Genomic DNA, 55,954 nt, shown 5'->3' on the forward strand with positions numbered 1-55,954 from the left:
GCCGCGATCTGGCACAACCGGACCACCGGCCAGCCCGTGACGAGATCCCTGATCGCCTACGACCACTGAACCAACTTCGGACTTACTCGTCTAGGAGCGGTGGGCCGAGGGGGCACCCGCGCGGCGGGTGCCCCCTCGGGTCGCTCAGTGGGCGCGGACCGCGACCACCGTGTAGGGCGTGGTGGGGGTCGGCGGTGTGGTGAACCGGGCGTTGGGCAGGTAGAGCCGGCCCAGCGCCTTGGCCACGGTGGTGGGTACGTCGAAGTGCGGATCGGTGATGGTTCCGGTGAGCGCTCCGGCGGTGCCGGAGTGGTTCAGCCGGACCACCGCGATCTGGTTGAGGCGGTTCTGCACGACGTAGAGGGTGCGGCCGAGCAGGAGAAGCCCGTCACCGTTGGTGAAGGTGTGGCCCGGCACGTCCACGACGGTGCTCGCCCCGGTCGCCGGGTCGACCCGGTACAGCTTGCCGGTGGAGGACTGGACGACGATCAGCGCCCGGCCGTCGGGTGTGGTGGTGATGCCGTTGAGGTTCACCCCCGTGCCGACCTGCTCGTACGCGCCGGTCAACGTGATCGTGGTGAAGGCGTCGGCGGGCGGCAGCGCGCCACCGCGACCCAGCGGCAGCCGGTAGAGCACCGGCCGGTTCGAGTCGGTGAAGTATGCGGCGTCGCGGGTCAGCACGACGTCGTTGACGAACGTCGGGGCGGTGGCGAACTGGTAGCGGGCCAGCACCTCGCCGGTGCGGGTGTCGAGCACGCGAGCGTCGCCAGCCGTGCCACCGGAGACGAAGAGCCGGCCACGTGTGTCGACCTTGAGGCCGAGCGACGGCGTGCCGGTGGCCGCGCCGATCGTCGTGCCCCGGCCGGTGACCAGGTCGACGCGCTGGATGGCGCCGGTGGCGCGGGAGCCGAAGTAGGCGTACCGGCCGGCGGTGGCGATGCCCTCGGGCTGGAACCCGTCGGGGAGGGCGAGGACGGCCGGCGGGCGCCCTGCGGGGTGCGCCTGCGCCGGCGCGACGGCGACGGTGGTCAGCATGACGGCGGTCAACGCGCTGCCGAGCGTGGTGCGGAGGGGGCGGTTCACTGTGCTCCTTCCGGGCGGCGGAAGCGGCACGAGCCGGCACGTCCGCCACGTTCACTGGGGCCAGGACCCTCCCCACTGTACGACCGCTGGCGGGTGTCTGCCCGGCGTCACCGGCGCGGCCTTCGGGTGACCGCGCCGGTGAGCCCGTCGAGCGGGGCGGAGGTCAGGCGTTGCCGACCAGCCTCCACCGGTTGTCCGCGCTGCCGTTGTCCGGATCCTGCACGGCCTGCGCTCCCCAGGCGGTCGACCCGTTCAGGATCCCGAGCAGCTTGTTGCTGTTGACGTTGCGGATCTTGTAGGTGCCGTCGCCGTTGTCCACCAGGATCCACCGGTGGTCGGCGGTGCCGTTGTCGGCCCACTGGAGGACCCGGGCGTTGTCGGCGGTGGACATGTTCTCCACGCCCAGGACCTTGCCGCTGTTGACGTTGCGGAACCGGACGGCGTTGCCGTCGGTGATGACCACCCAGTTGTGGTCCGCGGTGCCGCTGTCGCCCCACTGCACGGCCAGACCGCCGTCGGCGGTGGACATGTTCTGGATACCGAGAACCAGCCCGGTGCCGACGTTGACCAGTCGGTAGCTGCCGCTGGGGCCACCGCTTCCGCTGGTGTTCCAGTAGACCGTGTAGTTGAAGCCGTGGGCGTCGTGGAAGGGGCCGAGGTTCACCGTGGACCCGTTGGCGCTCGCGGTGAACGCGAGTGAGCTGGTGCTGGTCCGGGTGATCGAGGAGACGGTGATCATCGGCGGGGCGCTCAACGCCGTGTTGCCGTAGTTGCCGGCCAGCACCGCCGGGCCGTACATGATCGCGCCGATGGTGGCGTTGTCGTTGGCGGCCCGGACGGCGACCTGCATCGGCAGCCGGACGCTAATGGTGTCGCCTGCGGCCCAGGTGCGCGTGACAGTGGCGTAGCTGCCCGGGGTGGTGGCCACGTTCTCCACAGTGCCGTTGACGGCGATCGTCGCGCCGCTGGTCCAGGACGGGATCCGCACCCGGATGCTCCACGAGCCGCTCATCGAGCCGCTCAGGGTGAGGGTGCTGGTGTCACTGACCGGGAAGTTGGTGCTCTGGGTGACAGTGATGCCGCGTTGGGTCCAGTTCAGCACCGACGGGGCGAACAGGTTCACGCTCAGCGTGGTCCCGTTGTAGAAGTAGATGGAGTCCATCAACCTCGTGTTGAATTCCAGGCCGGTGCCCTGGCAGCACCAGAACGAGTTGTAGTCGGTGCTCCAGGTGCCGCCACCCCACGCCGGGCCCACGCCCCGACGACCGCCCGGCCGCAGCGGGGTGAAGTAGGTGATGTGGCCGTGGCTGTCGGCCGGGTTCTGCCCGCCGATCAGGTGGTTGATCAGCGCGCGCTCGTAGAAGTCGAAGTAGTCCGCCCGGCTCGGGTCGAGCAGCCACAGCTCCCGGGTCAGTTTGAGCATGTTGTGCGTGTTGCACTGCTCGCAGGTGTCGTTGCTGAGGTAGCCGGCGATCGCGTTCGGTGCCCGGAAGTGCTCCGCCTGGCTGTTGCCGCCGATGGCGTAGGTGTGCGCGCCGACGGTGATACGCCACGCGTTGCTGGCGATGTCCCGGTAACGGGTGGTCCCGGTGGCCTTGTACTCCCGGGCGGCGCCGATCCACTTGGGCACCTGCGTGTTGGCGTGCAGCCCGTTGAGCTGGTCCTGGTTGGCGGCCAGGGGATTGAACACGGCGGCGTGGTCGAACCGCTGGGCGGTGGCGAGCCACCGGGAGTCGCCGGTCTGCTGGTAGATGTCGGCGAGCACGTCGTTCATGCCACCGAACTCGGTGCCCAGCATCGATTGCATCTGGGTGGAGCTCAGCCGGGCCGTCCGGGTGTCGACCCAGCCGGCGAGGGACAGCAGCACCGTACGGGCCTGCGTGTTGCCGATGTAACGCCAGACGTCGAGGAGACCGGCGAGGGTCTTGTGGATGCAGTAGTAGGGCACGTTGCCGTTGGACAGCATCCGTGCCTCCAGCGCGGTGAAGTCGGACTCCGGGAAGCCGGAGAGGTAACCCGCGCCGAACCCGGCGGCACCGTTGTTCGCCTGGCACTTGGCCAGCTCGGCGACCATGTAGTTCGCCTTGTCCCGGCAGGTGGTGTCGCCCAGCACCGCGTACGCGTACGCCCAGGCGCTCAGGAAGTGACCCTGCATGTGGGTCCGGAACGGGAAGTTCGGCGCGTCCCAGCCCCCGTTGGTGGCGGCGCCGTTCGTGGACAGTCGGTGGTTGGCGCGGAAGTTGTAGAGCATCCGGTCGACGTCGACGAACCGCAGGTAGTTCAGCGTCCGGGTCTGGTTGTCCATCCAACGGCCGGCGGTGAGTCGTACCTGGCCCGGGTCGAATCCGTACGCCGAGACGCCGATGTCGGAGCGGGCCGGGGGCACGATGGCGGCGGACGCGCTCGCGGGGGAGACGGCGACGCCGGTCGCGGAGACCACCACGGTGGCTCCGGCGGCCTGAAGCAGGTGGCGGCGGCTGAGGGGCAGGGGTGGCATGGGGAACCTCCAGGTGGCCGGGTACGTCGGGGCCGCCATCGATGGCGGTGGGTCGTCGGCGGCACAAGGGGGCCGACGCCGGGTGCGGTGTGGTGGGTGGGACGTGGGTCGCCGTGGACGCCGGGTGCCCACCCCTGCGCTTATCGCGGCACATCGATGTGATCGCTAACATAGTTCGTCGTTAACACGCCCGCAACCCCCGGAGTGTCTGGTCGACCCATTTCCGCGACGACCTGGCCGTGGGCTGCCCGGTCCGGTGGCGGTTGTGGTCCGAAACGGACATCCACCGGGCTCGCGATCATCGGAGCGTTGCCGTGAGTGACCGTTGCCGGTGGCTGCCCGTCCGTTGACGCCCGTCCGGTCGCTCAGTACCGTGCATCGTAAATCTTCGATGTCAACGTTGATACCTCAGTGCTGCGATGGGGTTACGACGGTCATCCCGCGCCTCACGAAAATCCAGGCCAGATAGGGGAGGGAGGCATTGGCGAACATCTGTTAGCGCTAACACGACCGCCGGTCGTGCTACCCAGCGTGCGAACCACAAGCCCGTTCGAGCGGCCGCCGCAGGGTGGCTCTCCCCGTCAGGCACCGCGCACTCTCTGTGGGAGTAATCGTGAACGTGAAGGATCGAACCGCAACCCGGGCCGCCCGCCGGTCCAGGCGAGCCGTCGCCTGGCTGGCCGGCATGGCCTGCCTCCTCGCACTGATCCCGGGCACGGCCAGGGCCGACAACCCCATCGTCCAGAACATCTACAACGCCGACCCGGCGCCGATGGTGCACAACGGTCGGGTCTACCTCTACACCGGACACGACGAGGATGGATCCACCTACTTCACCATGCGCGAATGGCGGGTGTACTCGTCCGCCGACATGGTGAACTGGACCGATCACGGCTCGCCGATGAATCTGGCGACGTTCGCGTGGGCGGACGCCAACGCGTGGGCCGGGCAGGTCGTTCCGCGTAACGGAAAGTTCTACTGGTACGTGCCGGTGCGCCAGCGATCCAACGGGCAGATGGTCATCGGCGTCGGCGTGGCCGACAGCCCGACCGGGCCGTTCCGCGACGCGCTCGGTCGACCACTGGTCGGCAACAACGAAATCGACCCGCACGCGTTCATCGACGATGACGGGCAGGCGTATCTGTACTGGGGTAACCCGGGTCTGTGGTACGTGAAGCTGAACCCGGACATGATCTCGTTCTCCGGCAGCGCGACGCGCATTCCACTCACGACCGCGGGGTTCGGTACCCGTAACGGTAATGCGAGTCGACCGACGCTGTACGAGGAGGGCCCGTGGGTGTTCAAACGCAACGGGTTGTACTACAACGTGTTCGCTGCGGAATGCTGCTCCGAATTCATCGCGTACTCCACGGCGACGGGGCCGACGGGGCCGTGAACATATCGGGGAACGATCATGCCGCGGCAGGGAGCCAGTTTCACCAATCACGCGGGTGTGATCGACTTCCAGGGCGGTTCGTATTTCTTCTATCACAACGGGGCGTTGCCCGGTGGTAGCGGTTACACCCGTTCGGTGGCGGTGGAGAAGTTCACCTACACCAGCGGCGGCATGTTCCCGACGATCAACATGACCACCACGGGAGCGCCGCAGGTGGGCACCCTGAACCCGTACGTGCGGCAGGAGGCCGAGACGATCGCCTGGGGCTCGGGGATCGAGACCGAGGTGTCCAGCGAGGGCGGGATGAACGTCGGCTGGATCGAGAACGGCGACCACATCAAGGTCAAGGGTGTCGCGTTCGGCGCTGGTGCGACCTCGTTCAGCGCCCGGGTCGCGTCGGCCACCAGCGGCGGGCGGATCGAGGTACGCCTCGACAGCGCCAACGGCCCGACCGTGGGCACCTGCATCGTGGGTGGCACCGGCGGCTGGCAGGCCTGGAGCACCACCACCTGCGCGATCAGCGGAGCGACCGGCACCCATGATCTCTACCTGCGCTTCGCCGGCGGCAGCGGCAACCTGTTCAACATCAACTGGTGGCAGTTCGGCGGCACCGGCGGCACCGTCACCAACCTGCTCACCAACGGCGACGTGGAGAACGGCACGACGGGTTGGGCAGTGCACGGCAGCGGCACGCTCTCCCGCAACACGAGCGTGGCGCACGGTGGCAGCGGGTCGCTGTCGATCACCGGCCGGACCGGCGCCTGGAACGGCCCCGGCCAGGACGTGACCGCCAGGCTCACCAACGGCAGGAGCCACACCACGAACGTCTGGGTACGCGCACAGGGCGGCACCCCGTCGGCGAAGGCGACACTGTCGCTGACCGCGAACGGCACGACGAACTACCTCCAGCTGACGCCGGCGGTGGGAGTGAACGTCAACGGCTGGACCCTGCTCACCGGCACCACGACAGTGTCGTGGAGTGGCACGCTGACCAGCGCCACCTTCTACGTCGAGACGGCCGAGGGCACCGACAGCCTCCTGGTCGACGACGCCTCGTTCCAGTGACTGTCGCTGCCGGGGCCGTGTGGGGTGTGCGGGACTGTGACTCGTGGCGTGGCTCGGACAACGCGCTGCTGTTCGACTGCAACGGCAACAAGAAGGCCGCGTACACCAACGTTCTGAACGCCCTCAACGCCGGCCCGGCCATCCCCACCACGCCGCCGCCGACCGACCCGCCGCCGACGGACCCGCCCACCACCCCGCCGCCGGGAACGGGTGGTTGCTCGGCGTCGGTGTCACTGAACTCGTGGAACGGCGGGTTCGTGGCCACCGTGAAGGTGACCGCCGGCTCCGCCGGCACGAGCGGGTGGAACGTCGGTGTCACCCTCGCGAGTGGTGCCAGTGTCACGAACACCTGGAGCGCGACGGCCAGTGGCTCGACCGGCACGGTGCGGTTCGCCAACGTGGACTACAACGGCCGCCTCGGCGCGGGTCAGGTCACCGAGTTCGGTTTCCAGGGCACGGGTAGTGGGGCCGGCATCACGCCCACCTGCACCGCCTCCTGACAACGACTGACTGACCGCACAGCGTCGGCCGGTGTGCGGGACCGATCCTGGTCCCGCACACCGGCCGACGTCATGTGGCGGTCGATCTAGCCGATCAGGAGTACGGAAGCCGCAGCACCGACTGGTTGCCGATGCCCAGCGTGGTCGGGTTGTTGCCGATCGCCGACCAGACCTCCACCCGGACCGTGCCGTTGCTCAACGCGCCCAACGTGCCGGTGGCCGAGGACAGACCGGCGTTCTGGGTGTAGTGCTCGTAGCCGGTGACCGGGTCGGTGGCGAAGTAGCGCAGCGTCTCGACCCGTTCCCAACTACCGTTGCCGGTGAGGTCGTAGGAGATCCGCACCTGCACGCCGTTGCCGACCGCTGTCCCGGCGTCGACGAACAGGTCGAACGCCGTCTGTCCGCCGGCGTAGGCGAGGTTGAGGCCGGTCGCCGTGAAGACCTGGGCGTTGGTCGGCGTACCGTCGTGGTTGCCGTTCGCCGCCGCGACCGTCGTCGTGGCCGCGCTGCCGGCGCCGCCCAATCCACCTCCGGGCAGCAGGTAGCGGGTCGGCCCGCCGGTGGACGGCGGCGGGGTGGTCGTGGGCGGGGGGTCCGTCGGCGTCGTCGGGGGAACGCCGCCGGCCGCGTTGCCACCACTCCAGGTGTACGCCCCGGTGGTGGCCGTCTTGCCGGCACCCACGGCGAGCGTGGTGCCGTTGGAGAACGTCACGGTGATCGGCGTCGCCGTCGGGTTCGACGCCACGTAGGTCCGGGCCCCGTTGCGGGAGAAGACCGCGGACAGCGGATGGTTGCCGGTCACCGTCGTGTCGACATTGCCGAGGGCGGCGAGGTTGCGGATCCAGTGGAACGTGTGCGCCCGGCTCTCTCCCTCCTCCGGCGTGTAGCCGGGGTTCGCGCGCAGGTTCGCCAGCGCGGCGTCGGCGTCCCCGAGGGCCTGGAACTGCCAGAGGATGTCCTGCCACACCGTCGGTTGTCCGCCGTTGTTGCGGACGAGTTCGGCGTAGTTGGTCCGCACGTAGGCCGGGTTGTTGCCGAGGTAGAGGTGACCGCCGGTGACCGGCAGCAGGTTGATGCCCTGGATCATCTCCGGCTCGGCGCTGAACCAGGTGGCGTACGCGCCGCCGTCACCCCAGACCATGCCGACCGTCGAGTGCCCGAAGGCGGCGGGGAAGTTCTGGTCGCTGACGTCGAACCAGTACTCCTGGATCGCCGCGGCCTGCGTGGTGTAGAGGAAGACACCCGCGTCGCGGACGGCGGTGTCGCCGGTCGTCTGCCCCCACTGGATCAGGGCGCTCGCGAAGTTCATCCCCTCCGACGAGGACTCCTGGTTGTTGCCGGAACCGAACGAGCCGTGCCCGGACGCCCAGTCGTGCCCGGCGTAGATGTCGAAGTCCCGCAGGTACGGGAAGCGGGTGTCGTCGCGACGGTAGTTGTTGGCGTCGCGGATCAGCAGGTCGACCATCCCGCCGTAGCGGCTGGTGGCCGCCCAGGCCGGGTCGAACTTCGCCAGGGTCGCGGCGGCGGCGATGTAGTAGCCGTAGTGGAAGTGGTGGTCGTTGAGCTCCTGGTCGGACCCGTACGATGCCGGGTAGCCGATCAGCGTGCCCCAGTTGTTGTCGTAGTAGAAGACCCGGCTGGTCTTGCCGCTGGACGCGGTGAACCAGTCGGTGAGCGTGCTGCGGATCGCGTTCAGCGCGCTGTCGCGCGTCGTGGTGTCGTTGACCTGGTCGGCGATCTCGGCGATCCGCGCGGCCCGGCCGAGCCCCTTGCCGGTCCAGTAGGTGTCGTTGCCGCGTTGGTCCATCGGGTTGGCGCGGGTGGCGGCCAGGTGTCCGGTGAGCGTCGACAGGTCACCACCGCTGCCGTCGCCGACGGCCGGCAACTCCGGCAGGATGCCCTGGAACTTCATGGCGGTGCGGAACTGGTTGACGCCGGTGAGCACCTTCATCCGGCCGCGCGCCGACGGGTAGGTCGGCGTGATCGCTGTGGAACCGCTCAGCGACTTCCACTGGTGCGGGTAGAGGCTGACCACCGTCTGCGTGGCGGTGCCCTCCCGGGCGGTGGTGGTGAACGCGTACGTGGTGGTCAGGCCGCTGGTCGCGGGGTTGTAGGCGTACGAGACCTGGGTGCCGGTGACGTGGGCGTGCGCGTACTGACCGTAGGTCGCGGCCAGCGCGGCGCGCTCCGTCGCGCTGGACGTCGGCGGCAGCAGGGCGACGGAGAAGTAGCCGCGGCCGGCCAGGGTGGACGTGATCCGGCCGGACGCCACGGTCCAGGCGGCGCCGCTGGGCGCGAACCCGACGTAGTCGTGGCCGTTGACCCGGAAGCCGATGGTGGCACCACTGTTGGACCAGACGTCGGGGGTGCCGGCGGTGCTGATCTGCGCGTTCCCGCCGGTGGTCTGGAAGTACGCGAAGGGCAGACCGTGGCTGATGGTCGCGCGCATGGTGCGCGTGCCGTCGCTCCAGTGCGGGCTGACCGTCCAGTCCGTCCAGCCGTCGACCTTCACCAGGGGTGCGGCGAGCCCGGCCACACCGACCCGGATGTCCTGCACGTACGGGTAGTGGAACTCACCGACGCCGGTGGCGGTGCCGCTGATGGCGGGCGTGGAGTTGGCGGAGAAGCCGAGGCCGTCACCGAAGGTGTCGTACGAGATCGGGTGGGCGTGCAGCGGCTCACTGAACGAGCAGTCGGTGCGCTTCCACAGCAGCGAGGACCACCAGTCGTTGGTGGGGATCGGCCCGGCGGGTGCGTTGGCGGTGGCGAACTGCCGGGGGTTGCTGGTCATCGCGCCGCAGCCGCTGGGCAGCGGGCCGACCGGGGTGGTGGTGTAGCTGCCGGCGCCGACGGGTGCGGCCTCGGCCGCGCGGGTGACGGGGATGGTGAGGCCGCCGACGACCAGGGCCAGCGCGGTGGCGGCGGCCAGGGCCCATCGGCGGTGGGGGACGGGAGGTTTCATCGTGCCTCCATCGCGCGCGCCGGGTGCGGCCCTTGCCGGGTCCAGCGCTTTGCGTCTGAATTGGGGGGAAGGTCGGGTGAGAGAGCGCTCTCACGGCCACGGTAATGGAGCACCGAGATCCCCGTCAATGTGTCCAACGCGTTGCGTGCTGATATCGCTATTTGCCGGCGCCCGCACTGTCGCTCAGCAGCGAGTCCGGTACGCGCATCCGCCACGCGTCGGTCACCAGCTCGGTCAACCGGTCCAGGTCGACCGCCGCCAGGCGCAGCAGCACCAGGGGCAGGCCGTCGTATCCGGGCGTGGTGAAGAAGATCTCGGGCTCCCCGAGCAGGAGAGCCTGCTTCTCGGCCTCGTCGCCGACGAACAGCACCGCGATGTCGAGCCGGATCACCCGGGGCTTGCCCGGTGTCCGCTCCGGATAGGACCAGACGAAGCCCTTGTCGGCCACCCGGAAGTCGAAGCCGTCACTGGCGATCTCCACCGTGTGCGGCAGGGCCAGCGCCACCCGGCGTACGTCGTCCGCGTCAGCCACCGAGCCCCCTCACACCGCGCACCATCCGCATGGGCTGAGATTACGCGGTGGACAGCTCGATGGCCGTGGCGCCGACGATCGCCCGTTCGCCGTTCTCCTGGACGTAGCCGACCACGCTGGCGCGTCGCGGATCGAGACCAGGTGGCGTCGCCAGCTCCAGCTGCCCCCGCTCGGCGTCCAGGCCCGCCGACCTGAAGGCGCGTACGACGTTGTCCTGCCGCAGCGTCCGCCCGGCGTTCTCCCCCCGGGCGATGTCGCTGGTCAGCTCCCGTTCCACGACCGCCAAGTGCACCACCGCGCGCTCCGGCGGCTGTTCGGTCCGGTAGTCCACCATCACCCGGTCATTGCCCAGGTTGGCGATGGAGAGCGCCAGTGGGGTGGCGGCGGTCGAGGCCATGGCGGACATGATCGCGGCGGCTGCCCGCCGGCGATCGGAACCGACGAACTCGACGGTGCCGTTGACGACCATCTGCGGGGTGTAGAGACCCCGGGTGCCGAGCGCGCGGGCGTACGCCTCCTGGCGCGCGGTGTACGCGGCGTCCGCGAACTGGTCGGGCCAGCCCAGGTCGTCCCAGTAGTCGACGTGGAACCCGAGGGCGAAGACGTTCTGGCCCCGGTCCCGGGCGTCGCGCTCGATCTCGCTCAGCAACTCCTCCGCGGGAGGGCAACTGTTGCAGCCCTGGGACGTGAACATCTCGACGACGGCGAAGCCACCGTCCGTCGATGGATTCGTCATGGTGGCGTGTCTCCTCCCACGGTCCGCCCGGCGGCATCGCGTAACCCCGGTGCCCGGCGGCGTTGCGTTTCCCGTTCCGGCCGAGACAATGCGCGTCAGGTCGTCTCCCTGCCGGCCTCGCAGCGAGCGCCGTCGGGCCGGGTGGTTGGATGGTCGGGTGCAGTTCACCGTGACAGACGCGCCGGCGCGGGAGCGTTTCGAGGCGCGCGACGAGGCGGGCACGGTCGTCGGGTTCGTCACCTACCAGCTGACCGGCTCGATCATCGCCTACACCCACACCGAGGTCGATCCGGCGTTCGAGGGCAAGGGCGTCGGGTCGACGCTGGCGCGGGCCGTGCTGGACGACGCGCGGAGCAAGGGTCGGACCGTCGTCCCGATCTGCCCGTTCATCGCCGACTGGCTGGTCAAGCATCCCGAGTACGAGAGCATCGTGGTGCGCTCCACCCGCAAGATCAAATAACCGCTGATGTCAGCCGTCCGGTAGGAGCTTGGCGGCGAGGGCGCGGGCCGTGGCGGTCAGTGTGTCGATGTCCAACCCCGTCCGCCCCATGAACACCAGGCCCTGCTGCGCGGCGAGCAGCGCGCGCGCCGTCTCGACCGGGTCGACGTCGCGCGGCAGGTCACCCTCGTCCTGGGCCCGCTCGACGCTCTCGGCGACCAGGGTGGTCGTCGCCTCGTAGGTACGCCGCGCCTCGGCGAGGACGTCGGGATCGCTGGTGGCGAGTTCGTACGTGCTGTTGGCCATGAGGCAGCCGCGCCGGGCGGCGGCACCACCGGTGTCGTTCACGGGTGCCATGACGAACGCGCGCAACGCGTCCAGGGCGCGGGGAGCGGAGGCGAGCATCTCGCGCAGGTAGCCGCCGCTGGTGTCGGTGTATTCCCGCAACGCCCGCAGGAACAGCCGGTGTTTGTCCCCGAAGGCACCGTAGAGACTGCCCTTGCCCAGCCCGCTGACACGTACCAGGTCCTCCAGGGAGGTCGCCGCGTAGCCGGCGTCCCAGAACTGGTCCCGGACGGCGCGGATCACCTGCTCCTCGTCGAACTGCCGTGGCCTCGCCATCCGACCAGCCTAACGATTGTTGACCGTACGGTCCACCAAACGTAGGGTGGTCCGATGCGCGCCGCGGCGGAGACGCCGCCCGACAACGGCCGGATCGTCACCATCGGCGGGAGACCACAACGATGACAGCCTCCACCTTCCGCGCCCTGCACCACGACCGTGCCGTCGGTGACCCGCTCGTCCTGCCGGGCCCCTGGGACGCGGCCAGCGCCCGGATCCTGGCCGATGCCGGTTACCCGGCGCTCGCGACCCCGAGCGCGGGTGTGGCGGCCTCGCTCGGGTACGAGGACGGCGCGACACCGCCGGACGAGATGTTCGCGGCGGTCGCGCGCATCGTCCGCGCCGTGTCCGTTCCGGTGTCCGCCGACGTCGAGGGCGGCTACGGCCTGGCCCCCCGCGAGCTGGTCGGACGGCTGTTGGAGGCCGGCGCCGTCGGCTGCAACCTGGAGGACTCTGAGGGGGACGCCACCCTCAAGGACCCCCGGCGGCACGCTGACTGGCTGGCCGAGGTGCGCGCGGAGGCGGGCGACGCTCTCTTCGTCAACGCCCGCGTCGACACGTTCCTGTTCGGGACGGGTGACCCGGCCGACGCGGTGGAACGCGCCCGCCTCTACGTGGCCGCCGGCGTCGACTGCGTCTACCCGATCCTGGCGCCGCCGCAGGTGCTCCCGCGGCTGCGGGAGGGCATCTCCGGGCCGATCAACATGGCCGCCGGACCCACCCGGGAGTCCGTGGCCGAGCTGAGCCGGCAGGGCGCCACACGCATCACCTTCGGGCCAGGAATGCAGCGGTACGCGATGGCGTCGATCGGCGACCTCGTGGCCGAGCTGCGCGCCTGAGCCTGCCCGTCGACCCGGAGGATCGGGCGCAGCGCCTTCCGGCTTGCGCCGCACCATCGACGGTGACCGTTCAGGGGGCTGACCGAACGGGGCACTAGATGACGGGAAGTTCACCACCGTCGACTGTCAGGCTCACTCCGGTGACCCACTGGGCCCGGTCCGATACGAGGTAGGCGACTGCCTCGGCGATGTCGCGCGGGTCTCCGGGACGACCCAGAGGGATGCCCGCTGTGGTGGCGGCAAGCGCGACCTCCATCGCGTCGGCGAAGTTCTGGCGGATCGCGTCGGCGCCGGGGGTGAGCACGTTGCCGGGAATGATCGTGGTGACGCGAATTCCGGCAGGCGCGAGCTCGGAAGCGAGCGCTTTGCCGTACGCGTTGAGGGCGGCCTTGGCGGCGCCGTAGTGCGCCAAGGGCGGTGCCGGCGTGAGGGACGCTCCCGACGAGATGTTGACGATCACACTGCCCGACCCGGCCTCGCGCAGCGCCGGCAGCAGCTCGTTGTTGACCCGCACTGCGGACAGGTAGTTGAGGTCGAGCGCGTCGATCCACTCCTCATCGGGGATGGACGAGATACCGCCGATGTGGGCGCGTGCCGCCGCCGCGTTGTTGACCACGATGTCGACGCCGCCGAGTTCGTCGAGCGCTGCCGCGGTGAATGCCCGCACGCCCGCGAGCGTGCCGATGTCGCCCTGAATGAAGGTCGCGGCCCTCGGCGTCTCGTCGGAGGCGTTACGCGCCGTGGTGACGACCGTCGCGCCGCCGTCGAGCAACCGCTGCACGATGGCAGCGCCGATCCCGCGAGAACCTCCCGTGACGATCGCGCGCTTGCCGGCGAACTCGGTGGGATCCGGCGGGGCGAGAGCTTTGAACATGAGCTCACAGTAACGAGTGCCACGGTGCTCGGCGGGCTGATCGTCAGGACGCATCGCGGGCCTGGCGCGACCTCGCCGACCTCGCCGTCGGACTGAGCGAGCACGGCGCGGCAATTGCCGATTCAGCGACGGCCGAGACCCCGGCGCGCCGTCGTGGTGGACGGCTGCCGGGGGCTCGAACGCAGTCGGTCAGGCCTGGTTGCCGTTCGGCAGCACCGCGGCCATCTCGTCGCCGGCGCCGGCGAGCACGCGCGCCTGCTGCGGCCAGCTGGCCAGCCCAGGTGCGGCGCGCAGGCCGGCGGCCCGGATCAGGTCGCGCAGCGCCGGCTCGTCCAACCCGCCGAGCTGGTCGTACGTGCGCACGCCAGCGTCCTGCAACGCGGTCGCCATCTTCGGCCCGATCCCCTGGATCCGGCGGAAGTCGTCGGCAGGGCCCGTCGAGTCGGCGTCGACACTGCTGATCGTCGTGTCGGCGGCAGAACGGACCGGAGGGGTCGCGGCGACGGTCGGGCGGACCGGAGGCTCGGCCACCGCCGACCGCTCGGCCTCCGCGGAGGCAACCGCAGGCTCAGCGTCCACGGGCTCGGCGTGCGCCGGCTCAGCATCGGACGGGCCCGGGGTCCCCGACGCCTCTGCCGGTGTGGCGTCGACCGCCGTGGCCTTGGTCTCCACGTCGTCGGCCGCCACGTCGTCGGCCGGGCCACCGGAGGCCGTCACCTCGTCGGCCGGCGTCGTGTCGAGCGGCGCGGTGTCGTCGGCGGACGGGAGGTCGTCCGCCGGCTGGCGGGGGGTGACCACGGCCGCCGGGGCGGGCTGCTCGTCGACCGTGACCGGCTCGGTGGCCGAGTCCACGCCCGGCTCCTGCCGCAGCTCGGCGGCGTCGGGCTGCTCGGTGACTGGTACGGGTGGCGGGTCCTCGGTCAGCGCCATGTCCGCCGGGTCGACGGTGCTCGGGGCGTCCGCCGGCACGGGCACCGGGGTGGGACCGTCCGGTCCGGTCACTGCGGCCGGCGCGCTGACCGTGTCGACCGGTACCGGCTCGTCGGCTACCGCGGTGGGTGCCGGGTCGACGGCGGCAGCGGGCTGGGCCTCGTCGGTGGTGGCGGCCGGCGTGGGCGTGGAGATCACAGCCAGACCGGCGACGGGGTCACCATCCACAATCGATTTGCCCTGTACGCCCTGCCGGCCGCGCAGCAGCCACCCGGCGGCCAGGCCCAGCAACAGTGCCAGTACCACTATCAGCGAGTGTCCGAAAGACCACGCCACGGCGAACCTCCCTCTCAGCTCGTTGGAAAAGTCACGAGAAAAACTCGCCGCAGCTTCGCACACGCGTATTGCCGACGACAGGCAGGATCGGCCGTCAGCGTTGCGGGTGGGACAGTCACCTCAGTCGGTGCCTGCCGGGTGACACAGCGTCGCCCGATCACACCAGAAACCCGGCCCGGTGAGACCCGGGTCGGGCACGGAGCGGGTCAGGTGTCGCTCGGTCGGATGAAGCGCTCCGGACGCAATGAGACCCGGGCCCGCGAGGACGCCGAGCCCGGGTCGGGTGATGCCGGATTCAGTCCCGATCGCCCTCGTAGGTGTGAAATTCGTCGACGAACCGGCGACGGAGCCGTGGTACCCGGCTGGTCACTCCGAAGTAGCCGCGCGCGCCGAGCAACGCGAGTCGACCCACCACCGGCCGGTACATCCGGTCGTCGCCGCTGGTGCCGCTGCGGTTCAACGATTCGGCGACCCGGGCGAAGCCGTACGGTGCCATTACGGCCTCGTAGTCGGCGACCGCCTGGAGCAGCGTCTTTTCCCCGGCGGTGGCGCGGCTGAGTTGTGCGCAGAGCAGGCGGGCGTCGCGCAGCGCGGTGTTCGCCCCCACGCCCCGACCCGGGGTCATGGTGTGGATGGCGTCGCCGAGCATGGTGACGGTGCTGCTCTTCCAGGGCGGCACCGGCTCGGATGTGGACACTTTGATCGGTAGGGCGCTGGCCGGGTCCGCGTGGGCGAGCAGTTCCCGCAGGTGCGGATGCCAGTTCGCGGTGAGGTCCAGGGCGACCTGCACCAGGTCCTCGCCGCGGCGTTCCATGATGTCGGTCGGGAACCGGTTGGCCGCACTCCAGATGATCAGGTTGATGTTGTCGGTGGTGGTGTCGTGGGCCAGACCGGGCCAGTCTCGGAGCAGGGCGGCGTCGGGCTCGCTGACGCCGGGCTTCATCGCGCGCTCGGCGTCCCACTTGAACTCCATGACGTGCAGCACGCCCATCATCCCGCCGACGCCGAAGATCAGTGAGATGCCCTGCTGGACCCGCTCCGGAATGAGACCGCGGGTGTGCGGGGTCAGCGGGATGCGGGTGGCGATGTTGATCGTCCCGGCGTCGCGGGTGACGGCGTGTGGCAGGTACTGGCGGCGTACGGCGGAATGGGTGCCGTCGGCCGCCACCAGCAGGTCGCCGGTGGCGCTGGTGCCGTCGGCGAAGTGCGCGGTGACCGTGCCGTCGTCGCGCTGCTCGTACCGGGTGAAGGTCTTGTCGAAGTGCACCACGTCCTCCAGGCCGGTCAGGAGCACCTGGCGCAGCACCATCCGGGCCACCGAGTGTTCGGTGCGGACCGGGTCGGCGCTCGGCCGCAGCGCGAACGACGCGGTCTGGCGCAGCCCCTGGGTGACGACGTTGAAGTAGTGCGGCGGCCGGGCGCAGGTGGCCAGGAAGGTGGCGAACAGCTCCGGGGGCAGGCACTCCTTCAGCGCTCGGCTACCGGTGGGGCCGATGCCGACCCGGTAGCCGAGCAGCCCCTCGGCGCGGTCGCGGTGCCGTTCGTAGACGGCGACGCTGATCCCGGCGCGGCGCAGGCCGTGCGCCAGGCACAGCCCGCCCGTGCCCGCGCCGATGATCAGGACGTGCGGCGGCGCGTCGGACATGTCAGCCGGCCGGGTGCGCGGCGGGCGCCTCGGTGACGGCCGGGCGCGGAGCGGGTGTGTCGGTACCGGCCGGTCGTGCCGCGGGTGCCGCGGCCGCGTCCCACCGGTAGAAGCAGCCGGCGATCGCGTCCCGGGGGGAACGCCAGGTCGGCAGGTACGGCGACGTGTGCGCGGAGAGCCGCTCGTTGACCTGTCGGAAGAGCGGGTGGTTGCGGGCCGCCGCGAGCGCGTCCGGGTCGACGTCGTCCGAGGTCTCCAGCAGGTGCACGTACAGGTCGTGCAGGCAGTACAGGGATCGGTGCGTGACACCGGTCAGGCCGGGCAGTTCGGTGGCGTCGGACTCGGCGAAGATCTGCGCGACGCGCCCCTCCGCTCCCGGGATGATCCGGCTGACGATCAGTAGACGACTCATGGGACCCCTTCCGCCGGTGGCCTGCCCGACCCCTCGGGGACCGGTGCCACGTGCTGTGTGCGCCCACCGTGCCGCAGCGCCTGTCACATCACCGTCACGTAGGGCGAACGGGCGGTGACGGCCACCGTTGTCACGTCCGACGGACGGCGGGTGACGGGCGGTCGGCGACGGCCTCGCGGCTGGCCTGGCGGATCGGGGCGAGGGTGTCGTCGAGCAGGGCGCTCATGGCCGGGCTCGGCTCCAGCCGCAGCTCTCGGCGCAGCAGGTCGCGGTAGACGTAGAAGGCGTGCACGGCTTCGAAGGCGTTGCCCTCGGCCAGGTGGATGCGGACCACCAGCCGGTGTGGTGTCTCCCGTAACGGCTCGGCGGCCATCGCCTCCAACGCGGCTTCGAGTGCCTCGCCGTGCCGCCCCGCAGCCAGGTGGTGCCCGGCCACCTGTTCGAGCATGTGCAGGCGGAGTTGGCGCAGGCGTTCCCGGTCCAGCAGGACCCAGTCGTCGTACCAGCCGGGCAGGAGGTCGTGTCGCCCGGCGGCGAGGGCGCCGGCCGCGGTGCGCGGGTCGTCGCCGTCCCGGACCCGGGCCGCGGTGCCGACCAGGTCGTCCACGTCGAGCCGGACGGCCGGGCCGAGGCGTACGGTGTCGCTCGCCACTGTCATCGGGCAGCACGGGTCCTGTCGCAGCCGCCACAGGGCGGTCCGCAGAGAGGACAGCGCCCGTTCCTCCGACGCGTCGGGCCAGAGCAGCCCGGCGAGCTGGCTACGGGTGGCGCCGGGGCGGAGCCCGATCAGCGCGATCACCCGTTGCAGCCCGCGCGGCACCACGACCGGCACCGCCTCGCGGAGGAGTCGGAAACCTCCGAGCAGGTGCAGTGAGACGCCCTCCTCGGGCGGGTCTCCGGCGGTCGGCACGGACGAATCAGCGGCCACGGCGGCACCCCCTGCGGAACGCTCGTCCCGACTGTCTGCTGTGTCCCGGATCGGTTGCCCTCGACGCCACTGTCGACCCCGCCGATCGCGGCGTGGCCGGGCGCGGCCCCGCCCGCCGAGGCCGCCGGCCTGACCACGCTGAAGATTATCAATAACGGTCACGTTGCGTCAACGCCAACGTGGACCTTCTATTGGCGACAGTCAACCCGAGATCGGTTCTGAACTGCATAAACATTAGCGCGTCGGACCCGCCCGGCACATAGCTGATACACAGGTTGCGTCAACGCAGCGTCACCATCATCCGTCGCTGGCCGACCTGGCACGGTGACGCCGCCGTGACGAGGATCGGCGCATCGTGTCGGCAGTCGTCCAGCGCGTCCGGGGGCCACCCGTCGCCGGCCGGACGCCGTGGGGGGAGGCCCAACATGGACCGATCGCTGATCATCGCGAAGGTCGATCCAACCGCCGAGGAGCGGGTCGCCGAGATCTTCGCCGAGTCGGACTCGACGGAGCTGCCGCGCCTGGTCGGTGTCCGGCACCGCTCGCTGTACCGACTGCACGACCTCTATGTGCACCTGCTCGAGACCGCCCATCCGGCGGAGGGCGCGGTGGAGGCCGCGCGTGACCACCCCGAGTTCATCCGGGTCAGTGACCGCCTGCGCCCGTACGTGTCGCCGTACCTGTCGACCTGGCGCTCGCCGCGCGACGCCATGGCGCGGTGCTTCTACCGGTTCGACGCCCCGGACACCGGGCGGCGGTCGTGACGGCCACCGCGCCGCGTGAGGAGCAGTTGTGGTCCCGCTGCGCGGGCTGCGCGACCCTGCTCTACCGCAAACGGCTGCGCCGCAACCTCGACGTCTGCCCGGAGTGCGGGGAGCATGCCCGACTTGGCGCGCCGGAACGCCTGCGCCAACTGGTCGACCCGGGTTCGCTGCGCCTGCTGCCCGACCGGCTGCCGGGGGCGGACCCGCTCGACTTCGTCGACGTGCTGCCGTACCCGCACCGGCTCACCGGCGCGCGGGCCAGCACGGGTCTCGCCGAGGGGGTCGTCTGTGCCACGGCCACCATCGGCGGCCACCCGGTGGCCCTGGCGGTGATGGACTTCCGCTTCCTCGGCGGCAGCCTGGGCTGCGCGGTCGGTGAGCTGATCACCCGGGCCGCCGAACGGGCACTCGACGACCGCACGCCGCTCGTCCTGATCACCGCGTCCGGCGGGGCGCGGATGCAGGAAGGCGCGCTGTCGTTGATGCAGATGGCGACCGTCAGTCAGGCCATCGCCGCGTTGCGCGAGGCGGGACTGCTCACCGTGAGCGTCCTCACCGACCCGACCTACGGCGGAGTGGCCGCCTCGTTCGCCACCAACACCGATCTGGTGCTCGCCGAGAGTGGCGCGCGGATGGGCTTCGCCGGCCCCCGGGTGATCCGTCAGATCACCGGGAGGGCCCTACCGGAGGGCTTCCAGACCGCCGACTTCCTCCTCCGACACGGGCAGGTCGACATGGTGGTGCAGCGCCGGTCGCTGCGCGGACGGCTGACGGCGCTGCTCGCCGCGACCCGCGCCGGCCGTCCGGCGCGTCCGCCCGTACCCCACCAGGAGCCGGCGTCGCACCGCGAGCGCCTCGCCGACGACGGCGCCGTCGTGACGCGGCCGACGGACCCGGCGGCCGAGGGAGACGCCGGCAACGCCGTACGCGACGCGTGGGACACCGTCCGGACGGCGCGGCACCCGGGGCGGCCCACCACACTGGACTACCTGGACTCGGTCTTCGACGGGTTCGTGGAGCTGCACGGCGATCGGCTCGGCGCGGACTGCCCGGCCATCGTCGGTGGCCTGGCGCGGTTGGCCGGCCGGCACGTAATGGTCATCGGTCACCAGAAGGGGCACACCACCGCCGAGCTGGTCGCCCGCAACTTCGGCATGGCCAGCCCGGCCGGGCACCGCAAGGCGCTGCGGCTCATGCGCCTCGCGGCCCGCCTCGGCCTGCCCGTGGTCACCCTGGTGGACACCCCCGGCGCCGACCCGGGGGTGAGCGCCGAGGAGCACGGCCAGGCGGCGGCCATCGCCGAGAACATCCTCACCCTCACCGTGCTGCCCACCCCCGTGCTCGCGGTGATCACCGGCGAGGGCGGCAGCGGCGGCGCGTTGGCGCTGGCGGTGGCCGACCGGGTGCTGATGCTGGAGAACGCCGTCTACTCGGTGATCAGCCCCGAGGGGTGTGCGGCGATCCTCTGGCCGGACCGGTCGGCGGCCCCTCAGGCCGCCCGCGCCCTGCGACTGACCGCGCCCGACCTGCGCCGGCTCGGGGTGGTCGACGAGGTCGTGTCGGAGCCGTCGAGCGCCGCGCACGACGACCCGGCGGAGACCGCCCACCGGTTGCGTGCCGCCCTGCTGGCCAACCTCCTGCCGCTGCTGGACGTGCCGCCGGCCATGCTGGTCCGGCTGCGCCGGCAACGCTTCCGACGCTTCGGCGCGAACCGCGTCGGCACTCGGGCGGGCCTGCGATGACCGCCGGCGACCGGTCGCTCTCGACGGTCGACGCGTCCGACGACGTCGGGATGGACGGCGAGGAGGCCCTCGCCGGGCTGCGCCGGCAGGCACAGCACCTGATCGCCGAGCTGGCCGGGCCGGTGCGCCGGATCCGGCTGCGCAGCGGGCCGGCGGTGCTGGAGGTCGAGTGGCACCCCGAGGAGGCGACCCGAGCGGACGTACCCCTGCCCCGGGCCGAGGCGGCACCGGCGGTCGGTCCGACGCCCAACGCCGCCCCTGCGGTGCTCCGGCCGCCGGTGCCCGGGCGTGCCGCGGTGCGGGCACCGATCGTCGGCACCTTCTACCGGGCGCCGGAGCCGGGCGCGCGGCCGTTCGTCGCGGTGGGCGACCTGGTCCGCCCCGGCCAGCCGGTGGCCATCGTCGAGGCGATGAAGCTGATGAACGAGGTGACCGCCGACCGGGCCGGCCGGGTGGCCGCGATCCTCGTCGAGGACGGCCAGCCGGTCGAGTACGACCAGCCGCTCGTCGAACTGGATCCGGCATGACGGCGCGGGGTGGTTGACCATGTTCGAGACCGTGCTGATCGCCAACCGGGGCGAGATCGCGCTGCGGGTGCTGCGCGCCTGCAAGGAGCTCGGCGTCCGGACGGCGGTGGTCTACTCCGCCGCCGACGCCGACTCGGCGGCGGTACGCCTCGCCGACCAGGCCGTCCGGATCGGACCGGCGTCGAGTCGGCGCAGCTACCTCAACGCCGCCGCCATCGTGGAGGCGGCCCGGCAGGTGGGGGCGCAGGCCGTGCACCCGGGCTACGGCTTTCTCTCCGAGGACGCCGACTTCGCCGAGATCTGCGCCGACAACGGGCTGACGTTCATCGGCCCACCACCGGCGGTGATGGCCGCGCTGGCCGACAAGTCCTCGGCCCGCGCACTGATGAGCCGTGCCGGCCTGCCGCTGTCGCCGGGCAGTGTCGCGCCGGTACCCACCGCCGCCGCTGCGGCCGAGGTGGCCGACGCCGTCGGGTACCCGGTGATCGTGAAAGCCGCCGCCGGGGGCGGGGGCCGGGGGATGACAGTGGTGCGCACCCCGGGCGAGCTGCGCCGGGCGTACACCCGGACCCGGGCCGCCGCGCAGGCAGCCTTCGGCGACGACCGGGTGTACGTCGAGCGTTACCTCACCGAGGCGCGGCACGTCGAGGTGCAGGTGCTCTGCGACGCCCACGGCAATGGTGTGCACCTGGGCACCCGGGACTGCTCGGTGCAGCGCCGGCACCAGAAACTGGTCGAGGAGGCGCCCGCGCCGGCGCTGCCCGCCGCCGTCCTCGACACCATCGCCGAGACCGCCCTGCGGGGTGCGCTCCAGGTCGGTTTCGTTGGCGCCGGCACGCTGGAGTTCCTTGTCGACGCCGAGGAGAAGTTCCACTTCCTGGAGATCAACTGCCGGATCCAGGTGGAGCATCCCGTCACCGAGATGGTCACCGGGATCGACCTGGTGCACGAGCAACTCCACATCGCCGCCGGCGTACCGCTGCGGTGGCGGCAGAAGGAGATCCGCCTGCACGGCGTCGCGGTGGAGTGTCGGGTCAACACCGAGGACCCCGCGCGCGGCTTCGCCCCCACCCCCGGCCGGCTGGAGCGGTTCACCCCACCCGGCGGCCCGTTCACCCGGGTGGACACCCACGCCAGCGCCGGTTACCTGGTCGGCCCCTGGTACGACTCGCTGCTCGCCAAGGTGATCGTCTGGGCACCCGACCGGGAGCTGGCCCTCAACCGGCTGGAACGCGCCCTGGACGAGTTCGACGTCGCCGGTCCGGGCGTGCACACCACCATCCCGTTCGTCCGGCGGGTGCTCGACGACGCCGCATTCCGCAAGGGCCGCTACACCACCGGCCTGGTCGACCGTCTGCTCTCCGCGCCCGCACCGGGGCCGACGACCACCCCCGCGCCGCGCACCGCGCCCGCCGCAGATCCCGACGCAACCCACAGGAGGACCCGATGACCGTCACCCATGGTCGCCCGATGACCGCCGAGATCACCGACATCCTGGTGGCGCACTGCGGGCTGGACGCCGACGCCGCGGCCCGCGCGCCCGCCGCGTCGCTGGAGGAGCTGGGCATGGACTCGCTCGCCCTGCTGGAACTGTCGGCGGTCGTCGCCGACCGCTGGCAGGTGGCCATTCCCGAGCAGGCCGGCCAACTGAGCATCCCGGCGGTGGCCGACCTGGTCGCCCGCCGCGCCGACCCGCCCGGGCACACCGAGAACAGCGTGGTCATCGACGCGCCGCTGGGGCTGGTCTGGGAGGTCACCAACGACGTGGCGAACTGGACCGAGCTGTTCACCGAGTACGCCGTGGTGGAGATCCTGCACCGCGAGGCGCACACGGTGCGGTTCCGCCTCACCATGTACCCCGACGAGAACGGGGTGTCCTGGAGCTGGGTCAGCGAGCGCACCGCCGACCCGGTGAGCAGGCAGGTCCGGGCGCACCGGGTGGAGACCGGGCCGTTCGAGTACATGCGCATCCACTGGCGCTACACCGAGGAGGCCGGCGGCACCCGGATGACCTGGACGCAGGACTTCGCGATGAAGCCGACCGCGCCGGTCGACAACGCCGCGATGACCGAGCGGATCAACACCAACAGCGTGATCCAACTCGCGGTGATCAAGGACCGGGTGGAGCGGATCGCCTGGCAGCGCGCCGACCAGGACACGCCGACCGCCAGCGACGCACCGACGGGAGCCGACGATGAGTGACCTGAGCACCCGCCCGATCGCCACCCGGGACGTACCCGCCGACCGCCGTCGCGGCGGTGAGCTGCGGGTGCTGCTCGGCCCCCGCACCGTCGGCAGCACCTCGGGTTTCCTCGGGGTGGCCACACTCGAGCCGGGGGAGCGGATCGCCGAGCACTACCACCCGTACAGCGAGGAGTTCCTGTACCTGGTGCGGGGCGCGATCACCGTCGACCTGGACGATCACCCGACGCTGCTGGCCGCCGGTGAGGGGCTGTTCGTCCCGGTCAACGTGCGGCACCGGCTGCGCAACACCGGCGTCGAACCGGCCGAGGTGGTCTTCCACCTGGGCCCGCTGGCCCCCCGACCCGAACTGGGCCACGTCGACACCGAACTGGTGGAGGCACCATGACCGGGCGCCGCACGGTGGTGACCGGGATCGGGGTGGTGGCCCCGGGCGGCGCCAGCCGGGACCGCTTCTGGAAGACCATCACCGAGGGGCGCACCGCCACCCGGCGGATCAGTTTCTTCGACCCGTCGGCGTTCCGGTCGCAGATCGCGGCGGAGTGCGACTTCGACCCGGTCGCGGCGGGTCTGAGCGAGGCCGAGCGACGCCGGGCCGACCGGTACGTGCAGTTCGCGCTGGCCTGCTCCGCCGAGGCGGTGGCCGACGCCCAGTTGGAGCTCACCGACGCGCAACGGGACCGGGCCGGGGTGGTGCTGGGCACGGCGGTGGGCGGCACGATGGCGTTGGAACAGGAGTACGTCACCGTCAGCGAGCACGGCCGACGGTGGTTGGTGGACGGGACGCGCGGTGGCCCGTACCTCTATCAGGCGCTGGTGCCCAGCAGCCTCGCCGCGGACGTGGCGTGCCGGCACGGGCTGCACGGTCCTGCGCAGGTGGTGTCCACCGGCTGCACCTCCGGCATCGACGCCATCGGGTACGCCCACCAGATGATCGTGGACGGTGAGGCGGACGTGATGCTGGCCGGCGCGTCCGACTCGCCGATCTCGCCGGTCACTGTCGCCTCGTTCGACGCGATCAAGGCGACCAGCCCGGACAACGACGACCCGGCACACGCCTCCCGCCCGTTCGACGCCGACCGGCACGGCTTCGTGTTGGCCGAGGGCGGGGCGGTGCTGGTGCTGGAGGAGGCCGGCCACGCCCGGCGTCGGGGAGCGCACATCTACTGCGAGGTGGCCGGCTACGCCAGCCGCAGCAACGGCTTCCACATGACCGGGTTGCGGCCGGACGGGCTGGAGATGGGCCTTGCCGTCACCGACGCGCTCCGGCAGGGCCGGATCCTGCCCGAGCAGGTCTCCTACATCAGCGCCCACGGCTCGGGCACCCGGCAGAACGACCGACACGAGACGGCCGCGTTCAAGCGGGCGCTGGGCCAGGCCGCGTACCGGATCCCGATCAGCTCGATCAAGTCGATGGTCGGGCACTCGCTTGGCGCGATCGGGTCGATCGAGATGGCCGCGTGCGCCCTCGCCATCGAGTTCGGTGTGGTGCCGCCGACGGCGAACTGGAGCACCCGGGACCCGGAGTGCGACCTGGACTACGTACCCAATGAGGCACGGGAGGTACCGGTGGACGTGGCCCTCTCGGTGGGCAGCGGTTTCGGCGGTTTCCAGTCGGCGATGGTCTTCCGTCGGATGCTCGGCGCGGTGGCGGCGTGAGCGAGCGTAGCGAGCGAGCCGAGGTCGCCCGCGCCGTGGTGACCGGCATCGGGGTGGTCGCACCGAGCGGCATCGGCGCGGACGCACACTGGCGCACGGTCCTCGCCGGCACCCGCCGGACCGGGCCGATCACGTTGTTCGACCCGGCCGGCTATCCGACCCGCTTCGGCGGGGAGGTGCCCGGCTTCACCGCCGACTCCTACGCCGACAGTCGACAGTTGGTGCAGACCGACAGGTGGACGCACCTCGGCTTCGCCGCCACCCGGCTGGCGCTGGCCGATGCCGGCCTGCCCGACCGGGCCCCCGACCCGTACGGCTACGCGGTGACCCTGGCCAGCTCGTCCGGGGGCAACCTGTTCGGTCAGCGGGAACTGCAACGGCTGTGGGGCGGCACCTCGCGGACGGTCGGGGCGTACCAGTCGATCGCCTGGTTCTACGCCGCCAGCGTCGGGCAGCTCTCCATCCACCACCAGTTCAAGGGTCCGAGCGGGGTGCTGGTCGCGGAGTCGGCCGGCGGCCTGGACAGCCTGGCCCACGCCGCCCGCGCGGTGCGCCGGGGCACCCCGGTCGTGATCGCCGGGGCCACCGAGTGCCCGTTGAGCCCGTACGCGCTCGCCTGTCAGTTGCGCTCGGGGCTGCTCAGTGACGTCGCCGACCCGGAGCGGGCGTACCGGCCGTTCGACGCCACCGCCAGCGGCTACCTGCCGGCCGAGGGCGGAGCGGTGTTCGTGGTGGAGGAGTTGGGGCACGCCCTGGCCCGGGGCGCCCGGGTCTACGGCGAGGTGAGCGGGTGGGGCTCCACCCACGACGCCGCGCACACCACGGCGGAGAGCAGCGGCGACCCGGCCCAGTACGCGCGGGCGATGCGGCTGGCCCTGGACCGGGCGGGCGTCGCCGCCGCCGGAATCGACGTGGTGCTGCCCGACGCTCTCGGCGTGCCGCGCTACGACCGTAGCGAGGCCGAGGCGCTGCGGGCCGTGTTCGCCGATCGGCCGCCCCCGGTGACCACACAGAAACCGCTGACCGGTCGGGCGTATCAGGGCGGCTCGGCGTTGGACGTGGCCACCGCGCTGCTCGCCTTCGCCCACGACACGTTGCCCGCGTCGGCGGGACCGGACGAGGTGGCCGAGGGCTGCGAGCTGGACTTCCTGCGCGAGCACCGCCGGCCGCGCAGTCGACTCGCCCTGATCTGCGCGCGGGGCTTCGACGGGTTCAACAGTGCGCTGGTCCTGCGCGGGGCCGCGCCGATGAGGGGAGAGGCGTCATGAGCGACAAACGGGCCCGGGTGGTCTTTCTGGTACGGGTGCCGGTGGCGCGCACCGAACAGTTCCTCGCCGCGTACGAACAGGTGCGGCACCTGGTCGCCGGCGGTGTGCCGGGGCACCTGGTCGACCAGGTGTGCCGGTCGTCGACCGACCCGGAGCAGTGGCTGATCACCAGCGAGTGGGCGAGCCTGGCCGACTTCGAGGAGTGGGAACGCAGCCCCGAACACCGGGACCTCGTACGCCCGATGCGGGAGTGCTTCACCGACGCCCGTTCGCTGCGCTTCCACATCCACGCCCAAACCCCAGCCCTGGCCTGAGGCCCCCGCGCCCCCCGGTGCCGCCCCGCGCTGCCCCGCCCTGCCCCGCCCTCGTCGATCATGGAGTTGTGGTGGGCGACAAAGTGCTGCTTACCAGGACAAGCAAGGCACCAAAACTCCATGATCGACGGACCCTCCCCGCGATCTTGCACTTACTGTCGCGACATAGAGGGCATTTAACGCGTCTCAACGACGGAAACTGCAAGATCGGCGGGACGGGACGGGGCGGGACGGGACGGGACGGGGCGGGGCGGGGCCGTGCCCTGCGCCGCTCGGGTTCGACATTGGGGAAAGTGCGCGTAGGGTCCGGTAGCCATGAAGGTGCTGATCTCGGTGGATCTCGAAGGCATCTCGGGGATCGTTCATCCCGCCGAGACGAATCCGGATCGGTACGACTACGAGCGCGGCCGGGCGTTGATGACGGCCGAGGCGAACGCGGTGATCGCCGGGGTCCTCGATGCCGAACCCGAGGCGGTCGTGTGGGTCGCCGACGCGCACGGGACATTCCGGAACATCCCGCCGGAGGACCTCGACCGGCGTGCTCACCTGGTGCGGGGCAAACCCCGCCCGCTGGGCATGCTCGCCGGGCTCGACGAGCACACGGATGCCGTCCTGCTCGTCGGCTATCACGCTCGCGCCGGTGCCGGGCCCGCCGTGCTGGCCCACACGTTCAGTGACGCCATCCTCGACGTGCGGGTGGCCGGACGATCGCTGGGCGAGATCGGCCTCAACGTCGCCATGGCGGGGCACCTCGACGCGCCTGTCGTTCTACTCAGCGGCGACGACACCGCCTGCACGGAATTCAGTGAGCTGGTGCCCTCGGCGGTCACCGTCGCCGTCAAGCAGACCCTGGGTCAGGCCGCTGCGGTGGCCCTACATCCGCAGGAGGCACGGGAGCGGCTGCGCCACTCCGCCGCCGAGGCCATCGCCCGGCGTGCCTCGATATCCCCGGCGAAGATGGCCGGACCGTTGGACGTCGAGGTCGACCTGTACGGCCCGTACATGGTCGACCTCGCAACTTTGGTGCCCGGTGTGACCCGCGTCGGCGGCGGCCGGACGGTCGCCTTCCACGCCGCCGATTTCGCCGAGGCGTACCGGCTGGTTCAGCTGCTCGTCGAACTCGCCAGCATCAAACCGAGCTAGCACGCGCGAACCGTTCACGCCCCGGGCCTGTCCTGCACGGCTCAGGTGGCGATGAGGTCCCGGGCATCCTGACAGAACCGGCGGACGGTGGGAGTGCGCCGGTACGGGGTCAGCGCGCCAACCAGGTTGCGAACGTGCTTGATGCACCTGGTGGAGGTGACCTGCCCGGCCAGGGTCTGCACGGCCTGGTCGCCGAGGGCGAGCGCCTTGTCCAGTTCGGGGTGTTCCTGTTGGACGTACGTGGTCGCGAGCAACGCGTTACGCAGTGCGCCCTCGCGGGTGTACTCGTTGCTCTGTAGCCGCAGCGCCGCCCGCAGGTGGTCGCGAGCGCGCGGCCAGTCTTCGAGCTTGACGAAGCAGTAGCCGGCCTGCGCGTGGGCCTGCGCCTCGTTGATCCAGTAGGACCAGTCGGGGTCGCCGTGCTCCGGCCGGCTGTCGGTGAACCTCTCGAATGCGGCGTCGAGCGCACGGCGGGTGTCGGTCATCGACCGGTTGTTGGCATACGCCTCGGCGGCCCGCAGGTCGAGGATCGTCGCCACACTGGGGCTCGTAGCCGGGTAGCTGGCGCGCGCCGTCTCCGCAAGGGTCACGGCCTGGCGGAGCTGACCGAGATCCTTGGCCTGGCAGGACATGAAGCCGAGGATGTTCGCGCCGAGGCCGCGATCACCGGCCGCGTTGGCCTGATAGAGCCCAGCGATCCAGAACCGTTGCGCCTGGGTGTGGTGGCCGTCGTCGAAGGACAGCCAGCCGGCGAGGCGCAGCAGTTCACCGGCGGTGCCGTGCAGCCGTCGGCCGACCGTGTCGGTGTAGCCGCGGTCGCGCAGCACCTCGACCACCGTGCTCAGGTGCTTCCGGACCAGGCCCAGGGTCTGGCCGCTGCCGAGGTGATCGTCCATCCGTCGAAGGCTGGCGGTTACCGCGTCCAGGTGGTCCACGACGTCGCCGGACACGGGCCGGCCGGCCGTCGATGCGATGTCCTGCGGTGGTTGGGCGATCAGCCACTCGTGCGCCGGTGATGTCAGTGCGGAACCGAGCAGAGTGAGGAACATCCGTCGGTGCGTCATCCCCTCAGGTTCGTTCACCACCTCGCCCGCCCGCAAGGCCCCGCTTGAAGACCAGGGCAGATCAAGACCGGCCGAGGCGGAAGCAGCCTCGAACCCGTCGCTCGGCCAACCCAGCTCACCGAGACCAACCGTCCGCTGCAACCGCTCGGACAGCAGCGCCGTGGTCAACGACGGCCACGGCGCCCGGGGAACATCGCCCTTCTTCCACTTGTACGGCGTCTTGAGGTGTAGCCGCTCAGCACGCCCGTGCCGCTCGGCGCATTCGTTGAGACGTCGAGCGAGCTGCTCCGGCTGCCAGCCCGCCTCGGCCAACAACCGCGTCAACGCCTCTCCGTCGGGTGCCACCCTCGAGCCTCCTCATGTGTAGCGACCGCCACACGAACAGTAGCGATGAGGTCCGACATCGGGTGGCTGTGGCAATCGTGGGCACTCATAGGCACCGAGCGCACCTGCCTTCGCGGCCCTCTGCACGGAGTCCACTGGACACGTCAGGACGAGCGGGTCGAGTCACGATGGCGAGCTGTGAAGGCGAAGGTTCTCGTGGTTTCCGAAGTGGTGGCGTTGCTTTTTGGTGGGCTGGTACCGGGGTTTCTGCTCGGGTTGTTGGCGTTTCGGGTGAAGTCGAGGTGGTGTCCCCACTGTGGGCAGCCCACCCAGTCGCTGCCGCAGGGGCGGGACCGGTGACCCGGCCCGGGGTGGACCGTGAGGAGCCGGTTGGGCGGCGGGTGGCCCGTTGGCGGGTGCGTCGTCGGATGACCCAGCAGATGCTCGCCGACCGGCTCGGCAAGTCGAAGAGTTGGGTCGACAAGGTCGAGCGCGGCGTTCGCAACCTGGACCGCTACTCCGTCGTCCAGGAGATCGCCGAGGTGCTGCGCCTCGACCCGGCGGTTTTGCTCGACCCCTGCCGACCAGCACCGCCGGCGGTCACCACCCTGGACGGCGTCGACGCGGTCCGCGCCGCCCTGGCCCACTACCACCAACGACCTGCCCGCACCGTGCCCGCCGCCGAGGTGGGGCGGCGCGTCGCGCACGCCTGGCTCAGTTACCAGCACGCCCACTACGCCCACCTGTTGCGGGCGCTGCCCGCCCTGCTCGACGCCGCCCACGCCAGCGCGGGCCTGCTGGTGCCCGCGTACCGGATCACCGCCTCGGTGCTCGTCAAGCTCGGCGAGCCCGACGTCGCCTGGCTGGCCGCCGACCGGGCCGTGGCCGCCGCCACCGGCGACCCCATCCGCACCGGCACCGCCGCTATCGCCGTGGCGCAGGCGCTGCGCGCCCTGGGCCGCGACCGCCTCGCCCTCACCGCGTCCGTCGCCGCCGTGGGCACGGCCGCCGACGATGGGGTACGCGGAACGTTGCTGCTCCAGGCCGCCATGGCCGCTGCCGGCTGTGGCGACGGCCGCCGCGCCGACGACCTGATCGACCATGCCGCCGCGTTGGCCGACCGGTGTACGGGCACCGACGACCCGCACCACACCGCGTTCGGCCCCGCCGCCGTGCGACTGGCCCGCTTTGTCAGCGCCCTGCGCCTCGGCGACGCCGCCCAGGCCGTGTACCGCCACGAGAAGGTCATCCGCGGCGACGACTGGCGTCGACTCCCCGCCGAGCATCGGGCCGCCCACCTTCTCGACGCCGCCCGCGCCTACCTCGACGTTGGCGACCTCACCGCCGCCGGGCGCGCCCTGGCCGAGGCCGACGCTGTCGCGCCCGCCGAGGTCCGCTACCGACCTGCCGCCCGTACCCTCATCGCCGAGATCGCCCACAGCGGCCGGGCAGCCGCCAGCGTGGCGCGACTCGCCACTCTCGTCGGTCCCACCCGTTGACCGCAACACCATCGGCCGTCCGGCTGAGGACACGCGACGGTTGTACGAGGGGTCATGCCTCGGTGACGCTCCGCCGAATCACCCGCCCGATCCTGCCCGCCGAACGGGCTGTCGGCAATCCGGCTGGCCGCTGCTTTTGATCCATCCATTCGCATCTAGCAATGGCACCGTGGGAGTCGTATGGTTCCCCGCAGCACCCCGACAAGCGTACGTGATGGGCGGATTCGCCCTCTTTCATGCTGGGCGGTGAACGGCAGTGACGGCAGAAGATCCTACGGCGACAGACCCCGGTTGGGTGGACGAAGTCCTCTTCGCCGGCCACCCGACCGACGTTTGTCTTCGTCTGCCCGAGCCCGTCGACCGGGCCACCCTGCACCGGCTGGTCACCGCCGCGCAGGAGCGGCTGACCACCGTCGGACTGCGCCCCGGTGGCGCCGTGGCGCTGCGGTTGCCGCCGTCGCTGGCGTACGTGGTGAACCTGCTCGCCACCTGGCGCGCCGGGGGGCAGGCGATCCTGCTCGACCACCGGCTCACCGATCACGAGGTGGACCGGGCGCTGACCCGGTTGACCCCGCAGGTGGTGGTCGCTCCGGTGCGGACCGGTGGCGGCGCGTTGAAGATCTTCGTCGACGTCACCGAAGGCGTCACCCGGTACGCCGACCGTCCGGCGGTCAGCGGCCACGCCGTGATCCAGCTCAGCTCCGGCTCCACCGGCCCGTCCAAGGTGATCGGCCGCACCGCCGCCGACCTGGTCGCCGAGGTGCACCGCTACACCCGGATCGACGGGGTGGCGCTGCCCGGCGAGCGGATCATCCTGCTGCCCTCGATGGTGCACGTGCTCGGCCTGGTCGGTGGTCTGCTCTACGGGCTGCACGCCGGGGTCGAACTGGTGCCGCCGGAGCGGCTCAGCGGCGACGCCGTGCTGGCCGCGATCAGCGCTGGCCCCACGCCAGCCACGGTGCTCGGCGTGCCGTTCCACATCGGACTGCTCGCCTCCACCCGCCCGACCGGTCCACTGCCACAGCTGCGACGGATGACCACCGGGGGTGAGCTGGTCCCGGCCGCCGTCGCCCGTGCGTTCACCGACCGGTACGGCGTACCCCTGGGCAACATGTACGGGATGACCGAGGTCGGGGTGATCGGCACCGACCTGCACGGGTCGCACCGACCGTCGATCGCCCCCGCGCCCGGGATCGAGGTCCGCGAGTCCGGCGGTGAGCTGTGGGTGTCCTGCCCGGCGTCGCCGTACGTCGGGCTGAGCGACCCGACCCGCTGGTCCGACGGCTGGCTGCACACCCGCGACGCCGGGACCGTCGACGACGACACCGGCCTGGTCACGGTGCGTGGTCGACTCGACTCGCAGGTCTCCGTCGGCGGGATGAAGGTCGACCTGACCGAGGTGGAGGCCACCGTCGCCGAGCTGACCGGCGTCGCCGCCGCCGTGGTGGTCTGGGACGACGGCATCACCGCGTACGTCCAAGCGGACGGCCCGCTGTCGGAGGAGACGCTGGACAAGCTCCTCGCCGAACGGTTGGCCGGCTACAAACGGCCCAGGGCGTTGCACCTGCTCGATCAGTTGCCCCGTACCACCACCGGCAAGCTGGTCCGCTCGACCGACACGCTGCGCTCGGCGGTCACCCCGTGACCGGGCCGCTGCACCACCTCGACGTCGACCTGCTCGCCCGCGTGCGCGGCGACGGCCAGGACGAGGCCCCCGCCCAGCGACGGGTGGCCGACGCGCAGGTGCTCGGTGCCGGGCACCGGCCCCATCGGCAGCCCCGGCGGCGGCATCAGCCGGCGCAGCCCGCCGTCGCGCAACCCCTGCCCGAGCGCCTTGCCGACCGCCTCCTTGGCGGTCCACAACTGCAGGAAGTCCACCGTCCGGCCGGCCTCGGGCCGATCGCCCAACCAGGCCAGCTCGGCGGGCGGGAACCAGCGGCGGGCCAGCGCGAGCGCCGGCAGCGGACGGATCCGCTCCACGTCCACCCCGACCGTGCCGGCTCGGCGGGCGGCGACCACCACCAACCCGGCGGTGCGGCTGACGCTGACCGCCAGCTCGACCGACCCGGTCACCTCGTCGACCCGGACGACCGGCCGTCCCTCGCGGTCGTGCGTCAGCACCAGCTCGGCGTCGGGGCGACCGAGCAGCAGAGCACCCGCCCGCCGCAGCAGCACAGCGGCCGGATCCGGCTGACCGCCGGTGTCCCGGCCGACCCACACGTAGGCGGTGTCCCGACCGGACACCGTCAGCTGAGTCACGCAGAAAGGGTATCCATGAGAGCCGAGGTCCGCGCCTTCGTCGTCGAGCAGCTCGCCGATATGAACTACGACGTCGAGGGGCTCGACGACGACACCACGCTCGGCCCCTCCGGCGTCGACCTGGAGTCACTCGCCCTGGCCGACCTGTCCGTCCGGGTCGAGGACCGGTACGGCCTGACATTCGCCGACGACGAGTCGGAGCAGCTCGCCCTGATGACGGTCGGCGAGTTCACCACAATGGTCGCCGATCGCGTCACCGAGGCGACGAGCGACAAGAGCTGATGGGCGGTCAGCCCGATCTGGGGCGAGCTGACCTGATGACCATGCTCGCCGAACTCACCGCGAAACCGGCTGCCGACGTGTCCGACCGGATCGGCTCGATGGAGCTCGCCTGGCTGGTGCACCTCGTCGAGCAGCGCTACGAACGCCGGCTCGACCTCACCGACGACGCCCTGGCCGGCATCCGCACCGTCGACGACGCCCTGGTGGTGTTCCGGGCATCGCTGACCGCCTCCGCAGATGGTTGAGGCGCGCGTCGCCCAGATCACCGGTGTGTACGCGGTCAGCGCCCTGGGGCGGGGCGCCGACGCGCAGCTCGCCGGGGTGTTGGCCGGCGTGCCGGCGTTCGGACCGGTGGACCGGTTCGACACCGCCGCCCGCCGGGTCACCGTGGCGGCTACCCTGCCCGAGGTCGCTGCCCTCGCCGACGAGTTGGCCACCGCGATCGACGCGGCCTGCCGCGCGGCCGGTCTGAACCGCGCGCAGCGCGCCGGGTGCGCCCTGCTGCTCGCCGTGCACGGCGGCCCGGCCGTGGGCCCGACGCCGGCCGTGCTCGCCGGTCAGCTCGCCGCGCGATGTGGACTGTCCGGTCACACCCGGGTCTACACCAGCGCCTGCGTGTCGGCCAGCACGGCGGTGGCCGACGCCGCCGCCCGGATCACCCGGGATGACGTCGAGCGGGTGGTGGTCGCGGCCGGCTACCTGGTGGAGTCGGACCAGTACGCGCTCTTCGACGCCGGTCGCGCCCTCGCTGTCGACGGGGCGGTGCGCCCGTTCAGCACCGGCCGTCGAGGGTTGCTGCTGGGTGACGGCGTGGCCGCGGTGGTGCTGGAGTCGAGCGCCGCCCGACGACGCGGTGTCGAACCGGTGGCCACAGTGGTCGGTTGGGGGCGGGCCGGCGACGCGTTCCATCCCTGCCAGCCGGAGCCCGGCGGCACCGGGCTGGCCCGCGCCGTCGACGGCGCGCTGCGCCGGGCCGGGCTGCCACCGCAGTCCGTCGGCTACGTCAACGCCAACGCCACGGGTACCGCGCAGAGCGACGCCGCCGAGGCCGCCGCCCTGCGTCGGGCTCTCGGCGGTCATGCCGCCCAGGTCCCGGTCAGCTCGACGAAGTCGGTCCACGGGCACGCGCTGGAGGCATCCGGGTTGCTCGAACTGGTGGTCACCGCGCTCGCGCTGCGCCACGGCGACCTGCCGGTCAACGCCGGATGGCTGGGCCCCGACGAGTCCTGCCCCCTGAACATCGTCAGAGATCGTCCGCAAAGGACGGAAGCCGCCCACGCCCTGACCCTCAACGCCGCCTTCGGTGGTGCCAACACCGCTCTCCTGGTCGGCGTCGAATGACCGGATCACCGGGGGAGAGCGCGCGGGCTCTCTGGCCCGAGGGCGGCGACGTCGGGGGCACCGTGGCGGGGGTGCCGGGGTTCGTGCACTCGGACTTCGCGCCGGTGGTGGTGGCCGTCGCGGAACGGTGTCTACGGCGGGGATACGGGTCGGCGGGAGTGCCCGCCGAGGTGCGGACGGGAATCGTGCTGGTCAGCGCCAGCGGTGATCTCGCCAGCGCCCAGCACGTACGGGCCGCCGTCGAGGCCGGCGGGCGGATCGGCCCGCTGTTCTTCTTCCAGTCCGTGCCCAACAGCGTCGCCGGGCACCTCGCGGCCCGCTGGAACCTGCGAGGACCGGTGGTCTGCCTCAGCCCGACCGGCGACCCGTACACCGACGGTGTCGCCGAGGCCGACCTGCTGCGCGACGACGGCGACGCCGACGAGGTGTTGCTGATCCTGATCGAACAGGCACCCGACGGGCCGACCGAGGCGGTCGCGGTGCTGCTGGGGGGAGGAGCACGACCATGAGGACACGGGGACTGCGCGGCGCACTGGCCGCCGACACCGAACTGGGCGCGGGCAACGTCCTGGCCCGGGTGCTGGCGCACGGCGCCGACCCGGACGGGCCCGGCCTGACCTTCGACACCGCCGTCGACGGGCACCCCGCCGAGACACCGCTGACGCTGGGGCGGCTCGACGAGCGGGTCGCCGCCCGCGCCGCCTGGCTGCACGCACAAGGGGTACGCCCCCGCGACCCGGTCGCCGTCTGGGCCACCGCCGCCGCCGACATGGTGCTCAGCTTCCTGGCGCTGGCCCGGCTCGGGGCGATCCCGGCGCTGATGAACGGCAAACTCCGCCCGGAGATCGCCGCAGAGTACATCCGCCGCCTGCGGGGCGTCGGTGTGCTGGCCGACGACGCGCACACCGCGCTGCTGGCCGGGCACGACCTGGGCGTACCCCTGCTCGGCACCCCCGCGCAGGCCGGCGCGGGTGACCCGGCCGCGGCCCCGGCGCACTACCGGCACCACCCGGACGACCCGATCGTGATCACCCACACCTCCGGGACGACCGGGGTGCCCAAGGCGGTGCTGCACTCGCACGCCAGCCTCTTCGCGGCCACCCGACACCTGCTCACCATGCCGCAGGCGCAGGGCACCACCCGGATCCTCAACGCGCTGCCCGCACCGCACACCGCAACGGTGCTGATGGTCAACCAGGCGCTGGGCAACCGCGCGCAGATGTTCCTGCTCTCCGAGCAGGGCGGCGAGCAGGTGCTGGACGCCATCCAACGCTGGCGCCCCGACGGGGTGTTCGGGTTCTCGGTCACCTGGGCGGAGCTGGCCCGCTTCGACCTGTCCGGGTACGACCTGGACTCGGTGCGGCTGTGGTTCAACACCGGCGACGCCTCGCACGAGCCGCACATCCGCCGGCTGGTCGCGGTCGGTTGGCGCGACACCATCACCCGCGACGGGGTGGCGAAGGTGCCCGGCTCGGTCTTCATCGACGGGTTGGGCTCCAGCGAGATGGGGCACTCGATGTTCCACATCACCCACCGCGCCGACACCGACCGGTACGGCCGCTGCATCGGCCGCCCCTACCGGTTCGCGAAGGTGGCGGTGCTCGATGCCGACGGTGAGCCGGTGCCGATCGGCGAGGTGGGTTTCCTGGGCATCGACTCACCGTCGCTGTTCCGGGGCTACTGGAACGACTCGGTCACCACCTACCGCTTCCGCCAGCGCGGCTGGTACCTCACCGGTGACCTGGTGCGTGCCGACACCGACGGCCGCTACTACCACCTGGACCGGGCGGTGGACTCGGTCGACGCCGGTGACGGGCGGCGGTTCTTCACCGCGCTGTCCGAGGAGCGCATCCTCGCGGCCTGCCCGGACGTCACCGACTGCACCGTGGTGATCGTCGCGGAGGCCGGAGCGGTCGTCACCGACGTGCTGCTGGAGTTGGCCGCCGGCGCCGACGAGGCCGAGGACCGCACCGAGCGGGTCCGCGCCGCCCTCGGCCCGGACGTCGGCGCCACACTGCGCCGGGTCGTGCCGGTCAGCTCCGCCGACATCCCGGTCACCGTGACCGGCAAGGTCCGCAAGGTGGTCCTGCGTGAGCGCTACCTCACCGAGGCACGTTCATGACCGCGTTGATCACGGGGATGGGTCTGTTCACACCGGTCGGTCGGGGCGTCGAGGAAACCTTCGACGCGCTGACCACCGGCCGGTCCGGGCTGACCCGCCCGCCGGAGGGGCACCCGGCGAGCACGTCGCTGGACGTCGCCGGCCTGCTGCCCGACATCGACCCACGTACCGTCGCCTCCGGGCCGGAGACCCGGGTGCTGGACCGGATCGTCGTCCTCGCCCTGCTCGCCGCCGCCGACGCTCTCACCGACGCCGGCATCGAGGTGGGCCGCGACGTCGACCCCGACCGGATCGGTGTGATCGTCGGTGGGGTCGGCGGGATGGCCACCCTGGAGTCGCAGGTGCTGGCCCGGGCGGCCCGGGGTCGGGCGGCGGTCAGCCCGTACCTGCTCACCGGGATCCTGCCGAACATGCCGGCGGCGCGGATCGCCATCGCGCACGGCATCCGCGGCTACAGCTCGTCGGTCGGCACGGCCTGCGCCTCCGGCGCCCAGGCGGTCGCCGACGGGGTGCGGCTCATCGCGACCGGCGAGGTCGACGTGGTGCTCTGCGGGGCCAGCGAGGCTCCGCTCTTCCCGACCTTCGCCGACACCTTCGGCAACGCGCGGGCGTTGGCGCGCGCCGGCACCGACCCGGGCCGGGCGAGTCGGCCCTTCGACGCCTCCCGCAGCGGGTTCGTCCTGTCCGAGGGGGCCGCGCTGCTGGTGCTCGAACGCGCCGAGCACGCCGCGGCCCGGGGCGTCGCCGGGTACGCCGAGGTGGCCGGGCACGGCGCGACGACGGACGCGTACCACCCGACCGCCCCCCGCCCGGACGGCACCGGCGCGGCGGCGTGCATTCGCCAGGCGCTGCGCAGCGCCGGTGTGCCGGCGGCGGCGGTCGGTTACGTCAACGCGCACGGCACCGGCACGAAGCTCGGTGACATCGCGGAGACCACGGCGCTGGCAGACGTCTTCGGCGTCGGCGGTGTGCCGGTCAGCTCCACCAAGGCGCTCACCGGTCACCTGCTCGGTGCCTCCGGGGTGCTGGAGGCGGCGGCCACCGCGTTGGCGCTCGGTCGGGGCCTGCTGCCGCCGACGTACCACCTCGACGATCCGGATCCGGCCTGCCCGGCGGACCACATCCGGGACACGCCCCGCAAGGCAGACCTGGAGTACGCCGTCACCAACTCGTTCGGGTTCGGCGGCCAGAACGTGAGCCTGCTGCTGGCGCGCGTCGCCGAGCCGAGGGGGTGATCGAGGCGGCATCCCGGGCGGGGTGTGCCCGGACGGCAACACAGGGGGAATCGGGTGGGAAGGGTTTCAGGCGACATGGACATCCGTGGTATCGACCACATCGAACTCTACGTGGGGGACGCCCGACAGGCGGCCTTCTACTTCAGCACCGCCGTCGGCTTCGAGATCTGTGGCCAGGGTGGTCCGGAGACCGGGCTGGCGGGGCAACGCTCGCTGCTGCTCTGCCACGGCGACATCCGGTTGCTGCTCACCTCCGGGCTGAGCGCCGAGCATCCCGCGTCGCGGTACGTGCAACGCCACGGTGACGGCATCGGTGTCGTCGCCGTCGAGGTCGACGACGTGCCGGCCGCGTACGCCGAGCTGGTGGGTCGGGGCGCGACCGGGGTGACGCCGCCGACCACCCGCACCGGCGCGGACGCCGAGGTGGTGACCGCCGAGGTGGACGGCTTCGCCGACGTGCGGCACCGGCTGGTGCAGCGCCGGGGCGAGGGGAACGAGTTCCTGCCCGGCGCCATCACCGCGGCGACGTCCACGACGGACGGCCACCCGCCGGTGCTCGCCGAGATCGACCACCTGGCGGTCTGCGTACCGCCCGGCCAGCTCGACGAGACGGTCCGGCACTTCGAGGCGCTGTTCGACTTCGCGCAGATCTTCGAGGAGCACATCGAGGTCGACGGACAGGGCATGAACTCCAAGGTGGTGCAGAGCCCGTCGGGGCGGGTCACTGTGGTGCTGCTCGAACCGGACCGCAACCGGCGACCCGGGCAGATCGACGCGTTCCTCGACCAGCACGCCGGTGGGGGAGTGCAGCACCTGGGGCTGCGCACCGACGACATCGTCGGCGCGGTCGAGGCGCTGGGCCGGCGCGGGGTGCGCTTCGCCGGCACCCCCGCCAGCTACTACGACGCCCTGGAGGCGCGGGTGGGTCAGATCGACGCCCCACTGCACCGGCTGCGCGAGCTGGGTGTTCTCGTCGACTCCGACCACGACGGCCAGCTGCTGCAGATCTTCGCCGAGTCGATGCACGTGCGTCGCACGCTCTTCCTGGAACTGATCGAGCGACGCGGCGCGCGCGGCTTCGGCAGCGGCAACATCAAGGCCCTCTACGAGGCCAAGGAGCGGGAACTGGCCACCGCGGTGGCCACACCACAGGGGGTGGGGGCATGACCGCGACGGGGTACGAGCCGACGTTGACCGCCGAGGAGCAGGCGCTGCTGCCGTCCGACGACGACGTGCGGCACTACGCCGAGCACGGCTGGTACCTGTCGAGGAAGGTGTTCACCGACGACGAGGTGGACGCCCTCGCCGCCGCCACGCAGCGCTACTACGACGGGGAGCGGGACCGGCGGCTGCCGGTACGCCCACCGAAGCTGGCCTACTGGGAGCCGTCCAGAGGGCCGGTGCAGCGGCACAACGACTACGTCCACCACGAGCACGACGGGCTCGGCGCGATTCTGCGCAAACCGCTGCTCGGCGCGGTCGCCGCCCGGCTCGCCCGAGCCGACGAGATCCGGGTCTTCCAGTCCACGCTGATCTACAAGCCGCCGATCTCCGGCGAGCCGAGCAACATCGTGCCCTGGCACTTCGACAAGCACTACTGGGCGTCCTCGTCGTCGGAGAAGATGCTGACCGCGTTCATCCCCTTCCACGACTGCGGGGAGGAGATGGGCACCATCACGATGGTCGACGGTTCGCACCGGTGGAAGGAGATCGGCGCGGACGACACGGTGGTGCGGCACTTCGCCGACCGGGACCGCAGCCAACTGGAGGAGATGCTGGCCGAGAACGCCGCGTACAACGGCGCGGAGATCCGCAAGATCCCGATGGTGATCCCCAAGGGACACGTGAGCTTCCACCACTGCCGCACCTACCACGGCAGTGGCCCCAACGTCAGCGGTCGCCCCCGACAGGCGATCTCGCTGCACCTGCAGGACGGCGACAACGCCTGGCGGGAGTATCCGCTCTCCGACGGCACGCTCGCCTCGTACAACCACGACGTGCTGGTCCGCCGCACCCCCGACGGGCGGCCGGACTACGCGGACCCCGATTACTGCCCGGTCATCTGGCGCCACCGCGCCCAGCAGGGAGGCTGACATGTCACGCTACGACTGGGGTAAGACGCACCCGGGCATCGAGCGGTTGGAGCGGGCGGTGACCGACCGGCGCGACGCCGTGGTCAAGCACCCGCTCTACGCCAACCTCGACACCCACGAGGCGCTGGTCACGTTCATGCAGCACCACGTCTTCGCGGTGTGGGACTTCATGTCCCTGCTGAAGTCGCTGCAACGGCAACTGACCTGTGTCACGGTGCCGTGGATCCCGACCGGCCCGACCGGCAGCCGCCGCCTCATCAACGACATCGTCATGGTCGAGGAGAGCGACGAGCTGGGCGGTGGCTACATCAGCCACTTCGAGCTGTACGTGCGGGGCATGGCCGAGGCCGGCGCGGACACCACGGCGGTGAACGCGCTCATCGACCTGCTGCGCGCCGGCCGACCGGTCACCGAGGCGCTCGCCGAGGCCGGAGTGCCGGCCGCGTCGGCGAGGTTCGCCGCGACCACCTGGCAGATCATCGAGTCCACCCCGGTGCACTGCCAGGCGGCGGCGTTCGCGTTCGGCCGGGAGGACCTGATCCCGGACATGTTCACCCAGGTCGTCTCGGTCAACGAGGTCAGCAACCGGCTGCACACCTTCGTCGACTACCTGGAGCGGCACATCGAGGTCGACGGCGAACAGCACACCCCGATGGCCATGCAGATGCTCGCCGACCTGTGCGGCGACGACGACACCAAGTGGCAGGAGTGCGCCGACACCGTCAACACCGCCCTCGCCGCCCGGGCAAGGCTCTGGGACGACATCCTGGCCGCCATCAAGGGGCCCGTGTGACCGACGCCGACCCGGTCCGGCTCTACCGCACGGTCCGGCTGATCCGCCGGTTCGAGGAACGGGCGGTGGAGATGGTCCGCGGCGGGCAGATCGTCGGCGGCATCCACCCTTACCTCGGTCAGGAGGGGATCGCCGCCGGCGTCTGCGCCGCGTTGGGCGCCGACGACGTGCTCGCCGGCACCCACCGTGGGCACGGGCACGTCCTGGCCCGCGGGGCCGACCCGGCCCGGATGCTCGCCGAGCTGTGCGGTCGGGTCACCGGCCTCAACGCCGGCCGGGGCGGTTCGATGCACGCCGCCGACCTGAGTATCGGCGTGCTCGGGGCCAACGCGATCGTCGGCGCCTCGGGGGCGATCATCACGGGTGCGGTCTGGGCCCACCGCCGCCGGGGCCGTGACACCGTCGGGGTGAGCTTCTTCGGCGACGGCGCGGTCAACGAGGGGATGCTGCTGGAGGCGTTGAACCTGGCCGCGCTCTGGCGGGTGCCGGTGCTGTTCGTCTGCGAGAACAACGGTTACGCGACCACCATGCCGGTGGCCGGCGCGGTGGCCGGCAAAATCGCCGGCCGGGCCGCCGCGTTCGACATCCCGGCCGTCGGAGTCGACGGCCAGGACCCCGAGACGGTACGCGTCGCCGCGTGCGCCGCCGTCGACCGGATGCGCGCCGGCGGCGGCCCCGAGCTGATCGAGGCCCGGACCTACCGCTTCGACGTGCACCACACCTTCGAACACGCGGTACGCCTCGACTACCGGCCACCCGACGAGGTGACCCGTGGTCGGGCCCGGGACCCGGTGGCCATCCAGGGTGAACGCCTCACCGACACCGACCGCGCCGCCGTGGACGCCGAGGTCGAGGCGACCCTCGACGCGGCGGTGCGGTTCGCCCTGGACAGCCCGCAACCCGACCCGGCCGACGCGTTGACCTACCTGTACGCCAGCGGCATGACCGCCCGCACCGGAGGTGGCTGAGGTGCCCCGACTGTCGTACCGCCGGGCGCTGACGAGGGCCCTTGGCGACGAGTTGGCCCGCGACGAGGCGGTGTTCCTGCTCGGCGAGGACGTCCAGGTCGGGGCGTCGCTGGTGACCACCGGGCTGGCCAAGCGGTTCGGCACCGAACGGGTCCGCGACACCCCCCTGTCGGAGCAGGCGTTCACCAGCTTCGCCACCGGGGCGGCGCTGGCCGGGCTGCGCCCGGTGATCGAGTTCCAGATCCCGTCGCTGCTGTTCCTGGTCTTCGAACAGATCGTCAACCACGCGCACAAGTTCCCGTTGATGACCGGCGGGCAGTGCCGCGTTCCCGTCACCTACCTGGTGCCCGGGTCCGGCTCGCGTACCGGGTGGGCGGGGCAGCACTCCGACCACCCGTACAGCCTCTTCGCCCACGTCGGCGTGGTCACCGTCGTGCCGGCCACCCCGGCCGACGCGTACGGGCTGCTGGTCACCGCGATCCGCCACGACGACCCGGTGGTGGTGTTCGCGCCGGCCGGCGCGATGGACGTGCGTGACGACGTCGACGACCTGACGCCGGTGCCGCTGGGCCGGGGGCGGATCCACCGTTTCGGCGACGACGTGACAGTGGTCGCGATCGGGCACCTGGTGCACGACGCGCTGGCCGTCGCCGAGGAGCTGGCCGACCAGGTCTCGGTGGAGGTGTTCGACCCGCGCACCCTGTACCCGTTCGACATCGACGGCCTCACCGAGTCGGTGGCCCGCACCGGACGCCTCGTGGTGCTCGACGACGGCAACCGTTCCTGCGGTATGGCCGCCGAGATCATCACCTCGGTGGTGGAGCGGGTCCGGCTGCTCGCCCCGCCCCGCCGGGTCACCCGCCCGGACGGGGCGGTGCTGCCGTTCGCCCCGGCACTGGACCGGGCCGTCCAGCCCGGCCGCGACCAGCTCGCCACCGCGATCCACCTCACGATGAAGGACGGCTCATGACTGATCCGAACTACCCGTGGCCGGCGGCCGACCGGGCCTGGAACGACCTGCCGGCGCCGGCCCGTCGAGCCATGGTGGCAAGCGGGGCGGCGGCCTGGGAGCAGGTCTTCCACGGTCGGGCGACGTACAACAAGCAGTGGCGGTTGGCCCGGCCCCCGGTGCTCACCGCCGACGCCTGGCGGCAGCTCAACGAGGTCTGCGACCGGCTGGCCCAGCTCATCCTCGACGCCTGCCGCCGGCGGGCCGACACCGCCGGTGAGCTGCGCCGGCTGCTCGGCGTACCGGCGGGGGAGACCCGGCTGCTGGACGAGGCCGAGCCGCTGACCGAGGCGCTGCTGGCCGCGTACCGCCCGGACGTCATCTTCTCCGCCGGCGTGCCGAAGTTCGTCGAGTACAACATCGACAGCAGCCTCGGTGGCGGGTTCGACGCCGACACCGTCATCCAGCGGTACGAGGGCCTGTACCGGAAGCACGGCATCCTCGACGACCTGCCGGTGCGGGCCGCGCCGTCGCTGCTGGACCAGCGGTTCGTGGCGATCCGCGAGGAGCTGCGGCTGCCCGAGGGCGCCCGGGTGGCGCTGTTGATGGACTTCGACGGTGACTACCCGGGCCTCGACGACCCGCAGACGTTCATCCGGATCCTCGACCCCCTCGCCGTACGGGCCCGGGACTTCGGCATCGACCTGGTCATCGCCCCGGTGTCCACCGCCACCCTGGACGCCGACAACCGCCTGGTCGTCGACGGCGCGCCTGTCGACGCGCTGTTCCGGCTGTTCGTGCCCAACCGGGTCACCCCGACCGCGGGCCTGGACGCGGTGGCCCTGGCCCTCGCCGCCGGCACCCTACCGATGTTCGTGTCGGCGGCGGCCTGGCTGCTCGGCAACAAGACCACGTTCGCCTGGCTGTGGGAGGACGTGGACGGGCTACCCGCCGACGACCAGGCGCTGATCCGCCGGCACGTGCCGTACACGGTGCCGTTGACCGCTGCGGTGCTGGACCGGGCCGTCGCCGAGCAGGCCACGCTGGTGGCGAAGCCGGCCGACGGTTCGGCCGGGTACGGTGTCCTGCTCGGCCCGGAGCTGAGCGCTGCGGACTGGGCCGACGGTGTGCGGGCCGCCGTCGACCAGGGCGGCGCCATCCTCCAGGAGTACCTGCCGACCGACCGGGTGTCGATGGACTTCGTCCAGATCGAGACGGGTGAGACGGTCACCGCCGACGTCCCGTACTCCCTGGCCCCGTACCTGTTCGGCCGGCACGCCTCCGGCGGCCTGGCCCGGGTCGGCTACCCCGGCTGCGACGGCATCCTCAACCTGGCCCACGGCGTCCTCCTGACCGGAATCCTCCTGACCGACTGAAGACCGCCCCCCGCCCCCGGCCCCCCGGCCCCCGGGTTGATCATGAGGTTGGCGTGGCTCTGAGTCGCCCCTGGCCTCGCCAACCTCATGATCACCGGGATGGAGGGAGCCGGTGGGGGAGCCGGTGGGGGGAGAGAGCGCGCAGGGTTTGGGCGGTGGCTATGGCGTCGCTGCGGGCGCTGCCGTGGCGGCCGTCAGTGCTGTAGAGGCTGGGGTCGGCCGTCAGGGGATGGTCGGTCAGGTGCACGTGGATCGTGTTCAGTCGCTCGGCCAGGTTCGCCGTGTGCGCAGACAGGCGGCGCATCCTGTCGCCCAGGCCGGGCCGGAGGTGCGCGGGCACCGCCGGGCTGTGTGAGACGTCGAACATGCCCACTGTGATCACGTCCGCGCCCACCTCGCGCAACGCGACGATCAACGCGGTCAGCTCGGCGTCCACCGCCTCCGCGTCGTACGCCGGGTGGAAGGCGTCGTTGCCGCCGCAGACGACAAGCGCCAGGTCCGGTGCGAAGGCCAGCGCCGCGGCGAGCTGGGTGGCCCGCACCTGGTGCGCGCGCAGCCCGCGTCGACCCAGATTCCGGTACGCCAGCTCGGGGCGCACGGCGGTCAGCTCGGCGGCGACCCGGTCGACCCACTGCACGTCCGGGTAGCCCGGTGTCGGCTCACACATGCCCTCCACGACGCTGTCGCCGAGCGCCACGAACCGCCGCCACGGGTGCCCGTCCAGCAGTTCGGTGGCCTCCCCGGGGCGCAGACAGTACGGGTCCGTCGATTCGGTGAGCGTCGATGGCATGCCGGCACGCTAGCCGACCGCCGGGCTGCCGGGCCAGGCTCAGCCGGTCAGGCTGACCTCGGCCAGGTAGACACAGGTCTTCCCCTCGTGCGACGAGTAGTAGCTCACCCACAGCAGGTCGTCGTGCCAGACCAGCCCGGGGTAGCTGGTGTCGCCACCGGACGGCAGCGCCACCAGCTCGGTCAGCTCGCCCCGGTCCGCATCGACGACGCAGATCGCGGTGCGGACCTCGCCGTCGTGCAGGCGCACCCCGGCCAGCAGCAGCCCGTCGGGCAGGCGGAGCAGCGCCGGCCCACCCACCTGGACGCCCAGATCCGTCCAGGTCCAGTCCCGGTACGGCGGCACGGCCCGGCCGAGCTGCGCGCTCGCGGTGGCCGCGTCCCGCCGCAGCAGGCACAGGGCGGTACCGTCCGGCGCGAAGACCAGGCCGCACTCGTTGGGGTACCCGTCAGCGAACAGCGTCGGCACCCACTGCCGCAGGTCCACCCCGTCCGTGCTGCGGTAGAGCCGGGCGAACCTCGGCTCCCGGGTGGCGTAGCCGACGCCGTACATCGCCTCGTCGTGCCAGGCCGCCCGCCACACCCAGACGCCCGGCTCGCCCACCGGGGTCGGATCACCCCAGGTGTGCCCGTCGGTGCTGAGCCAGGTCACCGTCTGGAACGTCTTGCTGGCCGCGCCGGTGGCGGCCGCCGCGAGCAGTTGCAGCCGCCCGTCGGGGCGCGCCACGAAGCGGGGGTCGCGCAGGTCGGCACCGGGCTGCGCGATGACCGTCGCGGAGGTCCAGGACCGGCCGTCGGTCGACGTCAGTATCCGGATCACGCCGTCGTCGCTGAGGTGGGTGCGGGCCTCCCGGAAGGCGCAGAACCAGCTTCCGGCGTACCGGACGAGGTCGGTGAACGCGCTGTGCGGCGCGCTGTCGCCGATCCGGCGCACGGCGACGACCTCCGCGGTGCGGCGGCGGGTGGGTGACGACGTCATACGCGGCGGCCTCCTGGTTTGCAGGGCGCCGACGGTAGCCGACCCGGCCGACGCGCGAGCGGCGATCAGCGGAACGTCCGACGAACACACCCCGCTGTCGGATCGGCGTCGGTCGCGCGGCGCTGTCGGCGCGCTGGAATCGGATGGTGGCGCCGATCGCGCACGATGGTCGGTGGGCCGGCCGGCCGGTCGGGTTGATGGCAGGCCCGCTGCCCGGAGGAGGTGGGGGCCATCGAGTCGTTCCTGCAGGCCCTCGCGGCGAAGCTGGTCGAGGAGATCGTCAAACGGCTTGTCGAGTGGCTGACGCCGAAGGCGCTGCGGTCGGTGCCGCACCGGGCGTCGCCGAACTGCCCCCGTTGCGGCGGGTACGGAGTCCGTCGGTGGGCGCCCGCCGGCATGTGGATGTTCCTGCCGTCCCTGCTGGCCTTCGCCTGGGGTTTCGGGTTCACCCTGCTGGGTGTGCCGGTGGTGGTGCTCTCCGTGGTCGCCGTGCTGGTGTCGGACGGTGTCGGCGGGTTGCTGACCGCGCTGCTCGCGCCGCTGGGCCTGCTGGTCCCCGTCACATTGATGATCGCGGGCGCGTTCGGCCTGGCCCACTACCACAGCTACCCACCGAAGTGGTGCGCCCGCTGTCACGGTCGGTGGCCGCGCCGGGAGCGCGACGAATACCTACGGGCGTCGGCTCCGGTGCTGACCTGCGGCTGCGGTCAGAAGCTACGGGTGCCGCCGACGGCCACCGGTACACGCCTGCGCTGCCCCCGCTGTCGCACCGAGCACGCCACCCCGGCCCCGGCCGAGCGCTGACGAGGCCTCGACCGGCACGCGCTCAGTGGGCCAGGGCGTACCCCGCGCCGCTGGGCAGCCGGACGGTCATCTCCTCGCCCAGATGGGAGGTGCGGTTGTCCCAGCCGCCGACCTCGACCGGGCGGATCGGCAGCTCCGCCCACCGGGGAAACTGCTCGGCCACCAGTCGGCGGACCAGGGCCGTGTCGATCCGGTCGGCCGTGGCGGCGTCGGTCACCGGCACGCCGTCGGTGAGCTGTCCGTTCATCGGCCCGAGCCTGCGGCAGCCGGGCGGGCTCCGCAACGGGGTTTACCGGGTGGTGGCGGGAGTGGGCCGCACCGGTGTCTCCGGGCCGGGGGCCCTGCTCAGCAGCGGGTACGCGGTGACCACCAGGCACGCCGCCGCCATGGTCAGCAGGGCCGGGGTGAATCCCAGCGCGTCCACCGACCAGCCGCCGAGCAGCGCGCCGACCGGCAGACCGACGAACGCCAACGAACCGGCGATGCCGATCACCCGGGTCTGCAACTCCGGCGGCACCCGCTCGTAGAGCGCCACCCCGAGCAGCGGGTTGACCGCCGCGATGCCGATTCCGGACAGGAACGTCACCACGAGCACCACCGGCAGCTCGTCGCTGATCGCCAGCGCCACCAACCGGGGCGTGCCGGCGACCAGCGCGCCGACCAGGAACGTCAGCCGCCGGGGCAGCCGGGGCCCGAGCGCGGTGAACACCAGGTTGCCCAGCAGCGCGCCCGCCGAGAACGCCGCCAACACCAGGCCGAGACCGCTCGGGCCGGGAAGCTCCCGGGCGACCCAGACCGGGATGTAGACGGCCACGCTGGCGTTGGCCACCATGTTCAGCGCCGAGATGACGCCGAGCATGCCGAGCAGCGGCCGGTCCCGGCCCAGGTAACTGAAGCCACCCCGCAGGGCGCGCAGGTACCTCTCCGGTTGGGTGGGTTGCGTCGGGGCGGCCGGCGGACGGACCAGGACGCCGATGAGCAGCGCGCAGACCCCGAAGCTGGCCGCGTCGATGAGGATCGCCTCGGTCACCCCGAAAACGGCGATCAGCAGGCCGCCCACCGCGGCGCCGAACAGTGTCACCACCCGGCTGAGCCCGTCGTACGCGGAGGTCAGGCGGATCAGCGGCACTCCGGCGGCCTCCGCGACCGGCCGGAACATCACGTGTTTCACCCGGTCCCCGATGCCCCGCAGCGCGCCGGCCACCGCGACGAGCGCCACCAGCGGAACGAAGCCCAACCACGGGGTCAGCGCCACGACGACCATCACCACCGCGCTGCCCGCGTCGCAGAGGATCGAGGTACGGCGCAGGCCGATCCGGTCCGCCCAGGGTGTGCCCAACGCGCTGGACAGCAGGTACGGCAGGGTCTCGGCGAACGCGACCAGACCCATCTTGGTGGGGCTGCCGGTGGTGACCAGCACCAGCCACGGAATGGTCACCACCGAGATGCGGGTGCCCAGGTTGGAGATCAGGTCCGCGCTGACCAGGACGACCAGTTGCCGGCGGGGGGTCACGCCCCGACCGCCGCCGCCCGACGGGCCGCGTACCGCGCGCGCAGCGCCCGCTTGTCCACCTTCATCGACCGGTTGACCGGCAGCCGGTCGAGGACCTCCACAGTGGCCGGCGCCCACATCTCGTTGAGTTCGACGGTCACCAGGTCGATCAGCTCCGCCCCGGTGACCGTGGCGCCCGGCCCGAGCACCACGTACGCGTGCGGCACCTCGCCGACCGTCTCGTCCGGCACCCCGATGACGGCGGCGGCCCGTACCTGAGGGTGCCCGACCAGCACGTCCTCAATGGGACGGCAGAAGATCGCCCAGTTCCGGCGATGCGTGACGATCATGTCGTGTGCCCGGTCGACGAGGTAGAGGTAGCCGTCGTCGTCGAGGTGGCCGATGTCGCGGGTCCGCACCCACCCGTCGACGAGCGTCTGAGCGGTCAGCTCCGGCTGACCGTGGTAGCCGGCGAAGCTCAGTCGGGTCCGTACCCACACCTCGCCGTCGCGGCCCGTCGGCAGCACCGCGCCATCGTCATCGCGGATCTCGACGCGGACGTCGCCGTAGGGCCTCCCGCAGGAGCGCAACCGTTCCGGGTGCTCCGGATCGTCGGTCAGCCCGGGCAGCGCGGTGATCACGACCGCCTCGCTGAGGCCGTACACGATGCGCAGCACCGGGCCGAACCGGGCGATGGCCTGGCGCAGCCGGGCGGGCGCCGCGGGCCCGGCGCCCACGTTGAACATGAACATGGCGGAGAAGTCCGCGCCGACCAGCGCCGGGTGGTCCAGCACCTCGTAGAGCATCGGCGGCGTGACGAAGGTCGAGTTGATCCGCTCCCGTTGCACGGTGTCCACGAAGGCCACCGGGTCCCAGTCGTCGCGCAGGAACAGCACCCCGCCGGTGAACAGGTTGAACAGTGTGGTGATCTGCCCGCTGGCCAGCCACATCGGCGAGTGCGACAGGTGTCGCAGCAACGGGAACCCGGCGGCGCGGAAGTCGGCGGCCAGGGCGAGGATCTGGGCGTAGAAACTCTCCCGGTGGTGCACCAGCTTCGGGCTGCCGGTGGTGCCACTGGTCTGCAGGAACGACTCGGGTGCCGGCACCGACGCCGGCAGGCCCGTCACGTCGGCGTCGGCCGTGAGATCGGGCCCGGTGCCGCCCGAGCCCAGACAGCACACCGGGGTGCCGGGCAGCGCGGCGGCCAGTTCCGGGCCCAGACTGGCCCGGTCCCGGGCGTCGTAGACCAGGGCGTCCGGGCGGGCCAACCGGATGAACTCGTCGACCTCCCGGCGCGCGGTCACCGGGGCGACCCACATCGTCCGGCAGCCGAGCAGATGCAGGGCGAGCTGTAGCAGCGGACCCTCCACCGCGTTCGCGACCGTCACCAGCACCGCCGACCCGGGCCGTACGCCGTGCCGGGTCGCCGTCGCGGCCATCGCCCGGACCAGCGCGGCGGCCTCGGTGTAGGTGAGTCGGCGACCGGCGCCGACAAGCGCCTCCCGGTCGCCGAATTCGGCGAAGAGGTCCAACACCCTGTCCACGTAGGTAGTGGTGTGCCCGGGTCCGTCAGTCATCCGGCAGCCCCCATCTGAGAAAAAGCGGCGGTCCCCGGGCAGTTCCCGGAGACGACGCGACGGTGGCGCGGTTGGCGACCGCACCGCCGCCGCCTGGAAGCCTAGGCGCGAAACGGCTGGTCGGAACCGTGCCGACGGGCGATCCGAACGGCCCGCCGGACATTTGATCGCGTCGATCAGGTTGATTGACGCCCGTCAGCGGCGGCGGCTAGGTTTCTGGACCATCGTCCAGGCGGGCGCCGTCAGCGGACGGCCCTGGGCTGCCACACGATGGAGGTTCCATGGCAACGGCAACCCCGAAGAGATGGCCTGTCATCGCCGCTGCGGCCGCGCTGTTGGTCGCCGGCGCACCCGCCGTCGTCGCCAGCGCCGGTCCGTCCGGCACCGCCGCCGGCCGACCCGACTCCCGCGCCGAGTGGGCGGGAAGTTGGGCCACCGCGGTCACCCGGGGCAACTCGGTCGGGCTGACGAACACCGGCCTCAACAACCAGAGCGTCCGGATGATCGTGCACGTCTCCGTGGGCGGCCCGGCGCTGCGGGTCCGTCTGAGCAACCTCTACGGCGAGCAGGCGGTCACCGTCGGTCGCGCCACCGTCGCCCGGCCGAACACCGCGACACCGGACGACCTCTCCGACATCGACGCGGCCTCGGTACGTCCGTTGAGCTTCACCGGTGCGACCACGGCGACCATGAACCGGGGCGCCGAACTGCTCAGCGACCCGCTGGCCTTCCCGGTCGCCGACGACAGCGACCTGGTGGTCACCCTGCACTTCCCGACGCCGACCGGCCCGACCACGTTCCACGGGCAGTCCCAGCAGGCCAACTTCATCGGCGCCGGGGATCTGACCGGGGCGGCCGAGGGCACCGGCTTCACCACCCGTCCCACCTGCTGCTGGTTCTTCCTCTCCGGCGTCGACGTGCAACGCAAGGGCAGCCCCGGCGCGCTGGTCGTGCTCAGCGACTCCATCGGTGACGGCAACGGCAGCACCGTCAACGCCAACCGGCGCTGGCCCGACCTGCTCTCCGACCGGTTGCTCGCCGACCGGCCGGACAAGCGCACCCCGGGTGTGCTCAACCTGAGCCTGGCCGGCAACCGGCTCAACCACGAGGGCACCGAGCCGGGCGACGGCAACTACCCGGGCTACTACCAGCTCGGCCCGAACGCGGCGGCCCGGCTCAACGAGGACGTGTTCGGCCAGACCGGGGTGCGTACCGTCGTCACCCACCTGGGCATCAACGACATCTGGATGTCGAACGACTCACCCGAGGCGATCATCGGCACGCTGCGGCAGATCAACCAGCAGCTCCAGCAGCGCGGGCTGACCAGTCTGGTGGCCACGCTGACCCCGTACGAGGGGCACGGCGCGCCGGGTGTGTGGACGCCGCAGAAGGAGGCCACCCGCCAGGCGGTGAACGCGTACCTGCGCGGCAGCAGGGAGTTCGACGGGCTGCTCGACTTCGACCGGGTGCTGCGCGACCCGGCACGGCCCAGCCAGTTGCTGCCCGCGTACGACTCGGGGGACCACATCCACCCGAACGACGCCGGCAACCAGGCGTTGGCAGACGCCGTGCCGCTGCGGCTGCTCGACCTGTGATCCGGACCGGGGGTGGCGGGTGATCCCCGCCGCCCCCGGTCACCGACATCCTGGGGAGGAGTTCGATCATGGAGGTAGGGGAGTTACTCACCGGCCTGTACAGCGAGCAGGGCAGACAGGACCCGTACCCGTGGTACGCGGACCTGCACCGGCTCGGCCCGATCAGCGCGGTACCGGCGCGCGCCGAGCACCGTACGGTGGCCGCGGTCGCGGTCGGCTACGACCTCGTCGACGGGTTGCTGCGCGATCCGGAATGGACGAAACAGCCGCCGCCGGGCTGGGAGGAGCAGGAGATCCTGCGGACCTTCCAGACCTCGATGATGTTCGTCAACCCGCCCGATCACACCCGGATGCGGCACGTCTTCTCCCGCACCTTCACGCCGCGCCGGCTCGGCGCGCTGGAACCGGTGATCCTGCGCGTGGTCGACGAGCTGCTGGACCGGATGGCGGACGCCGGGGACGGCGTGGTCGACTTCGTGGCCGACTTCGCGTACCCAATTCCGGCCCTGGTGATGGCCGAGTTCATCGGCATCCCGGCCGCCGATCTGCCGTGGTACCGCGAGCGGGTGGAGTGGATCGACGAATTCCTGGACGTGGCGGGGAAGACCCCGCAGCGGCTGGCCGCGGCCAACACCGCCGCTCAGGAGTTGCGGGCCTTCTACCGGGAGTTGATCGGGCACCGCCGCCGGCTGCCCGGGGACGACCTGCTCAGCGCGTTGGTCGAGGCGCTCGACTCCGGGGAGGTGGAGCTGACCGAGCAGGAGTTGGTCAGCAACCTGATCGTGCTGTTCAACGCCAGCTTCGTCACCACCGTCTACATGTTCAGCAACGGGCTGCCGCTACTCTTGGCCCACCCGCGGACGGTCGCGGCGCTGCCCACCGACGCCACGCTGGCGCAGGGCTGCGTCGACGAGGTGCTGCGGTTGGCGAGCCCTGTGCACTTCCTGGCCCGCGCCGCACCGGCCGACACCGTGCTGCACGGTGTGCCGGTCGCCGCTGACGACAACGTGCTGATCATGATCGGCGCGGCCAACCGCGATCCGGCCCGTTTCCCGGCCCCGGACACCTTCGACCCGACCCGTCCCGGCCCGCCGTCGCTGGCCTTCGGGGTGGGTCTGCACTTCTGCCTCGGCGCGGCGGTGTCGCGGTTGGAGGGTCGCCTCGCGCTGCCCCGGCTGTTCGCCAAGTTCCCCGCGCTGACGGTCACCGAGACACCGACGTTCAGCGGCAGCCTGTTCCTGCGTGGCATCGACAAGCTGCTGGTCAGCACCGGCGGATAGGAGCGACATGGCAGCACACCCGGAGGTGGCCGCGTACCGGGCGGCCCGCGCCGCGGCCGGCACCCCACCGCTGTACTCACAGACCCTCTCCGAGGCGCGTGCCGCGGACCTGGCCGCGATCCGCGCCGGCAGCGGCGCGGTCGAGCCGGTGACCGAGGTACGCGACGAGCGGATCCCCGGTCCCGCCGGGGAGCTGCCGCTGCGGGTGTACCGACCGGCCGGGTCGGGTCCACTGCCCACCCTGCTGTACTTCTTCGGCGGCGGGTGGACGCTCGGCAGCATCGACACCGCCGACGGCATCTGCCGGCGGCTGGCCAACGCCGTGCCCTGTCAGGTGATCACCGTCGGCTACCGCCTCGCACCGGAGCACCCCTTCCCGGCGGCGGTGCACGACTGCCACGCCGCCACCTCGTGGATCGCCCGGCACGCCGACGAGCTGGGCGCCGACCCGACCCGACTGGCGGTCGGTGGGGACAGCGCCGGTGGGAACCTGGCCGCCGCGGTCACCCTGCTCAGCCGTACGGACGGGCCGCCGCTCGCCGCGCAACTGCTGGTCTACCCGAACACCGACCAGAGCGGGGAACCGGCCGGGGACGAGGACCCGGCGCTGTTCAACCGCCGTTCGGTCGTCTGGTACCGGAGGAACTACCTGGTCGACCCGGCCCACGCGAGGGACCCGCTGGCCTCGCCGCTGCTCGCCGAGGACCTGTCCGGGTTGCCGCCGGCGCTGGTGATCACCGCCGAACTGGATCCCCTGTGCGCCGAAGGGCAGCGGTATGCCGATCGGCTGCGCGACGCCGGCGTGCCCACCCGGCTGGCGCACTATGCCGGCATGATCCACGGGTTCTTCGCGATGCCGGGCACCTTCACCGACGGGAGGCTCGCGCAGGAAAGCGCGGCGGCCTTCCTCCGCGAGCGCTTCGGACTGCCGGCCGCGGCGGGCTCGAGCGAGGTTGCCGACGAGGCGGCGGCGGGGCCCGGCGATGGGTGAGCGGGGGCTGGCCGAGCGGCCGGCCGTGTCGCTCGCCGACTACGCCGAGCGCGCCCGGGCCGTGCTGCCGCCGGACGTGTGGGACTACCTGGCCGGCGGCAGCGCGTCGGAGGTGACCCTCGCCGCGAACCGTCGCGCGTTGGACCGGGTCGCGGTGCTGCCCCGGGTGCTGCGCGGCGTGGACACCGTCGACCTCGGCGCCCACCTGCTCGGCCGTCGGTACGCCATGCCGGTCGGGGTGGCGCCGATGGCGTACCAGCGGCTCGTGCACCCGGACGGAGAGCTCGCTCTGGCCGCGGCGGCCGGCGCGGCCGGGATCCCGTACCTGGCCAGCACGCTGGGTAGCACCCCCATCGAACAGGTCACCCGGGCGGGGGCGGACGTCTGGTTCCAGCTCTACTGGCTGCGTGACCGGGCGCTCGTCCGCGACCTGCTGGACCGGGTCGTCGCGGCCGGCTGCCGGGCGCTGGTGGTCACAGTGGACGTCCCGGTGCTCGGCCGGCGTCCCCGGGACCTGCGCAACGCGTTCCGGCTGCCGGCCGAGGTGGTCGCCGCGAACCTTCCCGAGGGTCGAGACGCGTTGGCTCACTCCGGCGCCCCCGGGGTGTCCGCGATCGCCGCGCACACCGCCGCGTCGTTCGCGCCGGCGCTGCGCTGGGCGGACCTGGCGTGGCTGCGCGAGCAGGTCGACCTGCCGCTGGTGGTCAAGGGGCTGCTGGACCCGCGCGACGCGACCGAGGCGGTACGGGTCGGCGCGGACGCGGTGGTCGTCTCCAACCACGGCGGGCGACAACTGGACGGCTCACCGGCGAGCGTCACCATGCTGCCGGAGGTCGTCGACGCGGTCGGGGACGGCTGCCAGGTGCTGCTGGACAGCGGCATCCGTTGCGGCACCGACGTGCTGCGGGCGCTGGCGTTGGGTGCGGCCGGGGTGCTGGTCGGCCGACCGCTGCTCTGGGCCCTTGCCGTCGGTGGCGAACCGGCCGCCCGGGACGCGTTGGGGCTGCTCGCCGCCGAGCTGACCGATGCGCTCACCCTGGCCGGCTGCGCCGACGTGGTGGCGGCCGGCCAGCTGCGCACCCTCGGGGTGGGCTGAGGGGATGAGCGCTGCCGAACCGGTCGACCTGACCGTCGCCGACCTGCACCCCGCTCTGGGCGATCCGGCGCTGACCTCGATGAACTTCCTCAACGAGGTGTCCGAGCGTCACCCGACGGCGGTGTCCCTCGCGGCCGGCCGGCCGTACGAGGAGTTCTTCGACGTCGCGGCGGTGCACCGGCACCTGGACACCTTCCACCGGCACCTCGTCGACGACCTGGGGCACCGACCCGAGCAGGCCCGGCGGCTGCTGCTGCAGTACGGCCGGACCAAGGGCATCGTGCACCACCTGATCGCCCGCAACCTCGCCGTCGACGAGGGGATCACCGTCGACCCGGAGGACGTGGTGGTGACCGTCGGCTGCCAGGAGGCCATGTTCCTGGTGCTGCGGGCGTTGCGGGCCGGGCCGGCGGATGTGCTGCTCGCGGTCGCCCCGACCTACGTCGGCCTGACCGGGGCGGCCCGGCTGGTGGACCTGCCGGTGTGGCCGGTCGCCGGTGGGCCGACCGGGGTCGACCTGGCCGACCTGGCCGCCCAGGTGCGCCGGGCCCGGGCCGCGGGGCTGCGGCCGCGCGCCTGCTACCTGATGCCGGACTTCGCCAACCCCTCCGGCATCAGTATCGACACCGCACACCGGCAACGGTTGCTGGACCTGGCGGCGCAGGAGGATCTGCTGCTGCTGGAGGACAACCCGTACGGACTGTTCCACAGCGACGACGGGCCGCGCCCGCCCACCCTGAAGGCGTTGGACACCGGCCGGCGGGTCGTCTACCTCGGCTCGTTCGCCAAGACCGTGCTCCCCGGGGCGCGCGTCGGCTATGTCGTCGCCGACCAGCGGGTCGGCGGCCCGGGCGGGCCGGTCGGCACGCTCGCCGACCAGCTCGCCATGATCAAGAGCATGGTCACCGTGAACACGTCACCGATCGCGCAGGCGGTGATCGGCGGCCGGCTGCTGGAGCACGGATGCAGCCTGGTGGCCGCCAACAGCCGGGAGCGGTCCGCGTACGCCAGGAATCTGCGCCACCTGGTGGCCGGCCTCACCCGGCGCTTTCCGGCTCAGCCGGACCAGCCGGACCAGCCCGGGGTGCGGTGGACGGTGCCGGCCGGCGGGTTCTTCGTGGTGGTGACCGTGCCGTTCCCGGTCGACGACGCGTTGCTGGACCGCTCGGCGCGCGACTACGGGGTGCTGTGGACGCCGATGGCGCACTTCTACGACGACTCCGCGCCGGTGCGCGCGTTGCGGTTGTCGGTGAGCGCGGTCACACCGGAGCAGATCGACGTCGGGCTGGATCGCCTCGCGGCGCTGATCACCGACGAGTTGACGCGCCGGGCGGGGTGACACACCGCGTTCATCGGATGGCAATGCGCGACGACCCGCGTGCCGCCGTCCTCGGTGGACGGTCATAATAAGCCGCATGGTTGCCTGGGAGTACGCCCTGCTCGTCCGTCGCTATCAGGGACAGGGCCGCAATTTTCACGTCTCGTTCGTCTGGTACGCGCCGGACGGGTCCCGCAAGGACATCACCGCCTTCGGCGACACCGCCATCGCGCACCTCAACCGCGCTGGCCGGGAGGGGTGGGAGCTGGTCTCCGCCGCCGAGGACGTCAACAACGTCCAAGGCAGCACCGAAG

At 72.0% G+C, this 55,954-nt stretch carries 53 protein-coding genes and 1 pseudogene (1 of these 54 cut by a window edge); 36 read left to right on the plus strand and 18 right to left on the minus strand.

Annotated features, from left to right (window positions below):
- Positions 1-144 precede the first annotated feature (144 nt).
- Both ACIBEF_RS16755 and ACIBEF_RS16760 read right to left on the minus strand, forming a co-directional pair.
- On the minus strand, positions 145-1,083 hold the full coding sequence (locus tag ACIBEF_RS16755; RefSeq protein WP_396794174.1) for a superoxide dismutase: 939 nt from the start codon (positions 1,081-1,083) through the stop codon (positions 145-147).
- A gap of 163 nt (positions 1,084-1,246) precedes the next feature.
- Positions 1,247-3,580 carry a beta-L-arabinofuranosidase domain-containing protein gene (locus tag ACIBEF_RS16760; protein WP_396794175.1) on the minus strand — a complete coding sequence of 778 codons (2,334 nt, stop codon included), beginning with the start codon at positions 3,578-3,580 and terminating at the stop codon, positions 1,247-1,249.
- Positions 3,581-4,193: 613 nt separating this feature from the next.
- On the opposite strand from ACIBEF_RS16760, the gene ACIBEF_RS16765 reads away from it, so the two are divergent.
- From ACIBEF_RS16765 to ACIBEF_RS16775, 3 genes and pseudogenes are all read left to right on the plus strand, one after another.
- Positions 4,194-4,976, plus strand: coding sequence for a family 43 glycosylhydrolase (locus tag ACIBEF_RS16765; protein ID WP_396794176.1), 783 nt, complete (start codon positions 4,194-4,196; stop codon positions 4,974-4,976).
- An 18-nt stretch (positions 4,977-4,994) separates the two neighbouring features.
- Positions 4,995-6,041 (plus strand): carbohydrate-binding protein, encoded by a 1,047-nt coding sequence (locus ACIBEF_RS16770; protein ID WP_396794177.1) that lies wholly within the window; start codon positions 4,995-4,997, stop codon positions 6,039-6,041.
- Positions 6,042-6,052: 11 nt separating this feature from the next.
- Positions 6,053-6,541: pseudogene (locus tag ACIBEF_RS16775) on the plus strand (cellulose binding domain-containing protein); the annotation flags it as partial.
- Positions 6,542-6,635: 94 nt separating this feature from the next.
- Here ACIBEF_RS16775 and ACIBEF_RS16780 read toward each other — a convergent pair.
- From ACIBEF_RS16780 to ACIBEF_RS16790, 3 genes are all read right to left on the minus strand, one after another.
- Complete coding sequence (locus ACIBEF_RS16780; protein WP_396794178.1) at positions 6,636-9,503, minus strand: glycosyl hydrolase; 2,868 nt, start codon at positions 9,501-9,503, stop codon at positions 6,636-6,638.
- 157 nt (positions 9,504-9,660) lie between these two features.
- Complete coding sequence (locus tag ACIBEF_RS16785) at positions 9,661-10,035, minus strand: MmcQ/YjbR family DNA-binding protein (RefSeq protein WP_396794179.1); 375 nt, start codon at positions 10,033-10,035, stop codon at positions 9,661-9,663.
- Positions 10,036-10,075: 40 nt separating this feature from the next.
- Positions 10,076-10,771: a DUF1223 domain-containing protein gene (locus tag ACIBEF_RS16790; RefSeq protein ID WP_396794180.1), complete on the minus strand. Its 696-nt coding sequence runs from the start codon at positions 10,769-10,771 to the stop codon at positions 10,076-10,078.
- Between the two features lie 157 nt (positions 10,772-10,928).
- On the opposite strand from ACIBEF_RS16790, the gene ACIBEF_RS16795 reads away from it, so the two are divergent.
- The gene (locus tag ACIBEF_RS16795; RefSeq protein ID WP_396794181.1) at positions 10,929-11,231 is read left to right on the plus strand and encodes a GNAT family N-acetyltransferase; all 303 of its coding nucleotides are present in this window, start codon (positions 10,929-10,931) and stop codon (positions 11,229-11,231) included.
- A 9-nt stretch (positions 11,232-11,240) separates the two neighbouring features.
- Here the strand turns inward: ACIBEF_RS16795 and ACIBEF_RS16800 are convergent, their stop codons facing one another.
- Complete coding sequence (locus tag ACIBEF_RS16800; RefSeq protein ID WP_396794182.1) at positions 11,241-11,831, minus strand: TetR/AcrR family transcriptional regulator; 591 nt, start codon at positions 11,829-11,831, stop codon at positions 11,241-11,243.
- A gap of 122 nt (positions 11,832-11,953) precedes the next feature.
- Between ACIBEF_RS16800 and ACIBEF_RS16805 the strand changes: the two genes are divergently transcribed.
- Positions 11,954-12,670 carry an isocitrate lyase/phosphoenolpyruvate mutase family protein gene (locus ACIBEF_RS16805; RefSeq protein ID WP_396794183.1) on the plus strand — a complete coding sequence of 239 codons (717 nt, stop codon included), beginning with the start codon at positions 11,954-11,956 and terminating at the stop codon, positions 12,668-12,670.
- A gap of 94 nt (positions 12,671-12,764) precedes the next feature.
- Here ACIBEF_RS16805 and ACIBEF_RS16810 read toward each other — a convergent pair whose 3' ends face one another.
- From ACIBEF_RS16810 to ACIBEF_RS16830, 5 genes are all read right to left on the minus strand, one after another.
- The gene (locus tag ACIBEF_RS16810) at positions 12,765-13,598 is read right to left on the minus strand and encodes an SDR family oxidoreductase (protein WP_396794184.1); all 834 of its coding nucleotides are present in this window, start codon (positions 13,596-13,598) and stop codon (positions 12,765-12,767) included.
- Positions 13,599-13,733: 135 nt separating this feature from the next.
- A complete protein-coding gene (locus tag ACIBEF_RS16815; protein WP_396794185.1) occupies positions 13,734-14,810 on the minus strand; it encodes a hypothetical protein in 1,077 nt (358 codons plus the stop codon).
- A 295-nt stretch (positions 14,811-15,105) separates the two neighbouring features.
- Entirely contained in the window at positions 15,106-16,455 is a 1,350-nt protein-coding gene (locus ACIBEF_RS16820) for an FAD-dependent oxidoreductase (RefSeq protein ID WP_396794186.1), read from the minus strand.
- A gap of 1 nt (position 16,456) precedes the next feature.
- Positions 16,457-16,867 (minus strand): TcmI family type II polyketide cyclase, encoded by a 411-nt coding sequence (locus ACIBEF_RS16825; RefSeq protein WP_396794187.1) that lies wholly within the window; start codon positions 16,865-16,867, stop codon positions 16,457-16,459.
- Between the two features lie 130 nt (positions 16,868-16,997).
- Positions 16,998-17,795 (minus strand): BTAD domain-containing putative transcriptional regulator, encoded by a 798-nt coding sequence (locus tag ACIBEF_RS16830; protein WP_357206111.1) that lies wholly within the window; start codon positions 17,793-17,795, stop codon positions 16,998-17,000.
- A 425-nt stretch (positions 17,796-18,220) separates the two neighbouring features.
- Between ACIBEF_RS16830 and ACIBEF_RS16835 the strand changes: the two genes are divergently transcribed.
- From ACIBEF_RS16835 to ACIBEF_RS16880, 10 genes are all read left to right on the plus strand, one after another.
- A complete protein-coding gene (locus ACIBEF_RS16835; RefSeq protein ID WP_396794188.1) occupies positions 18,221-18,559 on the plus strand; it encodes a TcmI family type II polyketide cyclase in 339 nt (112 codons plus the stop codon).
- Positions 18,556-20,301: an acetyl-CoA carboxylase carboxyltransferase subunit alpha gene (locus tag ACIBEF_RS16840; protein ID WP_396794189.1), complete on the plus strand. Its 1,746-nt coding sequence runs from the start codon at positions 18,556-18,558 to the stop codon at positions 20,299-20,301. Before ACIBEF_RS16835 ends, ACIBEF_RS16840 begins: the two co-directional genes overlap by 4 nt.
- Positions 20,298-20,828, plus strand: coding sequence for an acetyl-CoA carboxylase biotin carboxyl carrier protein (gene accB / locus ACIBEF_RS16845; RefSeq protein WP_396794190.1), 531 nt, complete (start codon positions 20,298-20,300; stop codon positions 20,826-20,828). Before ACIBEF_RS16840 ends, accB begins: the two co-directional genes overlap by 4 nt.
- Positions 20,829-20,847: 19 nt before the next feature.
- Complete coding sequence (locus ACIBEF_RS16850) at positions 20,848-22,278, plus strand: acetyl/propionyl/methylcrotonyl-CoA carboxylase subunit alpha (protein WP_396794191.1); 1,431 nt, start codon at positions 20,848-20,850, stop codon at positions 22,276-22,278.
- Positions 22,275-23,030 carry an SRPBCC family protein gene (locus tag ACIBEF_RS16855; RefSeq protein ID WP_396794192.1) on the plus strand — a complete coding sequence of 252 codons (756 nt, stop codon included), beginning with the start codon at positions 22,275-22,277 and terminating at the stop codon, positions 23,028-23,030. Before ACIBEF_RS16850 ends, ACIBEF_RS16855 begins: the two co-directional genes overlap by 4 nt.
- Positions 23,023-23,418 carry a cupin domain-containing protein gene (locus ACIBEF_RS16860; RefSeq protein WP_396794193.1) on the plus strand — a complete coding sequence of 132 codons (396 nt, stop codon included), beginning with the start codon at positions 23,023-23,025 and terminating at the stop codon, positions 23,416-23,418. The genes ACIBEF_RS16855 and ACIBEF_RS16860 overlap by 8 nt, the downstream gene beginning before the upstream one ends.
- Positions 23,415-24,689 (plus strand): beta-ketoacyl-[acyl-carrier-protein] synthase family protein, encoded by a 1,275-nt coding sequence (locus ACIBEF_RS16865; protein WP_357197538.1) that lies wholly within the window; start codon positions 23,415-23,417, stop codon positions 24,687-24,689. Before ACIBEF_RS16860 ends, ACIBEF_RS16865 begins: the two co-directional genes overlap by 4 nt.
- A complete protein-coding gene (locus ACIBEF_RS16870) occupies positions 24,686-25,957 on the plus strand; it encodes a beta-ketoacyl synthase N-terminal-like domain-containing protein (protein ID WP_396794194.1) in 1,272 nt (423 codons plus the stop codon). Before ACIBEF_RS16865 ends, ACIBEF_RS16870 begins: the two co-directional genes overlap by 4 nt.
- Complete coding sequence (locus tag ACIBEF_RS16875; RefSeq protein ID WP_396794195.1) at positions 25,954-26,271, plus strand: antibiotic biosynthesis monooxygenase family protein; 318 nt, start codon at positions 25,954-25,956, stop codon at positions 26,269-26,271. Before ACIBEF_RS16870 ends, ACIBEF_RS16875 begins: the two co-directional genes overlap by 4 nt.
- Positions 26,272-26,586: 315 nt before the next feature.
- Positions 26,587-27,414: a M55 family metallopeptidase gene (locus ACIBEF_RS16880; RefSeq protein ID WP_396794196.1), complete on the plus strand. Its 828-nt coding sequence runs from the start codon at positions 26,587-26,589 to the stop codon at positions 27,412-27,414.
- A 41-nt stretch (positions 27,415-27,455) separates the two neighbouring features.
- Here the strand turns inward: ACIBEF_RS16880 and ACIBEF_RS16885 are convergent, their stop codons facing one another.
- Positions 27,456-28,823 carry a hypothetical protein gene (locus ACIBEF_RS16885; protein WP_396794198.1) on the minus strand — a complete coding sequence of 456 codons (1,368 nt, stop codon included), beginning with the start codon at positions 28,821-28,823 and terminating at the stop codon, positions 27,456-27,458.
- 335 nt (positions 28,824-29,158) lie between these two features.
- Between ACIBEF_RS16885 and ACIBEF_RS16890 the strand changes: the two genes are divergently transcribed.
- Positions 29,159-30,301, plus strand: a complete 1,143-nt coding sequence (locus tag ACIBEF_RS16890) for a helix-turn-helix domain-containing protein (protein ID WP_396794199.1) — start codon at positions 29,159-29,161, stop codon at positions 30,299-30,301.
- Positions 30,302-30,596: 295 nt separating this feature from the next.
- Positions 30,597-31,946, plus strand: coding sequence for a class I adenylate-forming enzyme family protein (locus ACIBEF_RS16895; RefSeq protein WP_396794200.1), 1,350 nt, complete (start codon positions 30,597-30,599; stop codon positions 31,944-31,946).
- On the opposite strand, the gene ACIBEF_RS16900 is transcribed toward ACIBEF_RS16895, so the two are convergent.
- Positions 31,874-32,560, minus strand: coding sequence for a 4'-phosphopantetheinyl transferase family protein (locus tag ACIBEF_RS16900; RefSeq protein ID WP_396794201.1), 687 nt, complete (start codon positions 32,558-32,560; stop codon positions 31,874-31,876). The two genes, ACIBEF_RS16895 and ACIBEF_RS16900, sit on opposite strands and share 73 nt — an antisense overlap.
- A gap of 15 nt (positions 32,561-32,575) precedes the next feature.
- Here ACIBEF_RS16900 and ACIBEF_RS16905 point away from each other — a divergent pair, with 15 nt between their 5' ends.
- The 12 genes from ACIBEF_RS16905 (at position 32,576) to ACIBEF_RS16960 (ending at position 43,719) form a co-directional block, all read left to right on the plus strand.
- Positions 32,576-32,842: an acyl carrier protein gene (locus ACIBEF_RS16905; protein ID WP_355007995.1), complete on the plus strand. Its 267-nt coding sequence runs from the start codon at positions 32,576-32,578 to the stop codon at positions 32,840-32,842.
- Positions 32,842-33,087 (plus strand): acyl carrier protein, encoded by a 246-nt coding sequence (locus ACIBEF_RS16910; RefSeq protein WP_396794202.1) that lies wholly within the window; start codon positions 32,842-32,844, stop codon positions 33,085-33,087. Before ACIBEF_RS16905 ends, ACIBEF_RS16910 begins: the two co-directional genes overlap by 1 nt.
- Positions 33,080-34,183 carry a beta-ketoacyl-[acyl-carrier-protein] synthase family protein gene (locus tag ACIBEF_RS16915; RefSeq protein WP_396794203.1) on the plus strand — a complete coding sequence of 368 codons (1,104 nt, stop codon included), beginning with the start codon at positions 33,080-33,082 and terminating at the stop codon, positions 34,181-34,183. The genes ACIBEF_RS16910 and ACIBEF_RS16915 overlap by 8 nt, the downstream gene beginning before the upstream one ends.
- Positions 34,180-34,692 (plus strand): beta-ketoacyl synthase chain length factor, encoded by a 513-nt coding sequence (locus ACIBEF_RS16920; protein ID WP_396794204.1) that lies wholly within the window; start codon positions 34,180-34,182, stop codon positions 34,690-34,692. The genes ACIBEF_RS16915 and ACIBEF_RS16920 overlap by 4 nt, the downstream gene beginning before the upstream one ends.
- Positions 34,689-36,305: a class I adenylate-forming enzyme family protein gene (locus ACIBEF_RS16925; protein WP_396794205.1), complete on the plus strand. Its 1,617-nt coding sequence runs from the start codon at positions 34,689-34,691 to the stop codon at positions 36,303-36,305. The genes ACIBEF_RS16920 and ACIBEF_RS16925 overlap by 4 nt, the downstream gene beginning before the upstream one ends.
- A complete protein-coding gene (locus tag ACIBEF_RS16930) occupies positions 36,302-37,540 on the plus strand; it encodes a beta-ketoacyl-[acyl-carrier-protein] synthase family protein (protein WP_396794206.1) in 1,239 nt (412 codons plus the stop codon). Before ACIBEF_RS16925 ends, ACIBEF_RS16930 begins: the two co-directional genes overlap by 4 nt.
- Positions 37,541-37,615: 75 nt before the next feature.
- Complete coding sequence (gene hppD / locus ACIBEF_RS16935; protein WP_396794207.1) at positions 37,616-38,707, plus strand: 4-hydroxyphenylpyruvate dioxygenase; 1,092 nt, start codon at positions 37,616-37,618, stop codon at positions 38,705-38,707.
- Positions 38,704-39,633 (plus strand): phytanoyl-CoA dioxygenase family protein, encoded by a 930-nt coding sequence (locus ACIBEF_RS16940; RefSeq protein ID WP_396794208.1) that lies wholly within the window; start codon positions 38,704-38,706, stop codon positions 39,631-39,633. The genes hppD and ACIBEF_RS16940 overlap by 4 nt, the downstream gene beginning before the upstream one ends.
- Position 39,634: 1 nt before the next feature.
- Positions 39,635-40,426: a DUF3050 domain-containing protein gene (locus ACIBEF_RS16945; protein WP_396794209.1), complete on the plus strand. Its 792-nt coding sequence runs from the start codon at positions 39,635-39,637 to the stop codon at positions 40,424-40,426.
- Entirely contained in the window at positions 40,423-41,394 is a 972-nt protein-coding gene (locus ACIBEF_RS16950; protein WP_396794210.1) for a thiamine pyrophosphate-dependent dehydrogenase E1 component subunit alpha, read from the plus strand. Before ACIBEF_RS16945 ends, ACIBEF_RS16950 begins: the two co-directional genes overlap by 4 nt.
- A gap of 1 nt (position 41,395) precedes the next feature.
- Positions 41,396-42,364, plus strand: a complete 969-nt coding sequence (locus ACIBEF_RS16955; protein ID WP_357197494.1) for a transketolase C-terminal domain-containing protein — start codon at positions 41,396-41,398, stop codon at positions 42,362-42,364.
- Complete coding sequence (locus ACIBEF_RS16960; protein WP_396794211.1) at positions 42,361-43,719, plus strand: hypothetical protein; 1,359 nt, start codon at positions 42,361-42,363, stop codon at positions 43,717-43,719. The genes ACIBEF_RS16955 and ACIBEF_RS16960 overlap by 4 nt, the downstream gene beginning before the upstream one ends.
- A 91-nt stretch (positions 43,720-43,810) precedes the next feature.
- On the opposite strand, the gene ACIBEF_RS16965 is transcribed toward ACIBEF_RS16960, so the two are convergent.
- Complete coding sequence (locus ACIBEF_RS16965; RefSeq protein WP_396794212.1) at positions 43,811-44,509, minus strand: SGNH/GDSL hydrolase family protein; 699 nt, start codon at positions 44,507-44,509, stop codon at positions 43,811-43,813.
- A gap of 39 nt (positions 44,510-44,548) precedes the next feature.
- Positions 44,549-45,487, minus strand: a complete 939-nt coding sequence (locus tag ACIBEF_RS16970) for a sialidase family protein (protein ID WP_396794213.1) — start codon at positions 45,485-45,487, stop codon at positions 44,549-44,551.
- A gap of 222 nt (positions 45,488-45,709) precedes the next feature.
- Here ACIBEF_RS16970 and ACIBEF_RS16975 point away from each other — a divergent pair, with 222 nt between their 5' ends.
- Positions 45,710-46,291: a hypothetical protein gene (locus tag ACIBEF_RS16975; RefSeq protein ID WP_396794214.1), complete on the plus strand. Its 582-nt coding sequence runs from the start codon at positions 45,710-45,712 to the stop codon at positions 46,289-46,291.
- Between the two features lie 22 nt (positions 46,292-46,313).
- On the opposite strand, the gene ACIBEF_RS16980 is transcribed toward ACIBEF_RS16975, so the two are convergent.
- From ACIBEF_RS16980 to ACIBEF_RS16990, 3 genes are read right to left on the minus strand one after another with little or no spacing between them, the layout of a single operon-like run.
- Positions 46,314-46,538 (minus strand): hypothetical protein, encoded by a 225-nt coding sequence (locus ACIBEF_RS16980; RefSeq protein ID WP_396794215.1) that lies wholly within the window; start codon positions 46,536-46,538, stop codon positions 46,314-46,316.
- 42 nt (positions 46,539-46,580) lie between these two features.
- Positions 46,581-47,804 (minus strand): MFS transporter, encoded by a 1,224-nt coding sequence (locus ACIBEF_RS16985; protein ID WP_396794216.1) that lies wholly within the window; start codon positions 47,802-47,804, stop codon positions 46,581-46,583.
- Positions 47,801-49,360, minus strand: a complete 1,560-nt coding sequence (locus ACIBEF_RS16990) for an AMP-binding protein (RefSeq protein WP_396794217.1) — start codon at positions 49,358-49,360, stop codon at positions 47,801-47,803. The genes ACIBEF_RS16985 and ACIBEF_RS16990 overlap by 4 nt, the downstream gene beginning before the upstream one ends.
- Positions 49,361-49,674: 314 nt before the next feature.
- On the opposite strand from ACIBEF_RS16990, the gene ACIBEF_RS16995 reads away from it, so the two are divergent.
- The 6 genes from ACIBEF_RS16995 to ACIBEF_RS17020 all read left to right on the plus strand — a co-directional run.
- Positions 49,675-50,955, plus strand: a complete 1,281-nt coding sequence (locus ACIBEF_RS16995; RefSeq protein WP_396794286.1) for an SGNH/GDSL hydrolase family protein — start codon at positions 49,675-49,677, stop codon at positions 50,953-50,955.
- Positions 50,956-51,023: 68 nt separating this feature from the next.
- Complete coding sequence (locus ACIBEF_RS17000; protein ID WP_396794218.1) at positions 51,024-52,235, plus strand: cytochrome P450; 1,212 nt, start codon at positions 51,024-51,026, stop codon at positions 52,233-52,235.
- Between the two features lie 7 nt (positions 52,236-52,242).
- Positions 52,243-53,226: an alpha/beta hydrolase gene (locus ACIBEF_RS17005; protein WP_396794219.1), complete on the plus strand. Its 984-nt coding sequence runs from the start codon at positions 52,243-52,245 to the stop codon at positions 53,224-53,226.
- The gene (locus tag ACIBEF_RS17010; RefSeq protein ID WP_396794220.1) at positions 53,219-54,322 is read left to right on the plus strand and encodes an alpha-hydroxy acid oxidase; all 1,104 of its coding nucleotides are present in this window, start codon (positions 53,219-53,221) and stop codon (positions 54,320-54,322) included. Before ACIBEF_RS17005 ends, ACIBEF_RS17010 begins: the two co-directional genes overlap by 8 nt.
- 4 nt (positions 54,323-54,326) lie before the next feature.
- Complete coding sequence (locus tag ACIBEF_RS17015) at positions 54,327-55,661, plus strand: PLP-dependent aminotransferase family protein (RefSeq protein ID WP_396794221.1); 1,335 nt, start codon at positions 54,327-54,329, stop codon at positions 55,659-55,661.
- A gap of 67 nt (positions 55,662-55,728) precedes the next feature.
- On the plus strand, positions 55,729-55,954 hold the 5' portion of the coding sequence (locus ACIBEF_RS17020) for a hypothetical protein (protein WP_357205073.1). Its footprint extends 35 nt past the window's final position; 226 of the gene's 261 nt are visible here — the first part of the coding sequence; its start codon is at positions 55,729-55,731; its stop codon lies off the right edge, out of view.

Origin of the sequence: Micromonospora sp. NPDC050795 (assembly GCF_044456785.1) — a bacterium.
In the GTDB taxonomy this organism is placed as follows: Bacteria; Actinomycetota; Actinomycetes; order Mycobacteriales; family Micromonosporaceae; genus Micromonospora.

Bases quoted from the DNA above. Each gene is read 5' to 3' on its own strand.
- ACIBEF_RS16770 (WP_396794177.1), top strand. From the start codon at position 4,995: ATGCCGCGGCAGGGAGCCAGTTTCACCAATCACGCGGGTGTGATCGAC.
- ACIBEF_RS16860 (WP_396794193.1), top strand. From the start codon at position 23,023: ATGAGTGACCTGAGCACCCGCCCGATCGCCACCCGGGACGTACCCGCC.
- ACIBEF_RS16940 (WP_396794208.1), top strand. From the start codon at position 38,704: ATGACCGCGACGGGGTACGAGCCGACGTTGACCGCCGAGGAGCAGGCG.
- ACIBEF_RS16865 (WP_357197538.1), top strand. From the start codon at position 23,415: ATGACCGGGCGCCGCACGGTGGTGACCGGGATCGGGGTGGTGGCCCCG.
- ACIBEF_RS16930 (WP_396794206.1), top strand. From the start codon at position 36,302: ATGACCGCGTTGATCACGGGGATGGGTCTGTTCACACCGGTCGGTCGG.
- ACIBEF_RS16825 (WP_396794187.1), bottom strand. From the start codon at position 16,867: ATGAGTCGTCTACTGATCGTCAGCCGGATCATCCCGGGAGCGGAGGGG.
- ACIBEF_RS16805 (WP_396794183.1), top strand. From the start codon at position 11,954: ATGACAGCCTCCACCTTCCGCGCCCTGCACCACGACCGTGCCGTCGGT.
- ACIBEF_RS16780 (WP_396794178.1), bottom strand. From the start codon at position 9,503: ATGAAACCTCCCGTCCCCCACCGCCGATGGGCCCTGGCCGCCGCCACC.
- accB (WP_396794190.1), top strand. From the start codon at position 20,298: ATGACCGCCGGCGACCGGTCGCTCTCGACGGTCGACGCGTCCGACGAC.
- ACIBEF_RS17000 (WP_396794218.1), top strand. From the start codon at position 51,024: ATGGAGGTAGGGGAGTTACTCACCGGCCTGTACAGCGAGCAGGGCAGA.
- ACIBEF_RS16905 (WP_355007995.1), top strand. From the start codon at position 32,576: ATGAGAGCCGAGGTCCGCGCCTTCGTCGTCGAGCAGCTCGCCGATATG.
- ACIBEF_RS16875 (WP_396794195.1), top strand. From the start codon at position 25,954: ATGAGCGACAAACGGGCCCGGGTGGTCTTTCTGGTACGGGTGCCGGTG.
- ACIBEF_RS16990 (WP_396794217.1), bottom strand. From the start codon at position 49,360: ATGACTGACGGACCCGGGCACACCACTACCTACGTGGACAGGGTGTTG.
- ACIBEF_RS16760 (WP_396794175.1), bottom strand. From the start codon at position 3,580: ATGCCACCCCTGCCCCTCAGCCGCCGCCACCTGCTTCAGGCCGCCGGA.
- ACIBEF_RS16910 (WP_396794202.1), top strand. From the start codon at position 32,842: ATGGGCGGTCAGCCCGATCTGGGGCGAGCTGACCTGATGACCATGCTC.
- ACIBEF_RS16965 (WP_396794212.1), bottom strand. From the start codon at position 44,509: ATGCCATCGACGCTCACCGAATCGACGGACCCGTACTGTCTGCGCCCC.
- ACIBEF_RS16855 (WP_396794192.1), top strand. From the start codon at position 22,275: ATGACCGTCACCCATGGTCGCCCGATGACCGCCGAGATCACCGACATC.
- ACIBEF_RS16835 (WP_396794188.1), top strand. From the start codon at position 18,221: ATGGACCGATCGCTGATCATCGCGAAGGTCGATCCAACCGCCGAGGAG.
- ACIBEF_RS17005 (WP_396794219.1), top strand. From the start codon at position 52,243: ATGGCAGCACACCCGGAGGTGGCCGCGTACCGGGCGGCCCGCGCCGCG.
- ACIBEF_RS16970 (WP_396794213.1), bottom strand. From the start codon at position 45,487: ATGACGTCGTCACCCACCCGCCGCCGCACCGCGGAGGTCGTCGCCGTG.
- ACIBEF_RS16925 (WP_396794205.1), top strand. From the start codon at position 34,689: ATGAGGACACGGGGACTGCGCGGCGCACTGGCCGCCGACACCGAACTG.
- ACIBEF_RS16945 (WP_396794209.1), top strand. From the start codon at position 39,635: ATGTCACGCTACGACTGGGGTAAGACGCACCCGGGCATCGAGCGGTTG.
- ACIBEF_RS16960 (WP_396794211.1), top strand. From the start codon at position 42,361: ATGACTGATCCGAACTACCCGTGGCCGGCGGCCGACCGGGCCTGGAAC.
- ACIBEF_RS16880 (WP_396794196.1), top strand. From the start codon at position 26,587: ATGAAGGTGCTGATCTCGGTGGATCTCGAAGGCATCTCGGGGATCGTT.
- ACIBEF_RS16915 (WP_396794203.1), top strand. From the start codon at position 33,080: ATGGTTGAGGCGCGCGTCGCCCAGATCACCGGTGTGTACGCGGTCAGC.
- ACIBEF_RS16850 (WP_396794191.1), top strand. From the start codon at position 20,848: ATGTTCGAGACCGTGCTGATCGCCAACCGGGGCGAGATCGCGCTGCGG.
- ACIBEF_RS17015 (WP_396794221.1), top strand. From the start codon at position 54,327: ATGAGCGCTGCCGAACCGGTCGACCTGACCGTCGCCGACCTGCACCCC.
- ACIBEF_RS16790 (WP_396794180.1), bottom strand. From the start codon at position 10,771: ATGACGAATCCATCGACGGACGGTGGCTTCGCCGTCGTCGAGATGTTC.
- ACIBEF_RS16920 (WP_396794204.1), top strand. From the start codon at position 34,180: ATGACCGGATCACCGGGGGAGAGCGCGCGGGCTCTCTGGCCCGAGGGC.
- ACIBEF_RS16810 (WP_396794184.1), bottom strand. From the start codon at position 13,598: ATGCGTCCTGACGATCAGCCCGCCGAGCACCGTGGCACTCGTTACTGT.
- ACIBEF_RS17010 (WP_396794220.1), top strand. From the start codon at position 53,219: ATGGGTGAGCGGGGGCTGGCCGAGCGGCCGGCCGTGTCGCTCGCCGAC.
- ACIBEF_RS16820 (WP_396794186.1), bottom strand. From the start codon at position 16,455: ATGTCCGACGCGCCGCCGCACGTCCTGATCATCGGCGCGGGCACGGGC.
- ACIBEF_RS16980 (WP_396794215.1), bottom strand. From the start codon at position 46,538: ATGAACGGACAGCTCACCGACGGCGTGCCGGTGACCGACGCCGCCACG.
- ACIBEF_RS16800 (WP_396794182.1), bottom strand. From the start codon at position 11,831: ATGGCGAGGCCACGGCAGTTCGACGAGGAGCAGGTGATCCGCGCCGTC.
- hppD (WP_396794207.1), top strand. From the start codon at position 37,616: ATGGACATCCGTGGTATCGACCACATCGAACTCTACGTGGGGGACGCC.